Annotated in this window: 35 protein-coding genes and 2 pseudogenes (1 of these 37 only partly in view); 28 read left to right on the top strand and 9 right to left on the bottom strand. The window is 56.9% G+C overall.

Translation table 11 applies throughout. The features are described 5' to 3' along the window. The 3 genes in view from DWZ54_RS03850 to DWZ54_RS03860 are tightly spaced (at most 27 nt apart) and all read left to right on the top strand, a layout consistent with a single transcriptional unit that may run on beyond the window. Positions 1–2,964 carry the 3' portion of a hypothetical protein gene (locus tag DWZ54_RS03850; protein ID WP_147369888.1) on the top strand. It extends 78 nt beyond the left edge of the window, so the window shows 2,964 of its 3,042 coding nt (coding positions 79–3,042); its start codon lies off the left edge, out of view; it ends in the stop codon at positions 2,962–2,964. A gap of 27 nt (positions 2,965–2,991) precedes the next feature. After that, positions 2,992–4,041 carry a hypothetical protein gene (locus DWZ54_RS03855; RefSeq protein ID WP_118474579.1) on the top strand — a complete coding sequence of 350 codons (1,050 nt, stop codon included), beginning with the start codon at positions 2,992–2,994 and terminating at the stop codon, positions 4,039–4,041. Between the two features lie 24 nt (positions 4,042–4,065). After that, positions 4,066–5,556, top strand: a complete 1,491-nt coding sequence (locus DWZ54_RS03860; protein WP_118474580.1) for a PhnD/SsuA/transferrin family substrate-binding protein — start codon at positions 4,066–4,068, stop codon at positions 5,554–5,556. An 84-nt stretch (positions 5,557–5,640) separates the two neighbouring features. On the opposite strand, the gene DWZ54_RS03865 is transcribed toward DWZ54_RS03860, so the two are convergent. Further along, entirely contained in the window at positions 5,641–6,549 is a 909-nt protein-coding gene (locus DWZ54_RS03865) for a DMT family transporter (RefSeq protein ID WP_370245733.1), read from the bottom strand. Positions 6,550–6,563: 14 nt separating this feature from the next. Continuing rightward, a complete protein-coding gene (locus DWZ54_RS03870; protein WP_118474581.1) occupies positions 6,564–8,033 on the bottom strand; it encodes a hypothetical protein in 1,470 nt (489 codons plus the stop codon). A gap of 266 nt (positions 8,034–8,299) precedes the next feature. On the opposite strand from DWZ54_RS03870, the gene DWZ54_RS03875 reads away from it, so the two are divergent. From DWZ54_RS03875 to DWZ54_RS12135, 3 genes and pseudogenes are all read left to right on the top strand, one after another. Beyond that, positions 8,300–11,053, top strand: coding sequence for a zinc-ribbon domain-containing protein (locus tag DWZ54_RS03875; RefSeq protein WP_118474582.1), 2,754 nt, complete (start codon positions 8,300–8,302; stop codon positions 11,051–11,053). A 268-nt stretch (positions 11,054–11,321) separates the two neighbouring features. After that, positions 11,322–12,239, top strand: a pseudogene (locus DWZ54_RS12000) (protein O-GlcNAcase); the annotation flags it as partial. Next, positions 12,237–12,677, top strand: a complete 441-nt coding sequence (locus DWZ54_RS12135) for a hypothetical protein (RefSeq protein WP_370245735.1) — start codon at positions 12,237–12,239, stop codon at positions 12,675–12,677. The pseudogene DWZ54_RS12000 and the gene DWZ54_RS12135, both read left to right, overlap by 3 nt. Before the next feature lie 42 nt (positions 12,678–12,719). On the opposite strand, the gene crcB is transcribed toward DWZ54_RS12135, so the two are convergent. Beyond that, positions 12,720–13,118: a fluoride efflux transporter CrcB gene (gene crcB, locus DWZ54_RS03890; protein ID WP_118474585.1), complete on the bottom strand. Its 399-nt coding sequence runs from the start codon at positions 13,116–13,118 to the stop codon at positions 12,720–12,722. A 108-nt stretch (positions 13,119–13,226) separates the two neighbouring features. Between crcB and DWZ54_RS03895 the strand changes: the two genes are divergently transcribed. From DWZ54_RS03895 to DWZ54_RS03910, 4 genes are all read left to right on the top strand, one after another. Further along, positions 13,227–13,961 carry a PolC-type DNA polymerase III gene (locus DWZ54_RS03895; protein ID WP_158573606.1) on the top strand — a complete coding sequence of 245 codons (735 nt, stop codon included), beginning with the start codon at positions 13,227–13,229 and terminating at the stop codon, positions 13,959–13,961. Between the two features lie 390 nt (positions 13,962–14,351). Further along, entirely contained in the window at positions 14,352–15,278 is a 927-nt protein-coding gene (locus DWZ54_RS03900) for a LysR family transcriptional regulator (RefSeq protein WP_233541609.1), read from the top strand. A 373-nt stretch (positions 15,279–15,651) separates the two neighbouring features. Then, on the top strand, positions 15,652–16,893 hold the full coding sequence (locus tag DWZ54_RS03905) for an MFS transporter (protein WP_118474588.1): 1,242 nt from the start codon (positions 15,652–15,654) through the stop codon (positions 16,891–16,893). A gap of 693 nt (positions 16,894–17,586) precedes the next feature. Next, a complete protein-coding gene (locus DWZ54_RS03910; protein WP_118474589.1) occupies positions 17,587–20,352 on the top strand; it encodes an autotransporter outer membrane beta-barrel domain-containing protein in 2,766 nt (921 codons plus the stop codon). 173 nt (positions 20,353–20,525) lie between these two features. On the opposite strand, the pseudogene DWZ54_RS03915 reads toward DWZ54_RS03910, so the two are convergent. Then, positions 20,526–20,876 (bottom strand): annotated as a pseudogene (locus tag DWZ54_RS03915) (transposase); the annotation flags it as partial. 150 nt (positions 20,877–21,026) lie between these two features. On the opposite strand from DWZ54_RS03915, the gene DWZ54_RS03920 reads away from it, so the two are divergent. Next, positions 21,027–21,227: a RepB family protein gene (locus DWZ54_RS03920; protein ID WP_118474614.1), complete on the top strand. Its 201-nt coding sequence runs from the start codon at positions 21,027–21,029 to the stop codon at positions 21,225–21,227. 177 nt (positions 21,228–21,404) lie between these two features. Here DWZ54_RS03920 and DWZ54_RS03925 read toward each other — a convergent pair whose 3' ends face one another. Further along, positions 21,405–21,827, bottom strand: a complete 423-nt coding sequence (locus tag DWZ54_RS03925) for a type II toxin-antitoxin system HicB family antitoxin (protein ID WP_118474590.1) — start codon at positions 21,825–21,827, stop codon at positions 21,405–21,407. A gap of 25 nt (positions 21,828–21,852) precedes the next feature. Further along, on the bottom strand, positions 21,853–22,026 hold the full coding sequence (locus DWZ54_RS03930) for a type II toxin-antitoxin system HicA family toxin (RefSeq protein WP_118474615.1): 174 nt from the start codon (positions 22,024–22,026) through the stop codon (positions 21,853–21,855). Between the two features lie 190 nt (positions 22,027–22,216). Here DWZ54_RS03930 and DWZ54_RS03935 point away from each other — a divergent pair, with 190 nt between their 5' ends. From DWZ54_RS03935 to DWZ54_RS03955, 5 genes are all read left to right on the top strand, one after another. Further along, positions 22,217–23,089, top strand: a complete 873-nt coding sequence (locus DWZ54_RS03935) for a helix-turn-helix domain-containing protein (protein WP_118474591.1) — start codon at positions 22,217–22,219, stop codon at positions 23,087–23,089. Positions 23,090–23,261: 172 nt separating this feature from the next. Next, positions 23,262–24,662 (top strand): ethanolamine ammonia-lyase reactivating factor EutA, encoded by a 1,401-nt coding sequence (locus tag DWZ54_RS03940; RefSeq protein WP_118474592.1) that lies wholly within the window; start codon positions 23,262–23,264, stop codon positions 24,660–24,662. Positions 24,663–24,678: 16 nt separating this feature from the next. Further along, a complete protein-coding gene (locus DWZ54_RS03945) occupies positions 24,679–26,052 on the top strand; it encodes an ethanolamine ammonia-lyase subunit EutB (protein WP_118474593.1) in 1,374 nt (457 codons plus the stop codon). Continuing rightward, positions 26,049–26,825: an ethanolamine ammonia-lyase subunit EutC gene (gene eutC / locus DWZ54_RS03950; RefSeq protein WP_118474594.1), complete on the top strand. Its 777-nt coding sequence runs from the start codon at positions 26,049–26,051 to the stop codon at positions 26,823–26,825. Before DWZ54_RS03945 ends, eutC begins: the two co-directional genes overlap by 4 nt. 59 nt (positions 26,826–26,884) lie before the next feature. After that, positions 26,885–28,384 (top strand): APC family permease, encoded by a 1,500-nt coding sequence (locus DWZ54_RS03955; protein ID WP_118474595.1) that lies wholly within the window; start codon positions 26,885–26,887, stop codon positions 28,382–28,384. A 161-nt stretch (positions 28,385–28,545) separates the two neighbouring features. Here DWZ54_RS03955 and DWZ54_RS03960 read toward each other — a convergent pair whose 3' ends face one another. After that, positions 28,546–30,309 (bottom strand): NFACT family protein, encoded by a 1,764-nt coding sequence (locus tag DWZ54_RS03960; RefSeq protein ID WP_118474596.1) that lies wholly within the window; start codon positions 30,307–30,309, stop codon positions 28,546–28,548. A gap of 219 nt (positions 30,310–30,528) precedes the next feature. On the opposite strand from DWZ54_RS03960, the gene dapF reads away from it, so the two are divergent. From dapF to coaBC, 6 genes are read left to right on the top strand one after another with little or no spacing between them, the layout of a single operon-like run. Next, a complete protein-coding gene (gene dapF / locus DWZ54_RS03965) occupies positions 30,529–31,368 on the top strand; it encodes a diaminopimelate epimerase (protein ID WP_118474597.1) in 840 nt (279 codons plus the stop codon). Positions 31,369–31,403: 35 nt separating this feature from the next. Next, positions 31,404–32,282, top strand: a complete 879-nt coding sequence (locus DWZ54_RS03970) for a YicC/YloC family endoribonuclease (protein ID WP_199663214.1) — start codon at positions 31,404–31,406, stop codon at positions 32,280–32,282. A 17-nt stretch (positions 32,283–32,299) separates the two neighbouring features. Next, positions 32,300–32,596 carry an extracellular matrix/biofilm regulator RemA gene (gene remA, locus DWZ54_RS03975; RefSeq protein ID WP_118015960.1) on the top strand — a complete coding sequence of 99 codons (297 nt, stop codon included), beginning with the start codon at positions 32,300–32,302 and terminating at the stop codon, positions 32,594–32,596. After that, positions 32,593–33,204: a guanylate kinase gene (gene gmk, locus DWZ54_RS03980; RefSeq protein ID WP_118474598.1), complete on the top strand. Its 612-nt coding sequence runs from the start codon at positions 32,593–32,595 to the stop codon at positions 33,202–33,204. The genes remA and gmk overlap by 4 nt, the downstream gene beginning before the upstream one ends. After that, complete coding sequence (gene rpoZ, locus DWZ54_RS03985; protein ID WP_118015943.1) at positions 33,191–33,421, top strand: DNA-directed RNA polymerase subunit omega; 231 nt, start codon at positions 33,191–33,193, stop codon at positions 33,419–33,421. Before gmk ends, rpoZ begins: the two co-directional genes overlap by 14 nt. Before the next feature lie 6 nt (positions 33,422–33,427). Next, positions 33,428–34,645: a bifunctional phosphopantothenoylcysteine decarboxylase/phosphopantothenate--cysteine ligase CoaBC gene (coaBC, locus tag DWZ54_RS03990; RefSeq protein ID WP_233541611.1), complete on the top strand. Its 1,218-nt coding sequence runs from the start codon at positions 33,428–33,430 to the stop codon at positions 34,643–34,645. Between the two features lie 113 nt (positions 34,646–34,758). Here the strand turns inward: coaBC and DWZ54_RS03995 are convergent, their stop codons facing one another. Beyond that, positions 34,759–35,205: a hypothetical protein gene (locus DWZ54_RS03995; RefSeq protein WP_118474599.1), complete on the bottom strand. Its 447-nt coding sequence runs from the start codon at positions 35,203–35,205 to the stop codon at positions 34,759–34,761. Positions 35,206–35,325: 120 nt separating this feature from the next. Between DWZ54_RS03995 and DWZ54_RS04000 the strand changes: the two genes are divergently transcribed. From DWZ54_RS04000 to DWZ54_RS04010, 3 genes are all read left to right on the top strand, one after another. Next, positions 35,326–36,156 carry a hypothetical protein gene (locus DWZ54_RS04000; RefSeq protein ID WP_147369889.1) on the top strand — a complete coding sequence of 277 codons (831 nt, stop codon included), beginning with the start codon at positions 35,326–35,328 and terminating at the stop codon, positions 36,154–36,156. Next, positions 36,153–36,401: a hypothetical protein gene (locus DWZ54_RS04005; RefSeq protein ID WP_118474601.1), complete on the top strand. Its 249-nt coding sequence runs from the start codon at positions 36,153–36,155 to the stop codon at positions 36,399–36,401. Before DWZ54_RS04000 ends, DWZ54_RS04005 begins: the two co-directional genes overlap by 4 nt. 61 nt (positions 36,402–36,462) lie before the next feature. Further along, the gene (locus DWZ54_RS04010; RefSeq protein WP_118015947.1) at positions 36,463–37,497 is read left to right on the top strand and encodes a 3-deoxy-7-phosphoheptulonate synthase; all 1,035 of its coding nucleotides are present in this window, start codon (positions 36,463–36,465) and stop codon (positions 37,495–37,497) included. Between the two features lie 143 nt (positions 37,498–37,640). On the opposite strand, the gene DWZ54_RS04015 is transcribed toward DWZ54_RS04010, so the two are convergent. After that, the gene (locus DWZ54_RS04015; protein ID WP_118474602.1) at positions 37,641–38,051 is read right to left on the bottom strand and encodes an ACT domain-containing protein; all 411 of its coding nucleotides are present in this window, start codon (positions 38,049–38,051) and stop codon (positions 37,641–37,643) included. A gap of 304 nt (positions 38,052–38,355) precedes the next feature. On the opposite strand from DWZ54_RS04015, the gene DWZ54_RS04020 reads away from it, so the two are divergent. From DWZ54_RS04020 to DWZ54_RS04030, 3 genes are all read left to right on the top strand, one after another. Continuing rightward, positions 38,356–38,721, top strand: coding sequence for a VOC family protein (locus DWZ54_RS04020; RefSeq protein WP_118015949.1), 366 nt, complete (start codon positions 38,356–38,358; stop codon positions 38,719–38,721). A 108-nt stretch (positions 38,722–38,829) separates the two neighbouring features. Beyond that, positions 38,830–39,123, top strand: a complete 294-nt coding sequence (locus DWZ54_RS04025) for a DUF1653 domain-containing protein (protein ID WP_118474603.1) — start codon at positions 38,830–38,832, stop codon at positions 39,121–39,123. Positions 39,124–39,151: 28 nt separating this feature from the next. Continuing rightward, positions 39,152–40,453: an L-lactate permease gene (locus DWZ54_RS04030; protein ID WP_118474604.1), complete on the top strand. Its 1,302-nt coding sequence runs from the start codon at positions 39,152–39,154 to the stop codon at positions 40,451–40,453. The last annotated feature ends 91 nt before the right edge of the window (positions 40,454–40,544 follow it).

Here is a 40,544-nt window from a genome sequence, read left to right on the forward strand (position 1 = left end):
AGCGAAGATCCCGTTGATGCCAAGATGACGCGCGCCAGGCAGGCCCTGGAGTACATGTTGCAGGCACGCTGCCTGAGCCTGCACCGGGCGTATACGGATATCCACAAGACCCTCGGAATGCTGCAGCAGAAGGGGGATATGGAGGATTTTTATGCCCTGCAGGCGCATATCGTGCGCGCGGTTGCCAATACCTACATCCATGCGACGCTGGCGAGCCTGATGCAGGGCCAGGTACAGACGGCCAGGACGCAGCAGGACCTTGAGGAAGTGGGACGGGCGTTGTGCGTGGTCGTCGACTGGTTCCTCGAAAAAGAGGGCTTGCAGCAGGGACCGGCACCATCCCCTCAAAAAGCAACCATCCGGATCGTGGAAAAACTGGCTCAAGAAGAAGGGGCTGCAGGCGCGGCGAAGGATGAGACTCGTGCGATTGAGATGGATTTCGCCCTCGATGATGGCGAGGAACATTCATGGGATGTCTGTGGCGAATGGACGAAGTTCTTCACGGGCATCCAGTTCGCGAAGCGTCTTTTTCGCAATGTGCCGGATGATGTCCTGCGCCGCTGGGTCAAAATGATGCCGCGCATCCTGCACCGCTATTACCTGGTGCTGACGCGGGCGGACAGCGGGAAAAATGACATCAAGTATCTCAAGGGGGCGGACGGCCATCTGGCCGGGCGCGTGACGAAGTGCCGCCTGGGTGGCAATTACCGCCTGCTCTGGTATCTGTCGCCGGGCAAGGTGTTCAACATCCTCGGCATCGTCAGCCATGATGACCAGGAAATGTTTGAAGCGGCCAAAGGCGTCATCGGCCAGGAGGGGCGTCTGACGGGCTATGTGTACTGGGCACCGCGACGTTTCCTGCGCCGCCTCTACAGCTGCCGGATCCAGAATCGTTATGCGCGTCACAGCCTCGAGACGATGCTTATCATCGAGTCGCGCTTCAATTACGATGAGACGCAGCGGCTCGTCGTAAAGAAAGCCGGCGGTGTGGCGAATCTCTCGGTTGTCGGCAATGCGGGCTCGGGTAAATCCGTCGTCGGCTTCCACTGGATTTCCAAGCGAATGGAAAAGCAGGAGCACTGCTTGTACTTGACAATGTCATCGAATCTCGTGGACCGGATCTCGTCTTCCTATCATGAGGAGATGGACACGGACGGGCAGGAAAAGACTATCCTGCCGCTGCCGGGCGACTTGGCATTCAACAAGGATTGGTTGATTTTCGAGGATATTTTTTCGTTCCTGCACAAGGTGCCAAAGGTCCGTGAACGGGAGGCTGCCGGTGAGATCCGCTACATGAATCCGCAGGAGAGCTTCCATTTTTTCCGTCAGGTCTGCCAGAATATCAAGACGGGCTGGGGCAAGCTGCAGGAGGCCGGCATGACGCAGGACGAGAAGATCATGCTGGCATGGCGCAAGATCCACGGCATCATCAAGGGCTGCATCCCCGATAAGAACAGCCTGGACTACAATCAGGAGCCACTGCGCATCCGCCCGCGGCTGAGCCAAGAGGAATATATCCGTCGCGAACGCGATGTGAGCAAGCATCAGCAGCTCGGTGAGCAGGCGCGGGATTTCCTGTATAAGCAGGTCCTTTCCAGGTATGAACAGGCATTGAAGGATTGTCATTTGGGTGACGACAACGACCTGGCGCGCTATGTCCTGCATGCCAGCACGCCGCGCCAGAAATGGCAGGCGGCGTTCCTTGATGAATGCCAGGATCTCACGGAAGTCGAGCTGCTGTCACTCGGCTATCATCTCAAGCACTGTGCGCACAAGCTCATGGCCTCGGACCGCTGCCAGATCATCCAGCCGACGCTCTTCGACCCCGCGCAGATGCTGACGGATATGAACCGTCTCGGCAAGGTGGACTTCTCCTCGGCACCGGCGGAGAGCCGGCAGTCGCAGTATTTGCACTACAATTACCGCTCGACGCAGGAAATCGTCGCGTTCCAGAATTTCATCATGGCGCGGCTCGCGCGTGCACAGTCGCTGCATGAGGAGGAGAAGGTCCCCATCCGGGCCATGGAGCACATGCACGGCGAAAAGCCCGTCTGGATCAAACAGGGCCGCGAGAATGCGGCCGCCTTGCAGGAACTCCTCACCGAGCTCAATGAGACGAAGCTCATGCCGCTCATTGCGGATCGGAATCAGCTTGACGAAGCGGAGGCTTCGCGGAAGGACATGGATGATATGGCGGCCTGCAAGGGCCTCGAGTATCCATCCGTCCTGCTCGTCGACATCTGCTCCGACATGTACCGCACATCTGCCGATACGGCCTGGCCCTGGCGGTACTTCTACGTGGGGGCGACACGCGCGCAGAAAAAACTCGTGATTTACGAGAATCGGGAACTCCAGTTCAGCCCCGCTATCCACAACTTTGCCAAAGAGGCTGCAGAAAAAGGCGTCATTGCTTACTGCGAGGACCTGCAGGCCGTGAAGCCCGGCAGCAGCAAGACGTGGCGGCAGTGGCTCTTTGACTGGCTCTCGGACATCACGCAGGAAGACCGCATCGTCATGGCCGAGAACTACGAGCAGGCCGGACGCTTCCAGGCCGCGGCCGATATCTACCACGATCTGCTCGCGGAAGGCTACGAAGAAGAGTACATTCGCTGCCAGGGCCGGGCTTACCTCGAGGCAAAGCAGTATGAGGAGGCCGGCAGGCTCTACGGCCAGTCCGCGCATGCCAGGATGTACTGGGAGGACATGCTGCAGCATTACCCGCTGCCCGGTGCCTCTTGCCTGGCTATCGCGATCCTCCTAATGAAGCCGGAGGAGCCCGGGGCCTGGCGCAAGCTGCGTGAACGGTTCCAAGCCGACCGGAAGGACGAGGACTGGCAGACCTGCCTGCAACAGGCTGTGGCGCAGCCGGAGGTCCGCCGGTCACTGGCTCTCTGGCAGCAGGCACAATGGCGGCAGCTTGGCCGTATGGCGGAGGAAACGCTGCACCTGCTGCGGGCTGAGTGAGACATGGCAAAGATGGGAGTGTAACATATGGTGAATGCGAAGCAAGAAGGAGAATGGACGCCTGATTTTGATCTGGATCAGTTTGCCGATGCGACGGAGAAGATCCGTCAGGCCATCACGGGCACAAATCAGTTCCTGGCGAGCGTGCAGTCCTGTGTCGACGAGCTCGCGGCCAAGGTGACGGAGGCCAAGGATCAGGAGATTCTGCAGACGTACAACGAACGCCTCGGGGATATCGACACGGCGACGCGCAAGCTCCTGGAGCAGCTGACGAAAAAGAACGGGGATATTGCCGGGAATCTCGATACTATGCTGAAAAAGGTGAAGGAACTGTCCACGCGGCAGCAGGACATCGAGCAGGCGGCCAAAGATCTCGGCCAGCTGACAGACAAGCTGAAGGATTGGCAGAAGCTGACGAAGGCTGCGGCCAGCATGCAGCAGCAGGTGGAGGCGCAGGAAAAGCAGCTTGCGGCGCTGGAGCAGGCGGCGAAGCAGGCGGCAGCGCGGCAGCAGGAGGTCAAGGCGAGCGTAGCGGAGAATATCCAGGCGTTCCAGGAACTCCAGAAATGGCAGGAAACGTTGACGTCGTGCCAGTCGGTGTTGACCTCGGCCAGCGGCACGCTGCATGAGGGCGTCGCGGCGCTCGACGGGCAGACGCAGAAGGTGTCGGCGGCTCTCGACGATGTGCATCAGTACGATGACCGGCTGGATAAGCTCGAGCAGCAGCTCACGCAGGGCTTCGGCCAGAATAAGCAGGAACTCGATCACTTTGGGGAGGTGATGATGGGGAGAATCAGCTATCTGCTGGAAACGATGGACAAGAAGCAGGAGCAGCAGCAATGGGCGCAGCGCTACGATGAGGAGGTGAAAAAGAACGAGGTGCTGCAGCAGCGCCTGGCAGATGCGGAAACCATGCTGGGCAAGGTCCGGAATGTGCTGGCATCTGAGCATTGTCCCGAGCCGCCGCAAGAGATCGACCAGACGGATCTCGAGAATCTCAATAAGCTGTTTGATAAATGGCAGGAACTGGCTGAGATTTCCGGCAAGATACGCAAGATTACAGGTGCTGAACGATAAAGAAAAGTAAAAGGAAGTGGTATTATGGGGATAAAACCGGGCGGCATAAAACCTGCCGGAGTTAAATCACCGGGAATCAATCCCGCACCAAAGAACCCGCCGAAGAAAGGCGGCAAATGGGGCATTGTCTTTCTTTTGGTGCTGGTGCTTGGTGCCGTTTATTTCTTCTTCGGCAGGGACTATATGGCCCTGCACAAGGACTTTGATCCCACGCCGAAGGAATACACGGATCAGGTGCTCGGCGCCTACCAGAAACGCATGGCGGACTACCGCGCCATGCAGTCGGGCAAGACCGTCGCCACGGGCACGGGCGAACGCTACGTCATCGCCGACCGCCTCTGCCTGCGCCGCGACGCCAGCACGAACCTCAAGCCTATGGGCGAACTCGTAGCCGGAGCCAAGGTGCAAGTGCTGGACTCTTCGAATAGTGAGTGGTACCGCATCGCCAATCCTGTGGCCGGCCTGCAGGAGAGGCAGCAGGGCAAGACGTATCAGTATTACAACGGTGCCGGCGAGCTCGTCATCGAGTCGGACAAACCGCTGCGCAACATGCCGGACGTATACGTCGCCTCGCGCTACCTCGGGACGCAGGCGCCGGAACTTGCAAGTTCCTCCCTGCCCGAGAACCCGCAGCATCCGTTCGTTTTCGGGCTGCAGTTCTACAACGATCAGATTGCGAAAATGCTGGCCGTCGATGTATGGCAGAAGATGGGCAGCGAGCTCCAGAGCCGTGGCTATGATGGCGTCAAATTCGTCAACACGGGCAGCGGCACCGACAAGAACGCCGGTACGGAGCAGAAAATCAGCAATCATGAAGTGGACGGCATGCAGACGAGTCCTGCCTGCTACAGCCGCATCATGAAAGGCAAGGAAGATGGCGTGGCCTTTGCGATGCAGACCTTCAAGAACGATGGCGAAGCACACGATTACAGCGGCTACATCATCGTCAACAAGGATTCTGACATCAAGTCGCTGAGCGACCTCAAGGGCAAGAACATCTTCACGGGCAAGGACGGCTCCATGTCGTCGTACACGCTGCAGATGCGGGCGCTCGAGAAGCTCGGCCTCAAGAAAGAGGACCTGCATCTCTATTCCGGCCTCTACCATTACCAGCTGTTCACGGCTGTAGCCGAACAGACGCCGATGGATTTTAGCGACCCGAAGAACATCCACGCCGCCGATAACGGCGTCAAGGCCGATGCGGCCTTCGTCGGGGATTTCGTCCTGCAGAGTTCTCTGTTCGAGGACTTTGCAACGAACAAGAAATTCGGCCTGAAGGTCTACCAGAATGCCGCCGAGCTCAACACGGCGCGCAACAGCGTCTACATCCTGCCAATTGCGATGGAGCGCATCCCGGAGCAGCCGTTGCTCTTGAGCAAGAAGCTCTATGACGATACGGCCTTCCGCAACGAGTTCCGTCAGGTCCTGATGGATTTCTACGATGCCCAGAGTGAGAAATACGGCATCGCCGAAGCCACGCCGGATGTCTACAAGAACATGCCACCGCAGGAATGAGTCTGCGTTTGTCGAGATGAAAAAACTCCGCACAGCTGTCATGCTGTGCGGAGTTTTTTGACCATAGGTGCCGGGTCGCGGCCGTCACTTCTGGCGTGCGAGGATGAAGACCGTCGCGAGGATGAAGATGGTGCCGATGAGATCGAAGCGGCCGAACGCGATGTGCAGGAGGGAGACGGAGAGCAGGATAGCGGCGAGTGGCTCGGCGGAGCCCAGGATGCTCGTCTCGCCGGGCTGGATGTACTGCAGGCTGCCGAGGTAGCAGCCGAAGGCGATGACGGTGCCGAAGACGATGATGTAGGCAAAGAGCAGGGCGGACATCTCATTCCAGATCCCCGTGAAGGCGAGCGGGTGAGAAATCGGGATGAAGAGCAGGCCGCCGAGGAACATGCCCCAGCCCGTGACGAGCGTCGGGCGCCACTTGCGGATGAGGCGCTTGGGCTGGACGGTGTAGAAGGCCGCGGCCAGCGCTGACAGCAGGCCCCAGAACAGGGCCTCGGGCGAGATGGCGAGCGCCGAGAGATTGCCGTGCGTGACGAGCAGGAAGGTGCCGGCCACGGCGAGGAAGACGCAGAGGAGTTCCACAGGCCGCGGCAGCTTGCGCGTCCGCAGGGCCGTGTAGCAGACGATGACGATGGGCATGAGGTACTGCAGTACGGTGCCGGTTGCGGCATTGCTGTACTTGATGGTCGCAAAATACGTGTACTGGACGGCCAGCATGCCGAAGACGGCAAAGGCCAGGACCTCGAGGGCGTCGCGCCTTTCCGAAAACAGCGTGAAGATGCTTTGGCGGTAGCAGATGGTGTCGATGACGAGCAGCAAAAACCCCGAGAGCAGCATGCGCACGCCCACGAGCCATTCCGTCTGGAACGCGCAGTCCTGCAGGATGTACTGGCCGGCGACGCCGGAGCCGCCCCAGAGGATCGCGCCCGTCAGCGCGAGGCAGATGCCACGGCGCCGCATGCCGGCAGAAGCAGGGGAAAACGTAGTCACGGTATCATCCTTTCTCAAAGTCCTTTTTCGGGGTCGTAGGTGTAGATGGTGTGGCCGGTGAGGTCCGTCAGGCGGATGGGGTTGAGTATGAGCTTGTTGTCCTTGATGCGCAGGGCGTCCGTGGTGACGCGGAAGCCGCTGAACGCGATGGCGACATCGTAGAAATGCAGGTCGCGGTATTCATCCGTGAAGCGGCCGCTGATGCTCTCAAACGGGATGCGCCGGTACTGGCCGGGCCCCGATGTGAAGGAGCCTGATGACACTGTCTGTCTGGCCGAGCCCTTCGACTCGATGGCGAGGTCCATCTCGACGCGGCAGTGCAGGCGGCTCTTGGGCAGCGCGATGCCCGTGTCGAGATTCGTGCCGTGGCCGTAGAGGTGGTAGACGCGCGTGTCGAGGTCGTAATCCCCGTAGGCCGCCAGATCCCCGTCGTAGACGTTGGCCGTGACATCGCGGAACGAGAGCAGTGAATTCTCATAGTAGACGCTGCCGTCGACATTCGTGAAGTAGAGTGCCGGGATGTGAAGCTGGTCCATATGCACCGTGCCCGTGCCGATGGGGTGGGACACCGGGCCCGTGAAGTACGTGGAGAGCGTCATCTTGTCGTGGATGTTCATGCCGAAGCCCAGCGACGAGGGATCGATCTGGTAGAGCACGAGCGCCGTATCACACGTCGGCTCCGGCTGGCTGGTGAAATCGACCTTGCCGTTCAGCGCGATGGCATCGCCGATCATCGTGCCGCCGAAGCCGCCGATGGAAAGCGCGAGCTCCATTTCCTTGTCGGTATCGCCGTTCACGGCAATCTGGACGTGGTTCATGAGGTAATGGCGGTCGCGGTAAAAGACCTCCATGCGGCAGTCGTGGGCGTTGAGCTTGATGCGGATGCGCCGGCCGGCCCGGTTGAAATTCCGCCAGTTCTTCTGCAGCTTCTGCTGGCGCTTCTGGCGGCGCCAGTCGCCGACGGCGCGGCGCTGCTCCTCGTCGAGCGAATCGAGGCTGACCTTGTTGCGCCAGTCGTCGTCATCGGCGTCCCTGACCCTGTCGAGGTCGGGCGAGGGCCGCACGAAATCCATCTGCATCTTGTCATTGAGGTGGATGGAGATGGCGGCGTTGTTGACGTTGAGCTCCTCGATGGTCGTCGATTTGAAGTTCTTCGTCAGGACATCCCAGAGATTGACGCGGAAATCGCCGCTCGGGATCGTGAGGATGGGGTTGCCGTCCGGGTCGTACCAGGCGAGATTGTCGAAGTAGACGTGGCCCGTGATATCGGAGATCATGCGGTCGACGGTGATCGTGCCGCGCAGCATATCCTGGTCCTCCATGGCGTGATTGAAGATCATGGCCGCGCCGCGCGAGAGGAGCTCGAGGAAAATGAGCAGCAGGGCGATGAGCGCGAGCAGCAGCAGGCAGGCGCGGCGCAGCCAGCGTTTCCGCCGCGGCGTCAGCAGCGCACCGGGGCTGCCGGAGAAAAAAGGCAGTGACATAATATCCCTTCCTTGTGTTTCAGTATTGGTACGGGTCATTTGGTTTGCAGCATCAAATGAATCCTTCCTTATTGTACCATGCAGGCGCCGGATTTTCATCTCGCTTTTGCTGGCCGCAGCAAAATTTTCCCGCGCTTTTCCAGAGAGGCTTCCCCGAGGTTTCCGTTCAGCAGCGGCAGAGCGTCAGCCTCTGCAGGAGGATTTTTGGAACCGGATGGCGAACTTTTACGATAACGACAGACTTTTGAACGGAAGAGGGGTTGACTATGTTTTGCATGAAATGCGGCACGAAGCTGCCGGATCACGCTAAATTCTGCTTTAACTGCGGGGCAAAGGTCCCAGAAGGGCTTGGCGAGGAAGAGGCAGCGCCTGCTGCCCCGGAAGAGCCGGCGATGGAGACGCCGGCACCGGCTCCTGGGGAAGAGCCGCTCCTCGATATCCCGGGCAGCCATTTCACGGTCCTCGGGAAATATCCGGTGGACCTGCCGCGGGCCACGGCGCTTTACAACCAGCTCTGGGCGCCGTTCAACCGGGAGGGGACGCGCATCGCCGTGCTGGCCCGGCATGAGATCGACCGGCACCTGAAGGAACATGCGGTGGAGAATCCCGTGGAGTTCTCGGCGCAGGTGCTCAAGTACTGCATGACCGTCTGCAATCCGCTCTTTGAACAGGCCGTCGATCTCCTCATCGACCATCACATCGATTACGTGACGAAGCAGGACCTCTGGGACCGGCTCGATGATTCCATCGCGTCGACGGCTCTCGTGAAAGCCATGCTGGAGGATCGGGCGGCAATCGAGGCGTACGAGAAGGACCTGGCGGTGGAAAAGATGGCCGATAAGGCAAGCTGGCGGGGCGGCGGCTTCGGCATCACGGGCGCCATCACGGGCACGATCAAAGCGTCGCTGATGAACACGGCGCAGGATGCCTTGAGCTCGCTCGGGCGCAGCGTCACGGGCCAGTCTTATTCCCGCCGGCTCGAGGATTTCATCCGGGAACGCAGCGCCAAGCGGGATTATCCGGCCATGGCGTATGACTTCATCAACACGGTATGCCTGGTTGATCTCTTTGCGGAAATCAATAAGCCGCTGGTGGCGGAGTGCGATTTCCCGCGCGTGTCGTTTGAGACGGACAAGGCGGCGAGCCGGTGCCAGAACCTCCTGGCGCGCCTCGCCGACGGGAAAATCGGAAAAGCAGAGGCAATGAGCGGCCTCTGCAGCTGTCTGGAGGTTACGGGGGACACGCTGCCCGTCTATCAGGCCCTGCTGGCGCTCGAGCCGTCTGCTGCAAGCGATGTGTTTGGCATCGCCGCGGCCGAAGGTGCGGAGCTCCGACTGGCTCAGTCCGTCTGGGCCAGGTGCGTATCCGCTCGGAACATCCCGGCGGATTTCCGTTATCCGGACTGGAAGCCCTCCTTCCTGCGCCGGCGGATGTATCCGGTATGCGGCCCGGCGATGCTCCTGGCGCTCCTGATCAAGCTCCGGGACCTGCCGCAGATCGTCTGCGGGAAGGAAAATCCGCACGTGGATATCGCGCTGGCCGCCGGCACCTACTGGATTCCCGCCGAGGCCAGAGATGTGGACTTCTGGGGTATGGACGAGCAGGTGGTCCTGGACCTCGACCATCCGGAAGCAACGGCCTGGGACGCGCAGCATGTCCACTTCCATCTGGTGAAATTCACCGGCGCGGCGGAAGCCTGGGCGCAGGATACCCAGGGGCAGAGCCTCCGGCAGGGGCAGGCTGCGCTTCTTGCAGGCGACAGCGAGCGTGCGCTTCCGGCCTTCCGGCTGGCCGCGGAGCTGGGCAGTGCCGAAGCTGCCTGGCAGGCGGGCAGACTGCAGGCGGCAGCAGGGCAAAAGGAAGATGCGCAGTGGTCCCTCGTGGAAGCGGCCGTACTGGGCAAGCGGGAAGCAGGCTGGGCGCTCTACCAGACACTCAAGGCGAACAAGAACGAGCAGTGCGCTGCCTACAGGAGACTCGCTGCTGAGGGAGGCAAAGAACTTGAGGCACAGGGGAAATACGCCGAGGCTCTTGACTGGTACAAGAAGCTGGCAGCAGAGGGCGAAGGTGCGGCTTACTTCCATCTGGGCCAGATGATCGAGCAGGGCAGGGGCGTGAAAGTAAATAAGGCCATGGCTGCGGCATGCTACGATAAGGCGCAGTCCTGCGGGTATGAAGCCGCGGGGCCGGCCATCGGGGCGCTCGCGTTTGCCGCGGGCCAGCAGTGGGAAGCAAAGGCCGCTGCGGAGACGGGCGCACAGGCCCTCGCGGACGTGCAGCAGGCCTGGCAGAACTACCAGCGGGCCCTTGAGGAGAACCACCCGGGCGCCGCAGAAAAGATCCGGGTACTCGGACTTTTGCTTGGCAGGGCGATGGAAGCGCAGGGCGAGGACGAAGAAGCCATGGACTACTACCGGGCAGCCATGGAAGCTGGCAGCCAGGACGCCCTGCTGCAGGCCGCAAGGCTCTGCGCCGATGCGCACAGGGCGGCGTTTGACCTGGCAGGAGCTTGCCGCCTCTACCGTCAGGCGGTGAAGGCCGCTGAGACGGTGGAGACTCAGGCCGCCATCCGGGCAGAATGGGAAAGCCGCAAGGCACGCGTGCCCTTAGAGAATCGCATCGACGGCCTCGTGGCAGCCATGGAAGACCAGATGGCAAAGGCCAATTTCTACTATTTCGGTGAAAAACTGTCCATGCCGCTTGAAACGGCCATGAAGGCCTATGGCCGGCGGGCGGGCGTCAATCCGGGCGATGTGGTGCTGCTCTGCGATTCGACGCATTCCCTCTTCTGGGGACAGGGCGAGGAAGGCTTCCTGATCACCGGGGACGGACGGTTCATCACCTCCCTCGGCATCCGGGTTTCTCTTGACGAGCTGGGGCCGGTGAAGTACTGTGAGGAAGAACTCGTGGCGATCGCCACGGGCACCGTGCTGGCCCGCTTCAAGGGCGAGCAGGAGGAAGACCAGAAGTTCTTCAGGCTTTTAAATGATCTCGTGCTGCTGCCGCAGCCGGGGAAATAACCGTGACGATTCACATATGGACGGAGAAAAGGGCACTCTGCGGCCGGCTGCTGCGGAGAGCCCTTTTTAAATGGCTGGGAATATGATAAAATAGAAGGAGAATTAGTACAATTTTTACCATTGACTTATTGCATGCACAGTTGTACATATATTTTATTTTAAGAGACAGGCAGGGACAGGAAGGGAGCAGATGCGCATGAGGATGCCGAAGATGAGGAGATGGCCGCAGATCAGGCGGCTGGCAGCAGGAGGACTTGCCTTGCTCGTCATGACGCCCGCTGCCGGCGAGGCCGCGGCCATCCCGCTGCGCGGCGTCATCGAGGGCTTCTACGGCACGCCCTGGCAGGAGGCGCAGCGCCTCGATATCCTCGACTTCTGCCGCGCGCATCAGCTCAATGCCTACATCTACGCGCCGAAGGATGACCCGTGGCACCGCGAGCGCTGGCGCGAGCCGTACCCTGCAGACAAGCTGCAGGACCTCGCACAGCTCGTCCGGCGCGCGAAGGATGACAAGGTGCGTTTCATCTTTGCCGTTTCGCCGGGGCTCAATCTCGCCTTTGCGGGCGAGGCGGGCGAAAAAGACCGCACGGCCATGCTCGAGAAGCTTTCGCGCATGTACGAGCTCGGCGTGCGCGATTTTGCCATCTTCTTCGACGACATCAAGGACAGGGACGGGGCCGGGCAGGCCGCGTTCCTCAACGATATCCGGCAGGACATGGCGGCGCGCCACAAGGATCTCGGCGTCTTCCTGACGGTGCCGACGGAATACTGCCGGCAGGACATGGTGACGCCGGACGGCGCGCGCAAGCCGTATACGGATGCGTTTGCAAAGACGCTGAGCAAGGATATCCTCGTGCTCTACACGGGCGAGGGCGTCGTGCCGCCTGGCATCACGCAGGACGAACTGCAGTAGGCGGACGCGCTCTACGGCCGGCCGCTTGGCATCTGGTGGAATTATCCCGTCAACGATTACATGGAGAGCAAGCTGGCCCTCGGGCCCGTGACGGATTTGCCGCGCGGAGGGAACATCCCGGCCATCTTCTTCAATCCGATGAAATACGAAGCCCTCTCGAAGATCGCGCTCGCGACGGGGGCGGCGTATGCGCGCGATCCGCAGAATTACGACCCCGAGCGGGCTTGGCAGCAGGCGATTGCCGAGCAGTACGCCCCGCTGCACGAGGACATGGCGCGCTTTGCCGACCATTCGCAGCATCTTGAGAACGACTGGGCAAAAATCGGGCGGCCGGATGGCGAGGCCCTGCGGCAAAAGACCGAAGCCCTGCTGCAGGACTGGCCATCTGGCGCGACGGAAGAGCGGTTTGCAGCCGCTGAAGAGGAGATCCAGGCACTTTCGGCCTCCTGCCGCCGCCTGCAGCTAAAGCTGCCGAAGCATGTGCGCGACGAATGCCGGCCGCAGCTCCTGCAGTTCCGGCGCATCCTCGCGGCGGACGAGACGGCGCTTGCGCTTCTGCGCGCAAAAAAAGCAGGGCAAAGCGGCGAGCGCCTTGCCCTGCACCGCTCCCTGCGGGCACAGTACCGGAGCATCAAGGAAAAGGAAGGAATGGGAAGGCTTTCGGAAACATCGGGCGTCGCCTTCATCGAGCGCGTGCTGGCACTGCCGTAAGGCATGAGAGAACGGGCCTTGCGACGCTCTGGCGAGGAACGCTCAGAACAGAGGCAGCAGGCGCGCGAGCAGCAGGCCGGCCGCTGCCATCACGAGTGACAGCACGACATTGGCGAGCACGTTGAGCCCCGCGAGCAGGAAGCTGCCGCCGTGCAGCAGCGTGACCGTCTCGAGGCTGAAGGACGAGAACGTCGTGAAGCCGCCGAGGAACCCGACGGTCAGGAGCAGGCGCATGGGCTCTGCCATGAGGGAACCCGTGCGCTCCGCAATGAGCAGCAGAATGCCCATGATGAAGCCCATGAGCAGGCTGCCGAGCGTGTTGACGAACAGCGTGCCGAACGGGAAGTTTGTCCCAAACAGCGCGCCGATGCTCGTTGTGCTCAGATAGCGGCAGACGGCACCGATGCCGCCGCCCACGAAAACGAGTAAGAGATTTTGCATAAGACCTCCAGAATAAAACGCGGAACATGCGAAATGGAACGGTATCATTATACGCGCCGCGGGAGACTTTGGCAAATCCCTTGACATATCATGACAAAGGACAATATTATGAGAACTGATAAGGAAAGAGCAAGACAGGAGCGCCTCAAACGGCAGCGCCGCCGCAAGAAGCAGCTCGAGCGGGCCATACGAGCCCAGGCCATCCACTGCGACAAGCTGGCGAAGCTGCATCCGACTGGCGTCGTATCGTTTGACCTGGAGCTTGCGGGGCCATTCCCCGACGATATCATCGAGATCGGCGCCCTGCGACTGGACCTTGCGACCGATACGGTCGAATCCTTCCAGCGGCTCTGCCGCCCGCGGACGTTCATCAACCGCACGGTGCAGGACATGACGGGGCTGCTCAAGGAAGACCTCAAGCACGAAAGGCCGCTGCCTGAGGTCCTGCCGGAATTTTTGGCCTTCGTGAAGCCCGACGATATCGTCGTCGGTCACGCCATCGGCGACAACGACCTCTTGAGCATCAATCTGGCGCTTTTGCGCATCAATCGAGACAAGCACACGGAAGTCAGCTTTTACCCGCGCTATCTCGACACCGTGCGTCTCGCCCAGCAGTTCCTGCCGCGGAACCGCAAGTACAATCTCGAGGTGCTGCTTGAGTATTTCGGCTGGCAGAACCGCAAGAAGCACCGGGCTTTTGCCGATGCCGTCGGCTCCTACGTGCTGCTGCAGGAACTCCTGACGCTCGGCGCGTGCAGGCCGGACTGGCTGCCCGACCTCATGGCCCGCCGGGGCGGACAGGAACTCGTCCATACTTACCTGAAACGCATGACAAATTCTTAAAAATACGCGAACTTAGCAGAAAATACTTGCCTATTGTGCGAATTTACAAAGAATTTTGTACTGAAATACGACGGAAGTGTATTTACTAAACGGACGCTTTTTCGTATACTATTATACGAAGGGGATAGGTTGGCTGCCGAAAGGTATTTATCTTGCCAATTCCAGTCAGGATCTAAGACTTGAACGCCAACCACGAGTCATAGAGACAGGAGTTGGCGCCCTTCATTCGTTGCAGATGACGGCCGGAACCCGCTTGAGGTTCCGGCCTTTTCGTTTCTCTGAGGCATTGGGAAGCTGCACGGAATGCCATGAGAAAATGAGTTGCATTTTTTGTTGTGTTTCTGATACAATAATGGACATATTTCATGGCCCAGGCAGAGGAGGAGACGCATGAGTATGATGGAAGAATTGCCGAGCATTTCCCAGCTGGAATGCTTTATCATCTATGGACGGGTACAGAACTTCACGCAGGCGGCGAAAGAGGCGAATATCACGCAGTCGGCCTTCAGCGCGCAGATGAAGAAGCTCGAGGCGACACTCGGGGTGACGCTCATCCAGCGTTCCAAGCGCGGCAGCCATCTGACGCCGGCGGGGGAACGCTTCCTCGCGCGCATCAGCGACTGGATGGAGGAGCTCCACAAGATCGTCTATGATCTGCGCACGGCCGAGGGTGCCGAGCAGATGGAGCTCAACGTGGGCATCCTCCGGACGCTCGGCGACATCCAGATGAACCGCCACATCGCGCATTTCCGCGAGCAGAACAGCCGGATCCGCTTCAACGTCTACGACCTCGAGCGCGAACAGCTCTTCTGTGCGCTCATGGACGACAGGCTCGACGTCGTCTCTTCCTACCTGCTGCCGGAGATGCCGGCCGCGGAGCTCGTCATCGAGCATTTCTGCTGGGACAACATCGTCTATTACGCACCATTGCTCGACCTGCCGCAGGAGCCCGTCACCGTCGACACGATCCTCGCGTCTCCCGTCGTGCTCTATCCGAAACAATTCATCATGAACGATACCATCGTCCAGTACTGCAAGGGGGCGGGCAAGCGCCCGCATACGGCAGCGCGCCTCTCGACGCCGTACGCCATGGCGTATTACTGCCAGCAGAATCCTGCCGGCGCCCTTCTGCCGGAGCGCCTGCTCGAGACGATGGGCTGCAGGCAGGGACTGTACCCGCTTGTAAAGCCCCTGCGCACGGACGCCTGCCTGATCTACAAGAAGGACAGCCCGAAGATTCGCCTGATCCAGACGTATGTCGATTACGTGCTCGCTTCCTTCCACGCGGCGCAGCAGGCTCCCAAAAAGCAGGGATGAGGGCGGTCATCGCTTTTTCTTCTGGCTGACATCGCATGGACTGCCCCTAAAGCCAGGTCTTCCTGTCAGGAACTGCTAAGACCAGGTAAAAAAATGCATTCGTATTTCATTCGATTGTCGCGTTTTTATCCGTATCATGCATTTAAACTATGGTGGTTCTGTATGATTCTGCATGATACGCTAATCAAATCAAGAAATAAAGATGCAGATAAGAAGATAATACGAGAAAAGTATGGGTGTAATCGTTTTTGACGATGATACCCATCTTTTTTATGCGCTACACAAATGTTATGAGAGCCCCTATAATCTATAACCATCATATATCTTTTATCTGTTCATCTTACATTTTTAATTAGAAAGGTCGCTGAATATCTTGGCAGAAAAATCTCGGTTGTGGACCAAAGGATTCATACTGGACACGTTAGTCAATTTCCTCATCTACATCATCTATTACATGCTGATGGTCATCATCGCATCGGAAGCCATTCATTCCCTGAATGCTACGATGAGTGAGGCTGGCCTCGCTTCCGGTATCTTCATCCTCGGCACGCTGCTGGCCCGTCTCTTCGCCGGCCGTTCCGTTGAGCTCTATGGCCGCAAGAAAATGCTGTACGCCGGCATCCTGTTTTATCTCGCCACGACGTTCATGTACTTCGCCATCCATTCGCTGCCGATGCTCTTCCTCGTCCGCTGCCTCAACGGTATCGGCTATGGAATCGCTTCCACGGCTACGAGCACGATCGTCTCGACGATGATCCCGGCCGCACGCCGCGGTGAGGGCATCAACTACTATGCCCTCTCGATGAGCCTGGCTGCCGCCATCGGCCCCTTCATCGGCATGCTCATGCAGCAGATCTTCCCGTTCGAGGACATCATTTACTTCTGCATCGGCATGATCGTCGTCTGCCTCGGTGCTGTCGCCGTCATGCATGTCGATGAGATGGAACTCACGGAGGAGCACCGCGCTGCCCTCAAGGAGATCCACATCGCCAACTTCCTCGAGCCGAAAGTCACGGCCATCTCCATCGTTGCCTTCTGCGTCGCTGTCTGCTACTCGAGTGTCCTGAGCTTCCTCGCTTCCTATGCAGCAGAGCTCCAGCTCATGGCCGCCGGTACCCTGTTCTTCGTTGTTTACGCCCTCGCCATCACGATTGCCCGCCCGATTGCCGGTGTCATGTTCGACCGCAAGGGTGAAGATTTCGTTATGTATCCGACGTATGCCTGCCTGGCCATCGGCCTTCTCTTGCTCTCCATCACGACGCAGAGCTGGATGATGCTGCTCGCCGGCGTCTTCGTCGGTCTCGGCTACGGCACGTTCATGTCGAACGGCCAGGCCATCTGCGTCAAGCTCGTTAAAGAAGTCCGCATCGGCGTCGCCGTCTCGACGTACTTCATCGCGCTCGACCTCGGCCTCGGCGTAGGCCCGTACATGCTCGGCGCCTTCAAGGAGTCGCTTGGCTTCCAGGGCATCTACTTCTTTGTCGGCATCGCCGCCATCGGCTGCGCTGCTCTCTACTACGTCCTCTACGCACGCCGCCGCAATGCCGGCCATCTGGTCGCCGCCGACGCAGAGGAAGTTGCCGTCGAAGAGGTCGAAGAAGAAGAATTCGCTTGATTCTCTGAGTCGGATATGTCGTCTTAGAAAAACTCAGAACGCTGGTGAGCGGGACTTTCCGCCACCGGCGTTCTTTTTGTTTTATATGGACTTAGCTGAGATCTTTGCCGCAATGCCTGCCAGAACGAGCAGGTCACGCTTTTGCGTGCGTATTTGGAGCCGCCCCGCATCCTCTTTTATGTAGATGATTGATGTACTATGTGCATATGTGTTACAATATATACATCAACAATGTCCGTAACAAGAGGTGTGGAGGGAGACGTCATGGCGAATCTCTGACAGAAGAAACGAAAGCATATGCTTAATTTTCTGAATGAACTGAAAGAAAAGCATAAAAGCGAGGATGACATGCTCATTGCTATCAATGAGATCGAGAATGCACTGAATGACTCAAACTTCGCAGTTGCTAAACCGCTGATTTATCTTTAGCGGCAATCTGCAAAATAAAAATAGCATAAGCTCATTCCGTTTTGTATATGGACTGCGCTAAAGAGGCAGAGATTCTTGACGAAGAGCAGGTTAACCAGCTGCTCGATCTGTTCGTGGCAAAACTGCCCGATTTATGGGGAAAGTGCTTGAAACAGTGTGCATGATGTGATGATGATGGATGCCTGAAAACCTGATAAAGCCTTGTCTCATAAGGGTTTCAGGTGTGCGAAGTTTGAGTCATAAGTTATATAGGAGGTACGTAAAGTGAAAGAATGTTTCAGAAAACAACAAAAAACATGTGTGTTCTGGGGGGGGACGAAGGCTAGTCGAAAATTCCTGACCAGCGTAATTTTATCTGCATTACTTGCTGTTCCCTGTACAGGTTTAGCTGCAGACATACACGGTCCATTAGAATCAGATAAGACTTTTGGCGAGGATACTAAGGTAACTGGTGAAAATGGTGTAAAACCTTCAAGTAATAAAATAACCATAGATGCAGGCAATTCTAAGCTGACATTAGATAATACCGATAACGGTATCCTCCTTTCTGAAGATGGTCAAAAGATTAATATAATAAAAGTTAAAGAGTTGAATATTTCTAATGCAGAGTATGGTATAAACCAAGGTGCCTATAGAAATAATGAAGTTTCTGTTGATGGAGTGGTAAATATAAGCGGAACTCAGGTTGCTATTGATTCCAATGATAATATTACGTTAAATTTAAATGGCGGACTTAATATAGAGAATAATTCTATTACGAGTCATACTGCTGGCTCAAATGCTGCTATACGTTTACAAGGTGGATCCACATTAAATACTTCTAGCTTATCTATAGAAAATGTTAGCGATACATACGGAAACGGAAATTATCAGGTTTTCGGATTAGAGCTGAATGGAAATTCCTGGGTTAATGCTGAAGAGTTAAAAATTGAAAAGCTTCGGGGTAAACAAAATATTTCAGGTATACACACTTGGGGTGCTGGCGTTCGAAGTGATTCAATAACAATAAGTGATATTAAACAGCTGGAGTCAGGTGAAAGCACTAACTATGATGTCTCCGGCATTCATAATCTAGGCGGGGGTATTGAAGCTAAAGATATTAGCATAAAACAAATAGATGGCAGTAATGTTAAAGGTACAGCGGCCCGTGGCTTATATATGGATAAGTATGGAACATATGTAGCTGTTGATAATTTAACTATTGATACCGTTAAAGCGCAGGAAGCAGATGCTTTTGGCATTTGGAATCAAGGCCAAACCCTATTCAATCATACAGGTGATAACAGCACTGAAACTGTAAGTATCAATAATATTTCCAGCAATAAAGATGCTTATGGTATTTATACCGATAAAAACGGTTCAAATCAGAGCAAGAATAAAATAAAAAATTTAAGTATTACCAACGTTGATGGCGAAAACAGCTATGGTATTTTTAATAAGGCTGATTCTATCATAATGGTGGATGAAAATGCCGTTATTAAAAATCTTACTGCTAATACTTTAAAGCAGGGTGTTCATACAGAAGATCAAGCAGAAACAAATTTATCTGGCAGTGCAGAGATTGTTGCTGAAACAGCATTATTTGCTAAGGGTAACGCTAAAATAGAAGTAAACAGCAGCAAGCAAGGCACAGTTAAGCTCACAGGCAAAACTATGCGTCAGGATGATGCTGTTATTAATGCTGTTTTAAATAACGCAAGCTCCTATTGGCATCTTACAGATGACAGTACTCTTACTGATTTAGAATTGAGCAATAATGCTCTGCTGGATATGGGCAAAGACAGCGGTAAATTCAGCACTCTGACAGTAAACAAGCTTGACGGTGATAAGGGCAAGATCAATATGGACATCGACGCAAGCAAGAATGCCGACAACAGTGACCGCCTGTACATCACAGGCACCCACACCGGCAACCATTACATTACGCTCAAAAACGTTAATGCAGATGGCAATACTGACGGCGCTGCCGGTACGGTTCTTGTAAGTGTAAAGGACGAGCAGGGCAACTTCTTTGCCAACGATAAGGAAGGATCCTTGTATTGGAATAAGTACACTTTAGATAAAGAAGACAGTGCTACTGATGGTTACACTAAGGATTGGTACTTGAAAAAAGTAGAATTCATACCTTCTAAACCGACCACCAGCGTAGATACAGTAGATGCAACCCAAAGACTGGCTTTCGCTAACTGGGTGGAGGACGACAAGCTTATGCAGCGCATGGGTGACCTGCGCCACGAAACCAATAATGAGGAAGGCATTTGGGTGCGCGTCAAAGGCGGCAAATACAGTGGTGATGGCTTCAGCAACCACCACACCATGTACCAGCTTGGCTATGACGATGTTGTAAAAAATACTGATAAGCTGAAACGTTATCAGGGCGTAGCCTTCTCCTACGATGACGGCAAGAACAGCTTCAACCGCGGCAGTGGCAAGCTGAAAGCCAAATCTATCGGCTTCTACAGCACGGATCTGCGCAAGAAAGGCCATTATCTGGACTTGGCGCTTAAGATTTATGATGCAGACAGCGACTTCACCGTGTTTGATACCGAAGGCAAGAAGATTACCGGTGCTTTTGACAACACTGGTATCAGCCTGAGTGCGGAATATGGTCGCAAGAAATATCTTGACGAGCATTGGTCGATTGAACCGCAGGCACAGCTGACCTTGGGTTATTTGGACGGTGCAAGATATACCACCAGCAATGGCATTCACGTAAGCCAAAGCAATCCCAACAGCGTTTTGGGACGTATCGGCTGCAACTTTAAGTATGATATAGACGAAAAGAATACTGTCTACCTGAAGGCCAACTGGCTGCATCAATTTGCCGGAAATTACGGCGCTACCTTGACTAACGACAGCGAAAGCCTGCGTATTGATAACCACGACCATGATACCTGGTTTGAATATGGCTTGGGCTTCGCCTGCATGACCGGCAAGAACAACCACCTGTATGCGGACGTAGAGCGTTCTACCGGAGGCAGCCTGCGTAAGAACTGGCAGTGGAATGCCGGTATGTTCTGGACGTTCTAAGCTGATGTAAACTGGCCTTTAATATCTACAATATCATTTAATAAATAGTGAAGAAAAATGCGCAATGGATTTTCATGTCTGTTGCGTATTTTTTTACGGGCGAATCTCGGTTCGGCGTGACCGACAGGTGAGGTTGCCGAGAGGGGTGTGTCAAGAGTTTTGCGTAAATCGATTTAATAAGCAACATCATATTGTTGCATGAGCTGTGACATCCTATCATCCATGAGCAACTGGTTCCGGACCATCGCCCAGTTCGCAACGTGACGCCCCTCCCATTTTTTATAGAGTTCCAGGATGCGCAGGTAGAAAATCTTGAAGACGGTATCCTCATTGGGGAATGCACCTTTCTTCGTGACATTGATTGCGCCGTAGATGAGCTTCAGCTGTTTCGTGAAGGCGCTCCACTGCTTGCGTGGGATGTAGCGGATGGAATTGCGGATGAGGTGTACGATGCAGCGCTGGACCGTGACTTGCGGGAATACGGACTTGGCGCCTTCCTCTAGTCCGCTCACGCCATCCATGGAGTAGATTCATGCAATACCGATTTACACAAACTATTTTACACTCCCGGATAAGGACAATGAACTTTACATCAACAATACGGAGTTCGTCAGCAATATGGCAGATGAGAAATGGAAGCCTCTGGCAGATGTATTATGATATTCTTCTACGCGATGAAAAGGGTGATTCCTATGGCAAGACAAAAGAAAGATGCAAAGATTTTGAATATCCGTTTGGCCACGCCCGTCAGTGATAAGCTGGAATCATTCTGCAAAGAGTCAGGGCAGACGAAAACGGTAGCAGTAGAGCGGTTCTTGACAAAATGCTTGGATGAATATTTTGCAATTCCGAAAGAACGTCGTTCTATTAATTGATCATTTGTAGTTGACGCGTTCTACCTGCTCAGAATGGTCAAAAAGTCCTCGTTTCTTCGAATCGGCCAGATAAGAAGAAAACGAGGGCTTTTTGCTGTCCTAGAATAGATACACTTTCGCAGGCAAAAAAGAGGCACCTGCCAATCGGACAAAGAGCCTCTTTGATGTCATGGAGTATTACTGAAAATGTCGTGCCGCAGAATCTTGTACCCCAAGGTATGTCTTCAGAGCTTCCTGCAACAGATGAGAATAATTTACTTTTTCTCTCTTTGCAAGAATATCCAGCCAGCGAGGAATGGTCACCGTTTTGTTCGTTGATTTATTCAACATTTTTTCTCGGAACGGCGGCATCCAAGCTCGAATCATGGCGATACTGTCTCCTTTTCCGCAAGTCAAAGAGGATACAGAAGAAGGGGAGGGAATGGATTCGCCATCTTCTTCCATCCCAAAAATGTGGAGCTGTAGTGCCTCTTTGGCATTTTGGAATGCTTCTTCCATATCGGAAGCGCAAGGAAGACATCCTGGCAAATCAGGAAAATAAATGGAAATACCATCTTCTGCTTCATGAAAGATTGCGGGGAAAATATATTCATCTTTCATTTATTCTCACTCCTTTTACAGACAATCAGGGAAGTACAATGCCAGCCTGTGCCAGGATACTCTTGAACGTTCCTAGTGGAATATCCTTACGCGGATGCGTGATTGTCACACGGCCTTTCTTTGTTGGATGCTTGAACTGATGATAATCACCGACATGGTAACACATATTATTACACGCGTCAATCTCGACATACTTCATCGCGCTCGGCCTCGGCGTCGGCCTGTATATGCTAAGCGCTTTCTTTTCTTTTACAGGGATACGTACTTGACAGAACGGTGCTGAAAATCTTAAAATAATATAAAAGTAAACAAATTGATTCAAGACAAGGGAGTCGTTTTCGTGAGAAAACGGCTCTTTTTTGTACGGAAGGCTGACAGGAGGGATTCACATGGAACAGGTAAAGAACGATGGCTTGTGGCAGCGCACGGCGATTTTTTCAGAGGCAGGATATATTCCCTGGCAGCCAGGATTTGAACGCTTCGGTGCAGAATATCATCATCAATTTGTCCACGATGATATCGTGGCGGATTTCTACGAGATCGATGGCGCCGATTTCACGCACTATGCGCTGCCGACCATCCCTGATGGCTGCACAGATTTCATGTTCACGAAATGTGGCGATGTCTTTCGTGGCTATATCAGCACGGGTGTACGCGCCAAGAAGGATTTTTACTTTGGCGAGATTGAGTATTTGTTCGGCATCCGGTTCATGCCCGGTGCGACCTGCCTGTTCTTCCGGAATCCAATCCGGGAGATTGTGGAGCGCCCGGTCTATATGGAAGATCTCTTTGCCGAAGGGGATTCCCTGCTGTCGCGTCTGACGGCAACGAGTTCCTTCGAAGAACGTGTCGCGGTGGCAACAAAGTTCCTGCAGGCAGCGCGTCTGCAGGAGGATGGGCAGAGTAAGCTCCTGGGTTACTGCACGAAGCGCATGTACCAGACCCGGGGAAATGAGAAACTTTCTGTACTGGCCGAGGATACGGGCTATACTGACCGCTATATCCGCAATTTGTTCACGGACTATATCGGTATTTCTCCAAAATCATTCTGCCAGATGCTGCGTCTGCAATACGTCCTGCTGCTGTTGGCACAGCATCCGTATATGAATCTGGAGGCTGCGGCTGCGTTTGCCGGTTACGACGACCTCAGCCATATGAACCGCGACTGCCGCCGGTATATGGGCTGCAGTTCCCGCCGGGTCCGCGCACAGGATTTCTGCCAGCGGGGCTCGAAAGACGGCAGCATCATGTTTCCCTGTTGAAAACGGGCAGGATAAGGCTTTCATGAAAACATTTTGTGTGAGTTCCGATTTTTTCTATTTTATTTCTCCGTTCAGCCTATAATAAGAACATCGAAAGCGAGCAACGGTGCCGAAAAGGATATCCCGTTGCCCGCTTTTTATTTGCAGCTTACAGGAAAGGAGGCCGTCTGCGATGCAGCAGCTCATTAGCGTGGGGATTGATATCGGCACGAGTACGACACAAGTCATCTACAGCCGTCTGAGCGTGGACGACACCTCGCATGCATCCCAGCTCTCACAGATGGAGATCGTCGATAAGGAAATCCTTTATAAAGGCAGGATTTACATGACGCCGATTGTCCAGCAAAAATTCCTGGCCATAGATGCTCTGAAGACCATCTTGAATCAGGAATTCGAAGCTTCGGGTATCCGGCGGGAGGAGGTGGTCAGCGGTGCCGTGATTATCACGGGGGAGGCTGCCAACAAAGAGAATGCGGCTGGTATCGCCGAAGCACTGGCTGAATATGCTGGAGATTTGGTCGTTGCTATTGCCGGTCCGGATTTGGAAGGGATTCTGGCTGGTATCGGCAGTGGTGCACAGCAAAAGGCGCGTGAAAAATTGATTCGTCTGGTCAATTTCGACATTGGCGGCGGTACGGCGAATGCGGCTGTCTTTGACAAAGGAAAGCTGGCCGATGCCTATGCACTTCACATCGGCGGCAGACTCATCCAGTTTGATGCAGCGCATCGCGTCACGTACTGTTCACCGTTCATCCATAAAATGCTGCAGGCACAACATGACGATGGAAATGTGATGACGACACAACAGGTGCAGCATATCTGCCGGGAGTTTGCGGATGTCCTCGTCCGCATTGTTAAGGGCGGGAGCCCGGGAGCGAAAGATGAGACCCTGATGATTTATCATCCGCCGCAGCCTGTGCCGGTCGATGCCTGTTCCTTTTCCGGCGGCGTCGGCGAGTTCGTCTATCAGGAGGATGCTCCTGACAAGAACGCATTCTTTTACCGTTATGGCGATATCGGCCCTCGGCTGGGGCTGACCATCCGGCAGCGTTTTGCCGAGGCCGGCATCCCTGTCGTCAAGGTGCCGGAGCGCATCCGGGCGACCGTCATTGGGGCCGGCGTACACAGCATGAAGCTGAGCGGCAGCACAGTCTTTTACGACTCAAAGCTGATGCCGCTTAAAAATGTTCCGGTGGTTGCCGTCCCTTATCGTCAGGGAGAGGGTGAGGAAAAGTTCCTCACGAGACTTCGGCAAAAAGCGGCACGGAATGTCGGTGATGTCAATATCTGCCTGAGCATCCAGGATTTAAAGAAGCCGCGTTATCAGGAAATCAAATTCCTGGCCAGGGCCTTGTGCAAGTGGGAGAAGGAATCCGGGCGCCGGCTGCTGCTGGTGCTTCCCTGTGACTGTGCCAAGGTACTGGGACAGACGCTGGCCATCTGCCGGGATGAGGCGCAGGGCTTTCTGTGCGTCGACAACGTTCGGGCGACCGACGGCACGTACATCGATTTTTGCAAACCCGTTGGCGGCAGCGTCCTGCTTGTCCTCAAGACGCTGATTTTCAAGAATTGAGAGAAGGGAATCACCCATGCGCTTAAAGACAAAATTATTGAATCATACCTACGAGTTTCGCGACTTGAACGATGTCATGGCCAAAGCAAATGAAGAAAAGACAGGAGATTCCCTGGCCGGCATTGGTGCTGATTCCGCTGCTGAGCGGGTGGCGGCAAAAGTCGTGCTGGCAGAAGTCACGCTGAAGGAACTGCGGGAAAATCCCTGCATCCCTTATGAGGCGGACGAAATCACCCGCCTGGAAGAAGATGCTGTTGAGGAAGAGGCGTTTGCCAAGATCGCTTCCATGAGTGTGGGGGAGTTCCGTGAGTTCCTGCTGGCGGCAGACACCAAAACCATTGCTTCTATCCGCGGCGGTCTGACGGCTGAGATGATTGCTGCCGTCACGAAATTGATGAGCAATATGAATCTCATCTGTATCGCGGCCAAGATGCCTGTGACGGCTACCTGCAATACAACCATCGGCCTGCCCGGTGTTTTTGCCGGACGGCTGCAGCCCAACAACGCCAAGGATGATATCCGCGGCATCATGGCTTCTGTTTACGAGGGAATCAGCTATGGGATTGGCGATGCGGTCATCGGCCTGAATCCGGTCAGCGATGATGTCGATACGGTCCAGAGAATTCTCGGGGAGTTCACCAAATTCATGGAAACCTGGGATATCCCGACCCAGAACTGCGTACTGGCCCATGTGACGACGCAGATGGAAGCTCTGAAGCGACCGGAAACCACCATGGACCTCATGTTTCAGAGTCTCGCCGGGACCGAGGAGGCCAATCGCGGCTTCGGCATCAGCCTGAATCTGATGGATGAAGCGTATGCCTGCATGAAAGAGCGAAAACATTCGCATGGTCCCAATTTTATGTATTTCGAGACGGGCCAGGGCTCGGAACTTTCCTTGGAAGCCCATCACGGCGTGGATCAGGTCACGTTGGAAGCCCGCTGCTATGCCATGGCCAAGCGGTACCATCCGTTCCTGGTCAACACGGTGGTCGGCTTTATCGGGCCGGAGTACCTGTACGACGGCAAGCAGACCATCCGGGCGGGGCTCGAGGATCATTTCATGGGCAAGCTCACAGGCATCCCGATGGGGGTGGATTGCTGCCATACGAATCACATGAATTCGGATCAGAATGATTCCGATAACCTGGCCATGCTGGTTGCCATGGCAGGAGGCAATTACATCATGGGAATTCCGCTCGCGGATGATGTCATGCTGATGAATCAGACGACAAGTTTCCATGATATTGCTTCCATCCGCGAAGTGACCGGCAAACGGCCCATCCGGGAGTTCGAACAGGCGATGGAACGTCTGGGAATCATGGAGGACGGCCGCTTGACCGAACGGGCGGGAGATCCTTCAATCTTTTGGAAGGGGGGAGCGTTATGAACGATGAAGATGGTTTTGTGCGGGATATATCCGCCATTGATTATCATACGCGTGTCACAATCCAGCATCCCTGCAATCTGGAAGCCTGCAGGGCCATCAAGGGCAGCACGAATGCCAGGATCTGCGTGGGGAAAGCCGGTTCGAGTTATCGGACGGAAAGCTACCTTCGCTATCTGTCGGATCATGCGGCTGCCATGGATTCGGTCTGGAAGGAAGTGGATGATACCATTTTTGATCCGTATGGCTTTGTCAAAGTCGAGACTTGTGCCAAGAGCAAAGAAGCGTATATCAAAAGACCCGACCTGGGGCGAATCTTCTCATCGGCGACGATGGATTTCCTGAAGAAGAACTGCAGGCATGACATAGATGTCCAGATCCTGATCGTAGATGGCCTGAGCGCCTATGCGATTGAAGAGAATGCGTTGGACGTATACGAGGTGATGCTGGATGGTTTGAAGGCACGGGGGTATTCCCTCGGAACGCCGATTTACATCAGACATGGGCGTGTGGCGACGATGGATTCCATCAGCGAGGCACTCCATGCGAAAGTCATCGTTCAGCTGATTGGCGAACGGCCGGGACTCATCACGAATCAGAGCATGAGCTGCTACATGGCCTATGAAGCCAGCACGAAAAAACCGGAGTCGCAGCGAACCGTTATTTCCAATATCTATGCGGGCGGAACACCTGCTATCGAAGCGGCGGCCCAGATTGTCGACTGGTGCGGTGTCCTGATGCGAGAGAAGAAAAGCGGAGCTGCCTTGAAACTGTGAAGCATACATCTTTGTATCGCAGCCTCTCAGAATGAACTGTATGAAAAGGAGTGGTGATCATGTCTACTTCTGCTGTTGCTGTTTCAGAACCCAGACTGGAGCGTGCGTTGAGCCTGTCTTCGTGCATCACGATTACGACAGGTGCTGTCATTGGCGTCGGTCTGTTCACAACGGGTTCCGCTGCTGCCGTCAGCATGGGAACTTCTGCCATTATCGCGACGGTTATCGCCTTTCTGATGGTCCTGTGGCCATCCTTGCTGTATGGCGAGATGGGAGCGGCCCTGCCTCTGGCCGGCGGTACGTATGCGTTTGCGAAGCGTGCCATCAGCTATCCGGTCGGCATCTTCTGCAGCTGGAATTATACTGTGGCCCAGATTGGCATTGCTGGCGCCGAAGCCCTGGCTTTTGCCAATTACTTCGGCTGCCTGCTGAACTTCCTGGGCTATACGAGCCCGGTCAATGAGAAGGTGCTCGCTTCGGGGCTGATTGTTCTCTTTGTCCTGATCAACTATTTCGGCATCAAGGCGGCGGGCAAATTCCAGAATGCGTTCATGTTCTTCTTCTGGGGTATGTCCACTATCTGGTTCTTCAATGTCCTGAAGGATGTGGATTTTGCCAATTTCATGCCTCTTTTCGCCGGTATCCCGCATGAAGTCACGTCAATGGCACAGCTGATTGTCGCCGTCTGGTGGTGCTTTGCCGGCTTTGAGACGGTCGTCGGCATGGGCTCAGAGATTGAATTCCCGCAGATTACCATTCCACGTGCCCTGATTATTTCTCCGTTCATCGTCTATGGTGTCAATGCCCTGTTTTACTGGTTCCTCATCGGTATCACGCCGCTCGATATGGTGAGTGATGTATCTGGTGCCACAGCACCTTTCGCTTCGGCCATGAATGCGGCCGGCATCGTCGGCCTGCCCGCCATTATCCTGTGCCTGGGCATTACGTTCGGCGGTGACTTCTCCACGATGAATCCCTGCATCACGGGCCCGTCGAGGTACATGTACACGATGTCGAAGGACGGCTGCTTCCCGAAGGTCCTTGGCAAGCTGCATCCGAAATACAAGAGCCCGTACGTGGCCGTCCTGACCATTGGCGTCATCGCCCTGTTCCTGATCTGGTCCGGCTCCATTGCCATCATCGCTGCAATGTGCGCCTTTTCGCAGATGATCTGTTACATGATCGGCTTCCTTTCGTATATTTTCCTGTACAAGAAAGAACCGGGACTCAGCTGCCCCTGGGTGGCACCGCTCGGAACGGTAGGCGCCGTGGTCAATCTGATTGTTTACGGCGTTGTCATGGTCCTGGCCGTTGACTGGTCTGCTCTGCCTTACAATCTGGTCCTGTGCGCGGCCTGCCTGGCTTACTACTTCTTTGAAGTGCGCAACAGACCAATGCCGGAAACCGCGAAGGAGCTGGAAGCATCCGAACTCGTCCTAAAAGCTCCGGATGCAGAGGAGATGGCCAGCCTCAACAAGGAATACCGCTGCTGGAAGTGGGGCGCCGTCATCGTCTTCGTGGTTGCCTCCGGTGCCTTTGCTTTAGGAACCCTTTTGTGAGATATTGCACGTTTGCCTGTTATATGTTTTGGCTGGCATGAAAACAGGTATTTCCTGATAAAATGAAAAGCTCCCGCTTCATGTTGATATCATTGAAGCGGGAGCTTTTATTTTTTCGTATCTTCGTATCGTTGAGGAGGCCATCAAAGGCAGGCAGCTGCTCACTCGGCGGCGGGGTCCTGGCTCAGGATGGCGGCGAGCTCCTTTTCGTCGGGGGTGATGTAGAGCGTCTTCTGATTCGTGAAGATGACGAAGCCGGGCTTGCTGCCGGACGGTTTCTTGACATAGCGGACCTCGGTGTAATCGACGGGGATCTTCGAAGAGCCGCGGGCCTTGCTGAAATGGGCGGCGAGGCTGGCGGCGAGCAGGATGTCGTCTTCGCTGGGCTCAAGGCCGCCGTTTTGCAGGATGACGTGGGAACCCGGGATGTCCTTCGTGTGGAACCAGGTATCGTTGAAGCGGGCGGTCTGGAACGTCAGCTTGTCGTTCTGATAGTTGTTCTTGCCGACGAGGATGGAAGTGCCGTCCGGCGCCTGGAAATGGAAGGGGCGGGCCGGCTTGTCGTTGTTCTTTTTCTTGGGCTTCTCGCGCAGGTAGCCGGCGGCGATGAGCTCGTTGTGGATCTCGGCGATTTCGGCAAGGCTCGAGGAGGCGAGCAGCGAGGCCTCGATGCTCTCGAGGTAGGCGATGTTCTCCTCGCATTCGCGGCGCTGCACGCGCAGGAGTTCCTGGGCGCGCTTGAGCTTGTCGTATTTCTTGTAGCAGGCCTGCATGTTCTGCACGAGTGTCAGGCGCTGGTCGAGCGGAATCCGGATCGTCTCGCCCGTCTCGCTGTAGATGTTCGGCACCTCGATCTCGGCGTCCTCGCGGTCCTTGAACTGATACTGGTACGTCATGAGGTTGTCGCCGCGCACCTTGTATTCCTCGGCGTTCTCGGCCTCGCTGATTTCCTCGTCGAGCTTCACGAGCTTGTTCTCGGCGCGGTTCTTCTCGTTCTTGACGAGTTTGCGGAAGCGGTCCTTGTCGGGCAGCACGTAGGAGCCTAAAAGCTGGTCGGCCTTCTCGAGCATCGCGCTGATCGTCGGGAAGGTGAGGCTGACGGCATCTGGCAGGTAGTGGAGCGGGAACGAGGCCATCGCGAGCACCTTCTGGTTCGGGTCGATGAGGAGGGCCGGCGCAGCGGATTCCTTCGTCGCGGCCGCGCGCAGCTCCTCGAGTGCCTCGCGGATGGCGGCGAAATCGGCGTCGTCGAGTGCATCGAGGTGCACGGAAGGGGCGAGGCCTGCCGAGAAGCAGACTTCCTTTGCTGATACGGGCCCGAAGCCCATGCAGGCGGCGAGCAGGGCCTTGTCGAGGCGCGGGCCCTCGGCTGTGCGGATGCGCGCGAGGATGGCCGTGAGGTCGTCGGTGAAGAGGTCGAGCTTGTCCTGACCGGGCGGCAGCTCGTAGGCCTGTCCCGGTAGCACCGTGCGGACGCGGCTGTTGTTGTTGCCAATCTTGCGCAGGGCGTCGAGGATGAGGCCGTCCTGCACGAGGATGATGTTGCTGTACTTGCCCATGAGCTCGAGTACGAGCGTCTTCGTGACGATGCGGCCGCCGGCGGCGAGAGAATCCACATCGATGAGCAGCAGGCGGTCGAGCCCGTGCTGGCGGATGCCCGCGATGCGGCCCGTCTCGAGCTGCTTGCGCAGGACCATGCAGAAGACCGGAGGCTCCGGCGGGTTCTCGAGATTCTTCGCGAGCAGGTGCGCCGAGGGGTTCTGCGGCTGTATGGAGATGTGGAGCAGGTGATTCCTGCCGGGCTGGCGCACGGACAGGATGATCGACTGTTTGTTCGGCTGGGTAATCTTATCGATGCGGCCGCCGGTCAGGGCTCGGTCGAGCTCCTGCACGAGCGGGTGCATGGAAAATCCATCAAGACTCATGATACGATCCTCGTTTCTTACTATATTTATATAGGAAAATTATAGCATTGCACTGCGGGCAACTCAAGGCAGTCTGTCTTCCTGCCCGCTTCCGAGGCGCAAAAACGCGGAAAATCGGCGAAATTTCGCCATTTAGCGAAGAAAACTTGCAACAAGTGGCCAAAACAGGTAGAATAAAGAGATAAAGATTGACATAAAAATTGTGAGGAGGTACTTCTCATGAAGTTTTCGAAATGGCAGGGCTGCGGCAACGATTTCGTGCTGATCAACTGCCTGCAGGATAAGGTGGCCGATTACGCGGCATTTGCCCAGGAGGTCTGTGACCGCCATTACGGCGTCGGCGCCGATGGCATCCTCGTCGTGGAGCCTTCGGTCAAGGCGGACTTCCGCATGCGCATCTTCAATACGGATGGCAGTGAGGCGGAGATGTGCGGCAACGGCATCCGCTGCTTTGCGCGCTATCTTTACGATTCCCATCTGACGGACAAGAAGGAATTCACGGTCGAGACGGGCGCGGGCGTGCTTGTGCCGCGCCTGATCTTTGAGGGGGATACCGTATCCGGCGTGCGCGTCGATATGGGCGAGCCGATTCTCGAGGGCGACGAGATCCCGGTCAAGGGCTTTGGCCGCCGCCACGTCGTCAACGAGAAGCTGACCGTTAACGGCAAGGATTACGCGATGACCTGCGTCTCGATGGGCAATCCGCACTGCGTCATCTACGTCGATGATGCCGAAGGCTTCCCCATCCATGAGCTCGGTTCTTCGTTTGAGCATCATCCGGCCTTCCCGCGCAAGACGAATACGGAATTCGTCGAGGTCAAGGACCGCGGGCATGTGCGCATGCGCGTCTGGGAGCGCGGCGCGGCGGTGACGCTGGCCTGCGGCACGGGCTCGTGTGCGACGGCTGTCGCCGGCGTGCTGACGGGCCGGACGGACCGCAGCGTCGAGGTCCAGCTCGACGGCGGCACACTGCATGTCGAGTGGGATGAGGCGAGCAATCACGTATTCATGACGGGCCCCGCGGAGCTCGTCTTCACGGGCGAACTGCCAAAGCGCTGAGACGCGTCCGATTGCAGCAGAGAAGAGATGGTTTTATGTTGAAGAGCATGACGGGATTCGGCGCGGCCCTGCGGGAAGACGAGTCCTATAAGATCTCCATCGAGATCAAGGCGGTGAACCAGCGGTTCCTCGAGACGTCGTTCCACATGGTGCATCCGCTCTATCCCTATGAGGACATGATGCGCCGGCAGATCCGCGACGTCGTTGCGCGCGGCAAGGTCGACGTGTTCCTGACGTGCGAGGACAAGCGTCCGCAGAGCCGTTCCATCCGGGTCGACAAGGATCTCGCGCTCGCGTATCATCAGGCGCTCGACGACCTCAGCGATTTTTTGCACCTCGCGCGTCCCGACGAGATCATGGATATCGCCTCGTACCCTGACGTCATCCGCATGGAGGAGCGGCAGGAGCTCACGGGGGTGGAGGGACCGCTCCGGGAGGCGCTTTCCGAGGCCCTTCGGCAGTTTGACGCGATGCGGCAGGCGGAAGGCCGCCATATCGAGCAGGACTTCCTCGCGCGCATCGACAGGCTCGCGTCGTGTGTCACGCGCCTGCGCGAGCTCGCGCCTTCTATCATCGCCTCGTACCGGCAGCGCCTGCAGGAAACGATAAAGGAGCTCCTGGGCTCCTGTGAGCCCGATGAGACGCGGCTCATCCAGGAGACGGCCATCTATGCGGACAAGGTCAACTACACCGAGGAGGTTGTCCGCCTCGGCAGCCATTTCAGCCAGTTCCGCGTCATTGTCAGTCAGGCGCAGGGGCCGGTCGGCCGCAAGTTGGATTTCCTGATCCAGGAGATGAACCGGGAGACGAACACCATTGCCTCCAAGGCCAATTGCACGGAGGCCGCGCAGCTCATCGTCGACATGAAGAGCGAGATCGAGAAACTGCGCGAACAGGTGCAGAACATAGAATGACGGGAGTGAATACGGATATGGATTTCAAGTTGATCAATATCGGATTCGGCAACATCGTTGCCGCCAATCGCATCGTCGCGATTGTGAGTCCGGAGTCGGCCCCCATCAAGCGCATCATCCAGGAAGCGCGCGACGGCGAGCGCCTGATCGACGCGACGTACGGCAGACGCACGCGCGGCGTCATCATCATGGACAGCGATCATGTGGTCCTGTCCGCAGTACAGCCGGAAACGGTGGCACATCGCATCGTGGACAACGGCAGTGACGACCTCGATGTGAAATTCGACAGCAAAGGAAAAGATGAGAAGATATGAGCAAGGGTTTATTGATTGTGGTATCCGGACCATCGGGAACAGGGAAGGGCACGGTCTGCGCAGAACTCCTGTCGCAGACGCCGGAGCTTGCCTACTCGATTTCGGCGACGACGCGCCAGCCGCGCGACGGAGAGGTCGATGGCAGGAATTACTATTTCCTGGACCGTGAGAAGTTTGAGCAGCTGATCGCGGACGGCGGCTTCCTCGAATACGCCAATGTCTACGGCAATTATTACGGCACGCCGCTCGGCAAGATTGAGGAGCGCCGTGCGGCCGGGCAGGACATCCTCCTGGAGATCGATACGCAGGGAGCCCTCAACGTCATGGAGAAATGCCCCGACGGGCTCTTCATCTTCCTGCTGCCGCCATCGCTGCCGGAGCTGGAGCGCCGCATCCGCGGCCGCGGTTCGGAAACGCCGGAGTCCCTTGCCAGGCGCCTCGGCGCGGCCAAGCAGGAAATCGAGATCGGCCGCCGCTACACGTACGTCGTCATCAACGATACCGTGCGCCAGGCCGTCTCGCGCATCAAGTCCATCATGGTGGCAGAGCACTGCCGCATTGATAAAGAAGAAGTAATTGCTGAGGTGTTGAACAATGAAAACGAATAATGTTGAGATGAGCATGGTCAATCCGTCGACCGATGCCCTGATGAAGAAAGTCGACAGCCGCTACGGCCTCGTGGTGCTCGGTGCCAAGCGCGCCCGCCAGCTGCTCGACGGTGCCGAGCTGCTCGCGACGAAGGCACACTCCACGAAGAACGTGACGAACGCGCTCGAGGAGATCGCCGAGGGCGAGATCACGTACAAGCTGGACGAAGAGGAATAAGGCGCCATGGAGGAGATGCTTGCGCAAGGGCCGCTTGCCGGCAGGAAAATCGTCCTCGGCGTGACGGGCGGCATCGCGGCCTACAAGGCCGTTGAACTCACGAGCCGCCTGCGCAAGGCGGGCGCGGAGGTGCACGTCATCATGACGCGGGCCGCCCAGGACTTCGTGACGGAGCTGACCTTCCGCGAGATCAGCGGGCAGGCCGTCGTCACGAGCATGTGGGACAAGGTCCCGACGCACAACGTCGAGCACATCGCACTGGCGAACCTCGCGGACCTCCTGCTCGTCGCGCCGGCCACGGCCAACTTCCTCGCGAAGGCGGCCGCGGGCCTTGCCGACGACATGCTGACGACGACGCTGCTTGCGACGAAGGCGCCGGTATTCCTGGCGCCGGCCATGAACACCAACATGTACGAGAATCCCGTGACGCAGAAGAACCTCCGGGAGCTCGCAGCGCGCGGCTTCCACATCATCGAGCCAGCGTCGGGGCACCTGGCCTGCGGCGTGACGGGCAAGGGCCGCCTGCCGGAGCCCGCGGACATCGCCCGCCAGGTCGAGGCGTTCTTCGCGAAGGCGCGCGACCTGCTCGGCCGCAAGGTCCTCGTGACGGCCGGCGGCACGCGCGAGCCGCTCGACCCCGTGCGCTACCTCGGCAACCGCTCGACGGGGCGCATGGGCTACGCAATCGCACAGGAGGCCGCGGCGCGCGGCGCTGACGTCGTGCTCGTATCGGCGCCCTCGGCGCTGCCGGTGCCGCCGGGCGTGCGCTGCGTTCATGTCGAGACGGCCCGCGAGATGCGCGAGGCCGTGCTGCGCGAATTTGACGATGCCGATGTCGTCATCAAGGCCGCGGCCGTCGCCGACTACCGCCCCAAGATCGTGGCGGAGAACAAGATCAAGAAGAGCGAGGGCGAGTTCACGCTCGTGCTCGAGCGCAACCCGGACATCCTGCTGGAGCTCGGCCAGAAGAAGCGGCAGCAGGTGCTCGTCGGTTTTGCGGCCGAGACGACGAAGCTCGAGGAGTACGCGCGCGGCAAGCTCGCGAAGAAGAACCTCGACTTCATCGTGGCCAACGATGTCTCGCGTCCCGATGCGGGCTTTGCCGTCGATACCAACTGTGCCAAGCTCTTCATGCGCGACGGCACGGTCTGTGACTGCCCGCTTTCATCCAAGGCGGAGCTCGCGGGCGTCATTCTGGACCACGTCAGGGCATGCCTGTCCTGAGGTCCTGGCCTTCTTCCTCTGGGGAATGCCTCTTCGAGCAAGAACGGCATAAAAAATACCCTGTGGGCATCTCGATGTGCCACAGGGTATTTTTACAGGCTGCGGGGGGGACCTTACTTCTTGTCGCTGGCCTTGGCGGCCGTCTTCTGCTGGACCGTGAACGGCGTCAGGTTGAAGTTCTCAAGCGTGCCGTCCTTCTTGAACAGCAGCTCGCAGCGCACTGTCGGGGACTTGTCGAAGCCCATGAGGTAGATGAACTGGTCGGCCTGGTCAAAGCGCGTCCAGCTGATGAAGCGCGTGGTCTTGAGCGTGCCGAGTTCCTTCGTCATGCGGTCGCGGATCTCTTTTATCTGCGCCGGCTTGACGTTGGTCTGGGCGTCCTTGCCCATGAGCGTCAGGGCCTTTTCGGGCTGGTTCTTCGTCAGCATCGTGTCGATCCACTGCGTGGCGACCGTTTCCTCGCTGGCGAAGGCCTTGGCGTTGTCCGACGTGGCCGCAAACGCGCTGACCGGGAACGCCAGCAGGCAGAGTATGGTGGCAATGAGCCATATTTTTTTCATAGGGATACCTCCTATTTCATGATAGGTTCATTGTACCGCTTTTCCTGGCATGATGCAAAAAACTTTTAACATTTTAACGCAATTGTAAAATGAAATGGTAACTGGAGAGGAGTGCTTGAGGTGTTGGAACGATTATCCTTTATCTTGGGCGGCCCGCTGACGGCGGACCGCTGGCAGGTGGAGGCGGTCGTCAAAGATCGTAAGGTGTACGTGGGCTGCCGCCGCTGTTTTGCCGAGCAGGAGCCGCAGGACGGGCAGGAGCTGCCGAAGGAGGAGCTGCCGAGCGGCCGCCGCTGGCTCCGGAAGCTCGAGAAGCTCGGGATCCAGCGCTGGCGCAGCCGCTTCGTGCCGGAGGAGCCCGCGCGGGCCGATACGCAGTGGACGCTCCTCTACAAGGAGGAGGGCAAGCCGCAGCGCCATATCACGGGCCGCGGGGCGTATCCTGAGAACTGGGCCTCGTTCATCGACTGGCTCAACGAATTGCCCGGGGCGGCCATCCGCCAGGAGAACCACATCGAATCGGTGCGCTTCTCGCTCTATGAGGAAGTCCCCCTGAAGGCGGGCGGCAGGAAGATCCCAATCCGTGAGAAGCTGGCCCTTGACCGGCGCCGCCGCGTCATCATCTACAACCGCCACAAGCAGGAACTCGGGACTGAACGCCACGCCTACGAGGTGCCGCGCGCCATCATCCGCCTGCTCGACATGCTCGACCGCACGCAGCATCTCGAGGACAAGTGGCCGGCCGAGCGCGGTGAGGAAGGGCCGAAGCTCGAGGTGCGCCTGACGCGCCACGACGGGACCGAGACGGTCATCCGCTGCCGTTATGTGCCGGCGGAGCTGCCGGAGAACTGGCCAGAGTTCCTCGCCGAAATCCAGCGCATCATGGGCGGCATCGGTGGCCGCTTCTTCCGCCGCGATACGTACCTCTCGGAAAGCGAGGTGTATCGATGAAACCGGCTGTCATCACCGACATCATCCTCGTGGTCTTCCTGTTGCGCTTCTTTGCCGAGGACAATCTCATGCAGTGCGTCCCGCTCGCGCTGCTCTGGGCCCTCATGACGGGCTTTTTCCTGCGCGAGTCGAAGAAGAAAGGGGAGTACGCGAATCTGTCGCTGCCGATCCTCTGGGCGGCCAACGCCTTCCTGACGCTCCTCATGATCTGCGGCTTTGTGTTCTTGGACCGCCTGCCGGGCTGAAAAACGGCAAAATCTATGATATAATGGAACCCATCAGAATCACCAGAGAGGGGAAAACCGAATGGAAATGCAAATGGAATTTATCCGCAAGCTGCCCACGCCGCAGGAGCTCATGGAGCAGTTTCCGATTGACGACCGCGTCAAGAAGATCAAGGCCCAGCGCGACAAGGAGATCGCCGCCATCCTGACGGGGCAGGACAACCGCTTCCTGCTCATCATCGGCCCGTGCTCGGCCGACAACGAAGAGGCCGTGCTCGACTACATCCACCGTCTCGTGCCCGTGCAGGAACAGGTCCGGGACAAGATCCTCATCGTGCCGCGCGTCTACACGAGCAAGCCGCGCACCATCGGCATCGGCTACAAGGGCATGCTGCACCAGCCGGACCCGGAGGGCAAGGAAGACATGCTCGGCGGCATCATCGCCATCCGCGAGATGAACGCGCGCGTCGTGCGCGAAACGGGCTTCACCTGCGCCGAGGAAATCCTCTATCCGGAAATCTACCGCTATCTTTCTGACCTGCTCTCGTATGCAGCCGTCGGCGCGCGTTCCGTCGAGGACCAGTTCCACCGCATGATCGCAAGCGGCATCGGCATACCTGTCGGCATGAAGAACCCGACGTCGGGCGACATCTCCGTCATGCTCAACTCCATCGAAGCGGCCCAGCACTCGCAGGAATTCCTGTTCCGCGGCTGGGAGGTGCGCACGACGGGCAATCCGCTCGCCCATGCCATCCTGCGCGGCTACGTCGACAGCTTCGGCAACAGCCTGCCGAACTACCACTACGAGAACCTGCGCTCGCTCTACGAGGCATACCACAAGCGCAATCTCCAGAATCCGGCCGTCATCGTCGACGCCAACCATGCGAACTCGGGCAAGAAGTACCTCGAGCAGATCCGCATCGCCAAGGACGTCGTCAACAGCTGCCGCATCTCGCCGGACATCCAGACGCTCGTCAAGGGCCTCATGATCGAGAGCTACATCGAGGACGGCAACCAGAAGATTTGTGAGGGCACGTACGGCAAGTCTATCACGGACCCGTGCCTCGGCTGGGAGAAATCGAAGCAGCTCATCTTCGACCTCGCAGAAATGCTCTGATTTTCTTGATACCCCATACGGTCACAAACGCCCCGGTTCCTGCGAGCCGGGGCATTTTTCAAGCAAAGAAGCCGCCAGCCATCCGGATGATTCCCGATGACTGGCGGCTCCTTTTATCCCGTATCGTATTGTCTGAGCAGCGGTCAGAACTTGTCGACGAGCTTGTAGCCCTTGCCGCGCAGGAACGTCTCGGCCTCCGGCTCCTGCGTCTTGAAGATGACGACCGGTTTGCTGGCCTGGCGGTCGTAGGAGATGTAGAGGTAGTCGAGCGAAACATTGGCCTCGCAGAGATGGTTGAGGATCTTGTCGAGGCTGCCCGGCGTATCGCCCATCTCGACGGCGATGACCTTGTCGATGTGGCACTGGTAGCCGGCCTTCTTGAGTTCTTCGACGGCGCGCTCCGGATCGGTGATGACGAGGCGGATGATGCCGAACTCAGCACTGTCGCTGGCGAGCATGGAGTAGATGTTGATGTCGGCCGCAGCGAGCACCGCCGTCATCCTGCGCAGAGCACCCTTGGTGTTTTCCGCGAATACAGAAACTTGGTTGAGCATGTGATGAATTCCCCTTTACGATTAAAATAAAAATAATAGCATCCCGGCTTGCTGGCGCGCCTGCCGGGAGCCCTGAGCCCCGGCAGCAAGCCATCGGTGCGGTCTGTCTGATGTTCCTATTCTATCATATCGGCCGGGAGAAAGCAAAGGCGGGGAGTCGCCTGCCTGTAACGTTGTCAATCATGGGGCAGCGTGACGATACCGGCAGAGAGAATGGCAGCCAAATATGGGAAAAGCGATGGAAATGTGCTACACTGGATATAAAAGCACTTGATTGCAATGAAATTAATTGGGAGGAAACATCATGGAATTTCAGTTTGCCCACAACAACTTCAACGTCCTGGATCTCGAGAAGAGCCTGGCCTTCTACAAGGAAGCGCTTGGCTTTGAGGAATCGCACCGCCTCGAGGGGCCGGGCTTTACGCTCGTCTACCTCTCCGACGGCGGCAAGACCCCGCATGAGCTCGAACTGACCTGGGTCCACGACCGCAAGAAGCCGTACGACCTCGGCGAGAACGAATTCCACCTGGCCGTGACGACGGACGATTACGAAGCCGCTCACAAGAAGCACGAGGCGATGGGCTGCATCTGCTACGAGAACGCCGCCATGGGCATCTATTTCATCAGCGACCCCGACGGCTACTGGGTCGAAGTCCTGCCGCGAAAATAACAGGCAAGGATAAAGAGCGAGCCCTCCCGATGACTGACTGCTTCCTGCAGCGCATGGCGAGGGCTTGTTTCTTGGAAAAGAAGGCGGGGTCTCGTATAAGGAGAAATTATGGAAGAATCGAAGGAAATCCAGCAGCAGCGGGCACTGCTTCATGCCAAGTACCGCCGGGCCATCCCGCAGGCCGGGGAATTGTGGAGACATTTCAAGGATAACATGTATAAGATCATAGCCTGTCCCGTCATGCATACCGAGACGGGAGAAATCTACTGCGTGTACCAGGCCCTGTATGGCAGCTGCGGCGTATATTGCCGGCCGCTGGATATGTTCATGAGCGAAGTGGACCATGATAAATACCCGCAGGTGCAGCAGAAATATCGGTTTGAGAAAAAGCAGGATAGTTGAACCGAATCGGAATAAGGAAGGCTTCTGAATGGATGTGGAACGTTGTTTGCTGGCGCTGATGCCAATCTTGTCCTTGCTCGTCATGCTGCTCGCGCTCCGTCAGTCCGTGCAGCGGGCGGCGGGACTGGGCTTCCTGCTGGCCGCTGCGCTCGGCAGCGCGTTTTTCGGCGCCACGAGCACGCTGCTGCTGGCTGCCAGCTTGCAGGGCGTGCTGCATGCGCTGCCCATCATTGGAGTCATATTCGGCACGCTGCTGCTTTATGCTGGAGCAGAAGCGCTGGGAATCCTGCAGCGTCTGCAGCAGTTCCTGCAGGCTTGTTCCACAGACCTGGCGGTACAGGCACTCGTTGTCGGCTGGCTGTTTGCGCATCTCTTGCAGGGAATCTCAGGCTTCGGCGTGCCGGTGATGATCTGCGCGCCGCTGCTGGTCCGGCTGGGCATTCCGCCGCTGCGCGCCGTGCTGATTGCCCTGTTGGGCCAATGCTGGGGAAATACCTTCGGTACGATCGGGCTTGCCTGGGATGGCCTGCTGACGCAGGTCACACTGACGCCCTCCATGGAGCGCACGGTCCTGGTGTTGTCGTCTTCGTATCTGCTTCTGGTCTGTCTGCTGTCCGGTTTTCTGATTGCGTATCTGGCAGATGGCTGGAGCGGCCTGCGCCGCACCTTCTTCCTCGTCTTGTGCCTCGGTATCCTGCAGGGAGAAGGGCAGACGCTATTTTCATATGTCCATGCAGAACTGGCCAATTTCCTCGCATCACTCCTGGGCTTTGGGGCATTCCTGCTCTGGCGGCGAACAGGCGGGATACCCGCTGCTGCGCCGCCTGTCCCTGTGGGGCCTTTTCGAAAATCAGGAAGGGGCAGGAAGACGGTCCTGGCTTCTGCCTGCCGCTATGCGCTTTGCCGCACCCGGCCGGTGGCAACGGCAGTCGTGCTCCTGCTCGCGATGTCGGAAATCATGGTGACGACAGGGCAGACCAGGGCTTTGGCTGAAGGGCTGGCCACGCTTACCGGAAAGGGGTACCTGCTGGCGGCCCCGTTTGTCGGTCTGCTCGGCTCCTTCATGACGGCGAGCAATCTTTCGTCAAACATCCTGTTTGCGGCTTTTCAGCAGCAGATGGGGACCATCCTGCATCTGCCGGTGGAGCAGCTGCTGGCCCTGCAGACAGCTGGCGGCGCGGTGGGGACGCTGCTCTCACCGAGCAACGTCTTCCTCGGAACGTCAACGGCGGGCATCGCCGGACAGGAAGGAATCATCCTGCGCCAGACCATGCTGATTGCCGTGATATGCTGCATGCTGTTTGCGCTGGCCGCTCTTGTCCTGTCATGATGGTTCGGGAGAGCCATCTGCAAAGAACTGAACATTGCACAATGATTTTTAAGGGGCTGTGACAAAATGTAAAATCATTTTGTCCACAGCC

The organism is Mitsuokella sp. AF33-22 (assembly GCF_003475755.1).
Taxonomy (GTDB): domain Bacteria; phylum Bacillota; class Negativicutes; order Selenomonadales; family Selenomonadaceae; genus Mitsuokella.

What these genes read in the sequence shown, in the direction of transcription:
- DWZ54_RS03855 (WP_118474579.1), top strand. Translation starts at nt 2,992, where the DNA reads ATGGTGAATGCGAAGCAAGAAGGAGAATGGACGCCTGATTTTGATCTG.
- DWZ54_RS03860 (WP_118474580.1), top strand. Translation starts at nt 4,066, where the DNA reads ATGGGGATAAAACCGGGCGGCATAAAACCTGCCGGAGTTAAATCACCG.
- DWZ54_RS03870 (WP_118474581.1), bottom strand. Translation starts at nt 8,033, where the DNA reads ATGTCACTGCCTTTTTTCTCCGGCAGCCCCGGTGCGCTGCTGACGCCG.
- DWZ54_RS03875 (WP_118474582.1), top strand. Translation starts at nt 8,300, where the DNA reads ATGTTTTGCATGAAATGCGGCACGAAGCTGCCGGATCACGCTAAATTC.
- DWZ54_RS12135 (WP_370245735.1), top strand. Translation starts at nt 12,237, where the DNA reads ATGGCGCGCTTTGCCGACCATTCGCAGCATCTTGAGAACGACTGGGCA.
- crcB (WP_118474585.1), bottom strand. Translation starts at nt 13,118, where the DNA reads ATGCAAAATCTCTTACTCGTTTTCGTGGGCGGCGGCATCGGTGCCGTC.
- DWZ54_RS03895 (WP_158573606.1), top strand. Translation starts at nt 13,227, where the DNA reads ATGAGAACTGATAAGGAAAGAGCAAGACAGGAGCGCCTCAAACGGCAG.
- DWZ54_RS03900 (WP_233541609.1), top strand. Translation starts at nt 14,352, where the DNA reads ATGAGTATGATGGAAGAATTGCCGAGCATTTCCCAGCTGGAATGCTTT.
- DWZ54_RS03920 (WP_118474614.1), top strand. Translation starts at nt 21,027, where the DNA reads ATGAAAAGGGTGATTCCTATGGCAAGACAAAAGAAAGATGCAAAGATT.
- DWZ54_RS03925 (WP_118474590.1), bottom strand. Translation starts at nt 21,827, where the DNA reads ATGAAAGATGAATATATTTTCCCCGCAATCTTTCATGAAGCAGAAGAT.
- DWZ54_RS03930 (WP_118474615.1), bottom strand. Translation starts at nt 22,026, where the DNA reads ATGAAGTATGTCGAGATTGACGCGTGTAATAATATGTGTTACCATGTC.
- DWZ54_RS03935 (WP_118474591.1), top strand. Translation starts at nt 22,217, where the DNA reads ATGGAACAGGTAAAGAACGATGGCTTGTGGCAGCGCACGGCGATTTTT.
- DWZ54_RS03940 (WP_118474592.1), top strand. Translation starts at nt 23,262, where the DNA reads ATGCAGCAGCTCATTAGCGTGGGGATTGATATCGGCACGAGTACGACA.
- DWZ54_RS03945 (WP_118474593.1), top strand. Translation starts at nt 24,679, where the DNA reads ATGCGCTTAAAGACAAAATTATTGAATCATACCTACGAGTTTCGCGAC.
- eutC (WP_118474594.1), top strand. Translation starts at nt 26,049, where the DNA reads ATGAACGATGAAGATGGTTTTGTGCGGGATATATCCGCCATTGATTAT.
- DWZ54_RS03955 (WP_118474595.1), top strand. Translation starts at nt 26,885, where the DNA reads ATGTCTACTTCTGCTGTTGCTGTTTCAGAACCCAGACTGGAGCGTGCG.
- DWZ54_RS03960 (WP_118474596.1), bottom strand. Translation starts at nt 30,309, where the DNA reads ATGAGTCTTGATGGATTTTCCATGCACCCGCTCGTGCAGGAGCTCGAC.
- dapF (WP_118474597.1), top strand. Translation starts at nt 30,529, where the DNA reads ATGAAGTTTTCGAAATGGCAGGGCTGCGGCAACGATTTCGTGCTGATC.
- DWZ54_RS03970 (WP_199663214.1), top strand. Translation starts at nt 31,404, where the DNA reads ATGTTGAAGAGCATGACGGGATTCGGCGCGGCCCTGCGGGAAGACGAG.
- remA (WP_118015960.1), top strand. Translation starts at nt 32,300, where the DNA reads ATGGATTTCAAGTTGATCAATATCGGATTCGGCAACATCGTTGCCGCC.
- gmk (WP_118474598.1), top strand. Translation starts at nt 32,593, where the DNA reads ATGAGCAAGGGTTTATTGATTGTGGTATCCGGACCATCGGGAACAGGG.
- rpoZ (WP_118015943.1), top strand. Translation starts at nt 33,191, where the DNA reads ATGAAAACGAATAATGTTGAGATGAGCATGGTCAATCCGTCGACCGAT.
- coaBC (WP_233541611.1), top strand. Translation starts at nt 33,428, where the DNA reads ATGGAGGAGATGCTTGCGCAAGGGCCGCTTGCCGGCAGGAAAATCGTC.
- DWZ54_RS03995 (WP_118474599.1), bottom strand. Translation starts at nt 35,205, where the DNA reads ATGAAAAAAATATGGCTCATTGCCACCATACTCTGCCTGCTGGCGTTC.
- DWZ54_RS04005 (WP_118474601.1), top strand. Translation starts at nt 36,153, where the DNA reads ATGAAACCGGCTGTCATCACCGACATCATCCTCGTGGTCTTCCTGTTG.
- DWZ54_RS04010 (WP_118015947.1), top strand. Translation starts at nt 36,463, where the DNA reads ATGGAAATGCAAATGGAATTTATCCGCAAGCTGCCCACGCCGCAGGAG.
- DWZ54_RS04015 (WP_118474602.1), bottom strand. Translation starts at nt 38,051, where the DNA reads ATGCTCAACCAAGTTTCTGTATTCGCGGAAAACACCAAGGGTGCTCTG.
- DWZ54_RS04020 (WP_118015949.1), top strand. Translation starts at nt 38,356, where the DNA reads ATGGAATTTCAGTTTGCCCACAACAACTTCAACGTCCTGGATCTCGAG.
- DWZ54_RS04025 (WP_118474603.1), top strand. Translation starts at nt 38,830, where the DNA reads ATGGAAGAATCGAAGGAAATCCAGCAGCAGCGGGCACTGCTTCATGCC.
- DWZ54_RS04030 (WP_118474604.1), top strand. Translation starts at nt 39,152, where the DNA reads ATGGATGTGGAACGTTGTTTGCTGGCGCTGATGCCAATCTTGTCCTTG.